We start from the raw sequence: 57671 nt of genomic DNA on the forward strand, positions 1-57671 counted from the left end.
ATCAAAGTTGATGGTTTTACTTGAGAAATTTTCTGGTTTTGTGTATAATTCATTTTGAAGTCCTCCTTGGGTATAAATTAAGGGTCCTTTTTGCTGATCAGCTTCGGACACCTCGTATAATACCAAGGGGGCTTTTTTTATTCAATCCTCATTTAAATTCATTACAGGAATGCTCCTTTAATACTACTTATTGACAAAATAAAAAGCCTCAATCCCAAAAAGGGACGAGACTTAACCCGCGGTACCACCCTAATGGAGTAAAACCTCCACTTTATCACTGATAACGGTAGTGAACCGGATTTCCTTACTTCAATATACATTGGTTCAAGAAACTGCTCCCAGGTGATCTTCACTTAATTTTTGTCTTCAGGCTTCCACCATCCCCGAATCGCTGTGCAGAAAAAATTTAAGTTACTCTCCTGTTCAAAGCATTTTTTCATGTATTTATTACTCATATTATATCTATTTTTTCTTATTTGTCAATTATAGCTTCTTAAATAATAGTTTTTTATAATTTCTCTACTAATCCTTTTGTTAACCAGTACAGATGATTATAAACTTTATTCACTTCGTTTGTAGAAATTTCTGTGTTTTCTTCTTCTATTAATACTTTGATACTAACAAAAGGTACGTTCTTATGGACAGCTACTGCAGCCTCTGTGACACCATCACTGCTTATACAAAAAACGTGCTTTTCAGGGTCTAGATTAGTTTTACTACCAACACTTGTTAGCTTTCCAACTAAAATCTTACAACTAAAATCAGCTTGAACTTCATCTTGAATTTTGCAACAAGCGTCAATCATACTCGCTTCTGCTTTGTATACTTCTTGATTATTGCTCAAAATAGCTTCTTTGATAACCATCAAATCTCCTGTTTTTAAGTGCTTTAGTTTTACCTCAGCCTCTCCTATAAACATTAAATAGTCCACACCAAAATCATTTTGTAATACTTGTATCTTTTGTTCTAAAGCACTGGCATCATTTAATTTAACTAATACTAATTCTTTGCTTGCTATTTTGCAGATATAATATGTACTATCCATCCTATTTTCTTTTTTGTAATTTGCTGTCTCCTTGAAGATTACATCAAAGTAATCAGGTAAGGAACACACTACCCCCAGTTTCATAAACACCTTTCCTTTACTACTTATTATTACTTTCTCGTTCCATAGCAATATCTTCATCTATAGAATCTATTTGCGCTTGTAAAAAAGACTTATATTTTATCTTGAACAACTTCACTTTTTCCAGTAGTTCATTATATTGTTTATATATTTCATCCACTTTCTTGTTGGCATCATATATCATGCTTTCTGCCTTACTTTCTGCCTCTCTTAAAATCAGGTTCGACCTTTCATCTGCATTTTTTTTAACTTCCTCGGCAGTTTGTTGAGCAACTATTAAGGAATTATGAAGTGTGTCTTCCAGTTTTTCATACTTATTAACTTCATTTTTACACTTCTCTACCTCATCTTTTAAATCCATATTCTCCTTGTATAGCTGTTCGTAATTCTCTATAATTTTATCTAAGAATGCATCCACTTCATCTTCATTATATCCTCTAAATCCCTTTTTAAAGCTTTTGTTTTGAATGTCTAACGGTGTTAAAGTCATAAGCCACCTCCTGTAGTCCTGTAGCTTACTTTTTCTACATAATATTACCTGTTTCCTTTTTTTTTACTGCAACTTGTTAATCTTTATTTTTATTCTATCTTTTTTTGTTGTCCCAATTATCTCTACAACTTTAATCCTCCCATGTTTCCGGCAAGATATTAGGTCATTGACTTCTATTTGAACTGCAGGAGACTTAGCTATTTCCCAGTTGCATTTTACTTTGTCTGCTTTAATGAGATTTGTTGCTACTTGTCTAGGGATATTAAACCCCGCTGCTACGATCCCATCTAGACGCATAGAAGCAACTGTTGTTGTTATTTCTTTTAACTGGCATTCAGGTAAAGAAATTTTGTCTCTTCCGGTTTCATCTATGGTCACCTTAACTCTACCAATAGTTTCTATGTTGTACCTGGCAAATTCGGCTACAGTCTTGTCCATTATAACTTGACAGTATTTATCAGTAGTAATTATATCACCGATTTTTTCTCTTTTTATCCCTAACCCTGTCAAAGTACCCAAAACTTGCGGATGAGAAATTGGTTTTAACGAGTTAATTTGCAAAACACTAATGTGTTCTAACTCATTATCGTATTCCATGTAATCTGGATAAACAACTATTCTCCTTCTTTCAGCTTCAGAATAACCGCCTGCTATGGTAAAATGCAAATCTGGTACCTGTATTAAGATACCAGAAACTTTTGCAATAATATGGGGTTCATAAAAGTCAGTAGCATTAGGTTGATGCGTTCTCAAACACTGCTCAGCTTTGTCAATTATCTTAGTAAGCTGACTTTGAATATCAGAGTCGTTAATATGATTTAACAATTTAGTACGATCTAACCTCATCTTCATCCAACTCTCTACATAAATCCTACAAGGAATCTAATAATCAGCATTTCTACAAATCTGATAGCGAATAACGCCAAGATAGGGGAAAAATCAATTGGCAATCCACCTAGACTAGGCATTATTCTTCTAAAGGGCGCTAAAATAGGCTCAGTAAATTCATATATAAATTTAACAACTGGATTATATGGATTTAATCTGATCCAAGATAATAATACCCTGGCTATTATGAGCCAAGTGAGTACACTAAATGCCGTTCTAACAATACCTATTATTTCCAATTTAAAATCACCTCAGTAATTATTCTTATCAATCTCTTCTGCTTTTAAACTTGCTGTTTCTACTGCTTTAATTAATGCTGAGCGCAACCCTTTTTCTTCTAGCACACTTACTGCAGCTATTGTAGTTCCCCCTGGAGAAGTTACTTGATCCTTTAGCTGTGCAGGATGCTTATCAGTACTATGTACCATATTTGCTGAACCAATCACAGTTTGTACAGCAACTTGACGAGCTAAATCCCTTTTTAGTCCCATTTTTACCCCAGCATCAATTAATGCTTCTATCACCATAAATATATATGCTGGTCCGCTCCCGCTAATACCTGTTATGGCATTAATCTCACCTTCATCAACTAAACAAATTTCTCCAACTGTTTCGAATATATTCTTTACATACTCAAATTGCTCATCTAAAACCAAGTTGTTTTTACATAGTGCTGACATTCCTGAACCGACTAAGGAAGGTGTATTGGGCATAACTCTGATAATTGGCACTTCAAAACCAAATAAAGATGTTATTTTATCTATTTTCGTTCCCGCTAGGATAGACACTAAAACTTGCTTGTCCCAGATTTGAGCAAGTGGTTTTATAACCTCCCCTGCAGTAGCTGGCTTAACTGCTAAAAAAACTACATCAACTTCATTTATTAATTGGCTATTACTATTGGCAATATTTATTCCGTAGTTGTCTTTTAAGTAGCTTGTCCGCTCTTTGTTAAGGTCGCTCACAAAAAACCATTCTGAGTAGCTTGAATTGCCTCTTACCATGCCAGCTATTATAGCTTCGGCCATTGCTCCGCCACCAATAAATCCTACTTTTAGCATACTCTAATCACCTTTTGTCCATGTCATATTAATAAGTTTTGACACTTCTTTTTTATTATCCGATGAAATTACAGTATTACTTGGGGTAAACAAAAATATATTTTGCCCTACCTTTTGCATGCCTCCATTCATAGCATAAGTAACACCGCTTAAAAAGTCAACTATTCGCTGTGCATCTTCTTGATCTGTCTTTTCAAAATTTACAATTATTTGCTTCTTCCCCTTTAGGTGATCGGACATACCCTTGGCTTCCTCATAAGATATAGGACTTAACACTACAATTTTGTTCTGCTTAGCAGTAGGAAGTCCTACAATTGGAGCCTTTTTTATAGTTTCTATATTTTTCTCTTCGATGAAATCATCTTGCTGCCAATCGATTTCTTCTCGTTCCCTTTCATTTTCACGCTCAAATCCTAAAAAGTGTAATACCTTGTTGACCACTTTTTTTCCTTTTTCCATTTCAATCCCCCTGTTCATTTACTATTGGCGTTCACCAAAAATAGATGTTCCTACCCTAACCATATTGGCTCCCTCTTCTACAGCAATTTCATAATCGTTTGACATTCCCATTGATAGAAACTTCATCTCTACATTTTTAAAGTTCAAATGACTTATTTCTTCACTCAATTCCCTAAGCTCTTTAAATACAGGTCTTGTTCGTTCAGGCTCGGTTTCAAATGGTGCCATTGTCATTAGGCCTTTAACTTGCAAGTGCTTACTACTCGCCACTTCTTTTAAAAATGGGACTACTTGGTCACTCTTTAAACCAAATTTAGAGCTCTCTTCTGCTACATTTACTTGAACTAAGACATCTACAGTGATATTCCTCTTTTCTGCTTCTTTAATTAATGTTTCTGCTAAGCTCATTCTATCAAGTGAGTGAATGAGCTTTACTTTATCTAAAATATATTTAACTTTATTTGATTGTAGGTGCCCAATAAAGTGAATATCAGCACCCAAGTTACTAATCAAATCAAACTTCTCTTGCACTTCTTGTGCTCTATTCTCTCCCAATTGGTTAAGTCCTGCTTTTATCACATTTTTAATCTCTTGATCTGTTCTGGTTTTCGTTACTGAAATTAATTTAATGTGGTCAGGATTTCGATTAGCCTTTAAAGCTGCTTTTTTTATTTTATCCCTAACCAATTCTATGTTTTTCTTCAAATCAGTCATCATATTCATCCTCCCAAAACTTTAATCTATATCTGGATCAGTTATATACATCATTCCTAGAGGTACACCTCTTACTGCTACTTTATCACCTATTTTGCCTATTACATCTACTGGATGCCACTCAGCCCTGCCACTGGTTTGAATAAGTAAAATATTTGACTCCCCATCTATGTTGACTAAAGAATGTTCCTCTATAATAACTCCTTCGTAATCTTCTAAAATCAGCTCAATATTGTGCAAGCGCTTATATAATATTGGGTCTGAATAGTTAAGTATTTCTATAACCAAGTGCTCTTTATCCCCGCCTATTTGTTTGTCTAGCAATACTGCTCTATTTATAACACCACAATCCTCTACCCTGATTTTATACGATTCCCCTATGCTTACTTTGTCATAAAGGCCTTCAGTGGTTATCACTGCAACTACATTTGCCAGGTTATTAATTATTTTAAGTATAGGAGCACCTTGTTCTATTTCCGTCAAATTAAGGGACTTCACTTCTTTAACCCTGTCTTGAAGCTGAGAGTAGTTCATTTGAGTCACTTCATTTTTTTTAAAAGCATATTCCAACCCGTCTATTTCTAAAGAAACAATTCCAGACTTAGGGGCTTTTATTTTATGTATAGTTCTTTCTGAGAACTGCTGATTAAATCCTCCCTTTATTTCTGCTACAACTTGTCCCACTGCTACTCTTTCTCCAGGCTGAACCTTCAACTCTACTGTTCCACTCGCGGGTGAGTATAAAACAATTTCATCTTTACCTAAAAGTGCTACCGAATCGTAAGCTTCTTCAAGTAATCCCCACTGTGTTTCAGCTAAGCTTAAATTCATTTGCTTAACTTTATCAATTACATACACACCTAGATTCTTTCCAACTATAGCAAGAAGCATAATAAGAAATACCAATAATAGAGCTTTTCTCAGCTTCTTTTTTTTATTTTTTGCCACAAGTCTTTTTCTTCTTGACATAATTTGCTCCAAAATTTTACACCTACCTTAACTAACTAAAGGTATTATTCTATAGCAACCTGCTATTTCCTTCAATAAAAAATGTCTGATAGCGATGCTATCAGACATTTTTTATTGAATCTTCTTTTTCCCACTTATTCCTTGCTGCAATGCATAGGTAGCTGCTTGGACCCTGTTTTCTATGTGCAATTTATCAAATATATTTCTAATGTGATTTCTTACTGTATTCTCTGATATAGATAATTCTTTTGCAATCTCCTTATTTGTTAGGCCATCAATTAACATTTCAAGAACTTCTTTTTCTCTTTTAGTCAAATCATTAATAGCATTTGGCTCGGGTTTGGGATTTGTCACTTGGGCAAACTCATTCATAATTTTAGTAGCCATGCTCGGTGAAATAGGAGCTTCACCCTTTACAACCTCTAATAGGGAAGAAACTAAATTATCAGGTTCTAAATTTTTTAGAAGATAGCCTGACGCACCGCTTTTAACAGCCTCAAATAAGTGCTGATCATCTTCACATACAGTTAGCATTACTATCTTTACATAGGGTAATTGTTTTTTTATAAGTTTTGTAGCCTCTATACCATTACACTGCGGCATATTAATATCCATTAAAATGATATCTGGCATCACTTCTTTAGCTAATTCTAATGCCTCTATACCGTTACTAGCTTCACCTACTATCTCAAATTGCTCTTCGGTAGCCATCAAGCTAATAATTCCCTTTCTAACTAAAACATGGTCATCGACTAGTAGAATTTTAACTGGTTCCACTTTTCTTTCCCTCCTTTAACAGCGATTTAGGTAACTTCACTATCACTTTAGTGCCCTCTCCTGGATTAGACTCTATTTTAAAATCTGCTCCTATTGACCAGGCCCTCTCCTGCATATTTAATAGGCCAAACTTTTTTCTGGCCGAATTATCTGATTCACTCTTAATCCCTTTGCCGTCATCAGCTACTATTAGAACTAAGTGTTCAACATCCTCTTCTTGAAAGCTTATAATAACTTTATTAGCCTCTGCATGCTTAAGCACATTATTTAAAGCTTCTTGTATTATTCGCATTAAGTGAATTTCCTTTTCTAAGGCAAAACTTATTTTTTCATTTAAATTATATACATAATGCACTCTAATATTATGTTGATTTTGAAATTTTTCTGCATAATTTTCTAGGATAGTAGCAAAATCTATATCGGGATCCACTATGTTTTTTAAATTAAATATTGTTTGCCTTATATCTGTAAAGCAATCCTTAATAACTAACTTAATCTGTTCTAACTCTTTAAGTGACTTCTCTGTTTCTCCCTTAATTATCAATTTCTTAAGTATAGCATTTTTTGTGTTTAAAAAAAATAGAGTTTGAGCGAAACCATCATGAAGGTCCTTAGCTATTCTATCCCTTTCTTCCATGATAGCTAAACCTGCTAAAGCCTTTTTTTGATCTTCTCTCCTAAACTCCTGTTGAATAATATATAAGAATATCATAACCCCTAACGTATTCAATAAATAGATAAGCCACATAAGCTCCACTAACATCTGATATACTGTTGTCAAATCTACTTCAGTTGCTACTATAAACAAAAAGTGAATAGCCATACAGGTAACCGTTATCTTTAACGAATTGGAAAAATTTATGTCTCTCCCGCTTTTTCTTCCCAAAATACCCGCTGCTAATCCCATAGTTATACCCATAAAAAAACCTCTAATACCACCGACCTCCATCAATCTAAACACGCCACTTATGGCAAGGGACCCTACACCTACTATAGGACCAGCGTAAATACCTCCAACTATACCAGGTATATATCTCATATTAGCTGTAAGGTCTCCATATTGTACTCCAAAGAAAAGGGCCAGTGTAGACATTAGACCAAATGTAGTAGTAACTAAAATCATTTCCTTAATAGACAATTTTGTCTTACGCAAAATATGAATTATGTTTGTTTGACTTATCAAATAGGTAAGTGCTACTACTAAAGTCATGTTGAGTATTAAGTCCTTAGTAAACATGATAATTGCTATGTTGGCCATTCTACCACACCTTACCTATCCTAAAATTTCCACTTTATCACCGTTTTTAATACTTCCTCCCTTAACCACTTTAATAAATATCCCCTCTTTGGGCATTACACAGTCTCCAGCTTGATAGTAAATGGCACAACGATTATGGCATTCTTTACCTATTTGTGTAACTTCCCCAATAGCTTCATTACCAATTTTTAGTTGAGTTCCCAGAGGAAGGCCTACAAGCTCAATTCCTTTAGTTGTTATGTTTTCTGCAAAATCACCAGGATTCACATCTAACCCTTGCTGTCTCATTTTTTCTATACTCTCTAAGGCTAATAAACTGACTTGTCTATGCCAAGGTCCACCATGGGCATCACCTTCTAGCCCATAATTCTCGATTAATTTTCCTTGCCCTATATCTTTTTTTCGCTCTCCTTTTTTTTCACTTGAGCAAACTGCTATAACCTCTGCCATTATTTAGACTCCTCCCTTATATAAGTTCCGCTTTTCCCACCAGTTTTTTGTAAAAGTCTTACCTGGGTTATAGTCATATCTTTATCTACCGCTTTGCACATATCATATATAGTTAAGGCAGCTGTAGAAACAGCTGTTAATGCCTCCATTTCCACTCCAGTCTTGCCTGTAGTTCTAACTTTTGCTTTAATCTCTACTCTATTTTTTGTGCTATCTATTTCAAAATCCAAATCTACTCCAGAAATTAATAGGGGGTGACACATAGGAATTAGGTTGCCTGTCTGTTTAACAGCCATAACTCCTGCTATTTGAGCAACAGCTAAAACATCACCCTTTTTTATTCTTCCCTCTTTAATTCTGGCAACTGTCTCTGCTTTCATATAAATATAACCTGCTGCAATTGCCTCTCTTACAGTATCATCTTTTTCACTTACATCTACCATTTTTGCTCTGCCTGCCTCGTTAAAATGAGTCAAATTATCCACATATTACCCTCCAATATGATACATTTTTTTATTTTGTTGCTTCCACCCTTCTTCATTCATGGTATGTTGTAAGGGTTTGCCCATAATAGCCTCACCAATAATCTCCTTGAGTTTTTCATCTGAAGCGCCATATCTTAGCATTGTTTTTATGTCTATTTCTTTACTGCTCTGCAGACAGGGTCTAATCTTACCTTCTGCAGTAAGCCTCAAACGATTACATTTATTGCAGAAATGATCTGACATGGCACTTATAAAGCCTATGGTTCCCTTGTGTTTAGCAATTGAAATGTATTTTGCTGGACCTGCCCCGTTTATATTAGTACTAGGTAATACAGGGTATTTTTCTTCAATTAGCTTTAATATCTCTTGAGCTGAGACAAAATTTTTGCTGTTCATGGATTCGCCTTCTCCAATCGGCATTAATTCTATAAACCTAATGTGGATTGGAAGTTTTGATGTTAAGTCTACAAATTCCAATATTTCATCGTAGTTAAAATCTCTAATCACTACCACATTTATTTTAACTGGATTTAATTCTAATTTTAATGCTTCGTGAATCCCCGACCAGACCTCTTGAAGGTTTCCTATCCTTGTTATCTCTTTAAATTTTTCAGGCTTAAGAGTATCTAAACTAATATTAACTCTATCTAAGCCCGCTTGTTTCAAGTCCTTCCCGTATTTTTTTAGAAGGATACCGTTAGTGGTAAGCGAGACATCTTCAATTCCTGGAGTGTTTGCAACCTCTTCTATAAAGCTAATTATTCCCTTGCGAACAAGAGGCTCTCCACCTGTAATGCGAATCTTACTAATACCCATAGAGGCGGCTAATTTTATTATTTTTGCCATTTCCTCAAGCCTTAAAATTTCTATATGGGGCTTTAGGTCAATTCCACTTTCAGGCATACAATATACACATCTTAAATTACACTTGTCTGTTACTGATACCCTTAGGTAATCTACCTTTCTAACTTTTGGATCCATTTTCAAAGTCAACAGCCCCTTTCGGGTTTTGTTTTTTCATAACAGTTTCTTCGATTCTGTCAACTAATCCTGAAGCATCATCTAGATCATAGCAGGGTACACCGATTTGAAATTCTACATCTGTAGCAAGGGCAATCAACTCTTCTGGACTACACAAAATCTCTTCATAAACCCCTTTTCTGAAAACCTCTATTTTAGGTTTATCCCCACGCTTATATCCCTCAGTAATAATTAAGTCTACATCTTTTATTGTATCAGCAATTTCATCTAATGACATTTCTCGCTCTACTTTTTTCACAATAGCAATCTTGTTAGGAGAAGATATAATTACATTATCAGCTCCCGCTTCTCCATGGCGCCAGGTGTCTTTTCCGGGAATATCGATATTAAAACCGTGGACATCGTGTTTTATGGTAGCAACTTTATATCCTCGTCGCTTTATTTCTCTTAATAGCTTCTCTATGAGAGTAGTTTTACCTACGTCTGATTTACCCACTACAGAAACAATCGGTATCACTCTAAAACCTCCATCTCTTTAGTTAAAATTATATCAACCATGGCACCTGGCTCTAACGGCCCACTGCCAGCATTTACTACCACATAGCTATTACAGTATAATATTGACTTCATAACACCTGGAGATTGGCTTCCCGTCAGCCTTGCAACAGGCTTTCCCCCTAAAAGACTAGTTTGCGCTCGCAATAGTCTCATTTGCTTACTACTCTTAGGAAAACTATCTGCTAACTTACCTTTAACAATTTTTCTTTTATAGCTATTCTGGCCTTTAAGCTTTTTTATTATTGGTTTAGCTAAAAGGTCAAAAGTTATTAAGGCAGCTCCAGGGTTTCCCGACAAGCCTATAGCAAGTTTGCCTTCTTTTACTCCTGCAACAGCTGGAGTCCCAGGCTTCAGGTTTACTCTCCAAAACAACAATTCAAAACCTGCTTTAACCATGGCTTCTTTTACAACATCATAGTCTCCCACTGATACACCACCAGTTGACAGTATTAAATTACATTCTGACAAAGCTTTATTTAGTACTTCTGTTGTTGCACACAAATCATCTTGAATATTACCATAAATAACTGGCTGTCCACCTAAGGAAGATATCTCTGCTGCTAGAGCATAGCTATTACTGTTTCTGATCTTGCCAGGCCCTAACGACTTCTCCGCATCCACCAATTCATCACCTGTGCTAAAAATAGCGATTCTAGGTTGCTTGAATACTTTAACTCTAGTATGACCTAAAGCAGCTAGCATTCCTATAGCTCTAGAGTCTATAACTATCCCTTTTTGAATTACTTCCTCGCCAACTGAGACATCCTCACCAGCAAATACAATGTTTTCATTATGGGAGTATTTCTTAAATAGGGTAACAGTCTCTCCATCTTTTTTTGTTTCCTCATATTTAACTACGGCCGTTGCTCCCTCAGGAATAGGAGCTCCAGTAGATACTTTAACCACTGTTCCTGGTAGTACTTTTCTTTCAGAGGTATAACCAGCAGGAACGGTATCTACTAGCATTAATTTTACTGGGGTTTCTTTATTGGCTTTTTCTGTATCAGAAGCTAAAATGGCATATCCATCTAAAGGAGATCTATTAAAGGGAGGTATATTACAACTTGCATTGATGTGTTCTGCTAAAACCCTATTTAGCGACTGGGTCAAGGATACATATTCAGTTTCCATTTGCTCAACACTACTTTGCAGAATCATGTCTGCTTCAGTTAAATCGATTAGTTCACGCAAAAATTTCACCTGCCTTTCCCAAAGCTACAGTTTGGAAATTTACACATTTCACACTCTGTACAAAGGCCTCCATAACCTAATTTAACAATATCACTTTTAGTGATAACCTCACCTACTAATATTTTGGGTAATATTAAATCGAAAACAGTTCTTTTAGAGTACATAACGCAACCAGGCATCCCTATAATTGGTATGTTGCCGTGGTAGGCTACTAGCAACATGGATCCAGGTAAAACCGGCGTGCCATAACTTACTATTTCTGCCCCCCATGATCTGATAGCAGTAGGAGTTAAGTCATCTGGATCCACTGACATCCCACCTGTAATAAAGACCGCGTTAACACCTTTGTCGATTAACTGAGTAATAGCTTTTTCTATAGCATCAATCTCATCGGGGACAATTATTTGCTCTACAAATTCACAGTCAAAGTTGCTCAATTTTTCCTTTACTACTGGTCCAAAGGCATCTTTAATTCTGCCAGAATAAACCTCGCTACCAGTAGTAATAAGACCATACTTTACCGAAATAAGTTTTTGCAACTGAATAATAGGTTCTTCTATAGTTTTTTCGACTTTTTCCACTATGACCTTATCAATTACTAATGGAATTACTCTTGTTCCAGCTAAAACTTGATCTTCCTTCATTATATAATTTCCATGCAAGGTAGCTATGGCAATTTTCTCTATGCTATTTAATTCTTCTAATTTTTCTACATCTACTTTTAATCGCCCTCTAGCTCCTGCTAATAAGCTTACCCTTCCTTGATCTGGTTCTGTAAATTTTATACCGTCACCAGCTATTGCCTTGGCTATTCGTTGCGCTGCTTCATTCTCATGAACTATATTTTCACTTTCTTCCCACACATATAAGTGAGACTTGCCACAGTTTAATAGCTCTTCTATATCCTCTTTTCTGACAGTATGTCCTTTTTTGAAAATTCTTCCTTTGAACTCACCTGGTACTATTTTCGTTATGTCATGACATAAGATTTTACCTATAGCTTGTTCAGTCCTTACTTTTTTCACGAGAACCCCCTAAAGTTCGTCATCATCCGCTTGCTCTACTTTTTTCTTCTTTCTATAAAAAATCTTCGCTAAGATAATGCTAACTTCATAAAGAACTACCACGGGACCCGCCATCAAACTCAGTGATATTATATCTGGGGGTGTTAAAGTGGCCGACAATACTATTATAGCAAATAGTGCATATTTCCTTTTCTCCGCTAATTTTTCTGGAGTAACGATCCCTAATTTCGTTAATAACATCACTATTAAGGGTAGTTGAAATACTATTCCAAAAGGAATTGAAAAGGAAATCAAAAATGACAAATACCTGCTTACAGAAATCATAGGACTGAGTCCTTCTCCTGCAATCTCAATTAAAAACCTTGCTGCTAATGGGAAAACCATAAAATAAGAAAAAAGTACCCCTACAACAAACAAAATCATAGATACAGGTATTATAGTAACGATGTACTTGCGTTCATGAGCATATAGTGCAGGTAACACAAAGCTCCATACTTGCCAAATGATTATCGGCATAGAAACAAAAATTGCCGCAAAGAAACTTGCCTTTAAATGGGTCAGAAATGCTTCTGTCATCGTAATGTAGACCAATGGTAAATCCATATCATGCATGGGTTTTAATATTAACTCCATTAATTGGTCTCTAAATCCAGCATAAATTACAATAGTTGATACAATAAGAGCTACAAAAGAAACTATTATTACTCGTCGTAAGTCTTCTAAGTGTTCTACCATAGACATTTGGTCATTAGCCATCTCAATTCCTACCCTTCCAAGCAAATTGCATTTTATTAATGAAAAAGCTCTTGTGTCCATAAGACAAACAAGAGCAGTACACTTGTTCATCTCCTTTCCAATAGTTGGGAGGCACAGGCGTTTCCGCTAAAGCCCTAAAGCACTGCACCCTGTGAACAATTTTGTTCAGGCCTTATCACCATAAATCATTTGATTATTAGGTGCTAAAGCTCGGAGATTATCTTTTTACACTATATAATCAAAAATATTCTACTTAAGCTAAAATAATCCTTCATCTTTTTTCATTTATTATTTATTTAAGCATTATTAATGCACCCATTCTGCCTGATTTACCCTTATCTCGCCTATGACTAAAGAAGAGATCTGCACGACTACTTGTACATATAGAAGATAAACTGATTTTTTTCGATAATATCCCTGCACTTAGCAGTTGCTTGTAATTTAATAGCTTTAAATCTAATTTATATTTTTCCGCATCAACCTGACATAATACGTAGTTATCAATAAATGTCTCGGGAATTTTATTAATTATTCTGTTATCAACCTCATAACAACACTTTCCTATTCCCGGACCTATAGCTGCAAAAATATCTTTAGGTTTAGAATTAAAGTTTTCTATCATACCAACTATTGTTTTTTGAACAATATTTTCCACAGTCCCGCGCCAACCACCATGAGCTATTGCAATAACTTTATTTATGGGGTCAAATAAGATAATTGGTATACAATCTGCAAAAAACATCATGAGCCCTACCCCTGAAGTTGCTGTTAACAATGCATCTGTCTCTGGTACAGCAGTAGAGTAGTCTGTAATTCCTTTGCCCCTATCTGCCTTTCCCACAATATAAATATTATTAGAATGAACTTGTTCTGCTGTGACACAGTCTTGTAGGTTAATACCAAGGGATTCTGTAAATATCTTTCTGTTTCTAATAACCCTATTGTTATCATCAGGTGTATGAATACCCAAATTAAGACTTTCGTATGGCTTCTGGCTAACACCCCCATACCTCGTAGAAAACCCATGAGTTATATTATCAAAATTCAGTAGATTCTTCGCAAATACACATTCTATTTTACCTGTTTTTTTTACTGACCAACCATCTTTCATGTCGCTCACCTCAGGTACATTATATCTCACTTTATCCCACTGCACAATTTACCTTATCTATTAATATCCGTACTGTTAGCTACCTCAACAAGAATAACATCAATTCCTATTTTTTTTATCTGCTCCCATTTTATCACTAAATCCTCATTTTTACTAAAAAAACCTAGAAAGTTGCTTTGCCCTGGCATAATAATAGATGTCACTTTGCCTACTTCTACATCTAATTCAATATCCTTTATAACTCCTAGCCTTCTACCATCAATAATATTAATTACGTCTCGCTGTCTTAGATCTGATATCTTAACCAACATCTGCCACCTCCCTATTCTTATATATTATATGTTCTAGGGGCAAATGAATGTTACAAAAAAAAGACTATGAAATAATTCATAGTCTTTTAATAGTTCTCTATAGGTAAACCATAAAAATTTGTTGTGTTATATGCTTCTACAACTACTTCTACACCTAAATTAATCTGATAAAGCAAGGCAATGATAAGGCCAACAGTTAAGCATATTGTTGCTACCTTTAGCATGAGCTTTCCCCCTACATCAGACGTATTTTTTCATATGACTTAATGCTGCTTTCTCAAGGCGAGACACTTGAGCTTGAGAAATTCTGATTTCGTCAGCAACTTCCATTTGAGTTTTCCCTTCAAAGAACCGCAGGGTAAGAATCAATTTTTCCCGATCACTCAATTTCCTTAAAGCTTCTCTAACAGATATCCCTTCTAGCCAATTTACCTCTTGACTTTTTTCATCTCCTACTTGATCCATTACAAAAATAGGGTCTCCTCCGTCATTATAAATGGGTTCAAACAAAGAAATTGGTTCTTGGATTGCATCTAAGGCAAATACTATTTCTTCTCTTGGGATATCTAATTCTTTTGCAATTTCATTTACTGTAGGTTCTTTAGAGTTCTTGCTAACTAATGCATCTCTAACCTGTAATGCCTTGTAAGCAATATCTCTAAGGGATCTACTAACCCTTATGGGATTATTGTCTCTTAAGTACCTTCTAATCTCCCCTATGATCATTGGTACTGCATAAGTAGAGAATTTCACGTTTTGACTTAAATCGAAATTATCTATAGCTTTCATTAAACCGATGCAACCAACTTGAAACAAATCATCAACATGTTCACCTCTATTGGTGAACCTTTGAATAACGCTTAATACTAGCCGGAGATTTCCACTTATTATCTTCTCTCTGGCGCTTTCATCTCCTGATTGCATTTCTTGGAACAGCTTTCTCATTTCCTTATTTTTTAAGACTGGTAGTTTAGCTGTATTTACACCACAGATTTCAACTTTATTTAATAGCATGTGAAATCCTCCCACTGGACATATTTTGCGATTACATTTTAATTATTTCCAAACCAGTGGTTTTTATTCAGTAAGTCTTATCTGTCGTTACTCCATTTTGACTATCTCTTTTTTTAACCTCTTAATTATTCTCTTTTCAAGTCTTGATATATATGACTGGGAAATTCCCAATAAATCGGCAACCTCTTTCTGTGTTTTTTCCTTCCCCCCCTTTAAACCAAACCGCAACTCCATAATTGTTTTTTCTCTTGAATTTAATTTTTGTAAAGCAAGTCTCAGAAGTTTTTTGTCTACCTCTTCTTCTATTGATTTATATATTATGTCATTTTCTGTCCCTATAACATCAGATAACAACAATTCATTTCCATCCCAATCTATGTTTAATGGCTCATCAAAAGAAATCTCAGATCTAGTCTTATTGTTTCTTCGCAAATACATCAAAATTTCATTTTCAATGCATCTAGATGCATAGGTGGCGAGTTTGATTTTTTTTGCAGGATCAAAAGTATTTACCGCCTTAATCAACCCTATTGTTCCAATAGAAACTAGATCTTCGACTCCTATTCCAGTATTTTCAAATTTTCGGGCAATATATACTACTAGCCTAAGATTTCTCTCTATCAAAACAGCTTTTACTGCTTTCTCTCCTTTTTCTAGCTTCTGAAGTAAAATATTCTCTTCATCTCTGGATAACGGTGGCGGAAGTGCTTCACTACTTCCCACATAATAGATTTCGTCATATATATTTAACTTGCGAAGTAATTTAATATACAGAAGCTTTATTGTTACTTTTAATTCTAAAAATTTTTTAGTCAACAAGTGAACCCCTCCCAAAACTATGTAAGTTGCTGTGCTATTTCTGGATGTAGTAGTGCATTATAAGAGCCTTCGGAACAAAGCCTTCGTTTAAAAACACATACAACTACATCTTTAGTTCGCTTATAATTTTTTTCATCCCTTATTATAATCCAGTCTGGCTTAAATCCAAGAAGCATGCCACCACTGTTTCCGATTGATGAAAAAGGGATGAGCTTTAATTTGTGTTGCCAATTAGAGTGACCTTTGCTTTGCAAAACGCCCATCACCTCATATTGGTCTTCACTTTCTAAATTTTCAAGCAGACTAGAAGGCATAATATTCCTTAGTTTAGATGCTTCCACTATTACAACGGGTAAGTTTGTAATTGGGTCTTTTAAACTGTTTCCTGTATCAACTAATCCGGCTACTTCTGTTTCCATCCCGTCAATAGATATTGTTACAGTAAACCTATTCTGGCTTGTGAGGGCTTTTTGTTTTACGCGGTGGATTATTTTAGAAAAGGTTATTGCTATTATTAACATCCCTAGGGGCAGCCATATAAATTTAATCACTTCATTCAAACTGTCAACTCCAAAAAAGGATATCAGGCCGTAGATGGCTCCTCCAGTAGAAAAAGCAACCAAATAGAAGTATCCCATTCCATAAATTAGTCTGCGTATACTTACAAAGCCAAATGATAATAAAAACATAACTACAGAAGCTGTAAACTTTACCAATCCAAACCAAACCGAGTAATTATAATATGATCCCTGGGGAAGCAGTAGGGCAAGTGAAAATATAGCCCCTACTAGTGCTGCTAATACTAGTCTAGTGCTATTTACAGTAAATTGTCCTATTCTCGCTGCCATCCATAAAATAAAGATGTTCATAAAAACATTTACTGAAAAGAAAGTATCAACATATACAATTTGGTAGCTATCCATTTTGCTCCCACCAGTCTATTCAATTTATATGGGCACAATTATCATTACCCATTATATAAGACAAACCGAAAGAAATATGTCACTTTGTGGCATTAATATAAAAAAAGCTCTCAACTTTTTTGTTGAGAGCTCTAAAACCTATTTTCTACGCAAAAATGCGGGTATATCTAAATCTTCATTAGAAAAGGGTTTAATATTTAAGTTAGATTCGCTTTTCTTTTGTTCACTTTGCTCTGGTTGTACAGTTTCCTTCTTTTCATCAAAACCAGTAGCTATAACAGTAACCCGGATTTCATCTTCTAGGTCTTCATCGATAACTGCACCAAAAATTATATTCGCTTCTGGGTCAGCTGCAGCAGAAATAATTTCAGCCGCCTCATTAACTTCAAATAAGCCTAAATTACTGCCACCAGTTATATTTAATAACACTCCTCGAGCCCCATCGATAGCAGTTTCTAAAAGTGGACTGGATATGGATGCTTTTGCAGCTTCAGCAGCACGTTTTTCTCCAGTAGCATGTCCAATACCCATTAAAGCGGATCCCGTATCTACCATAATAGTCTTGACATCAGCAAAGTCTAGGTTAATTAATCCAGGTATGGCGATTAAATCTGAAATACCCTGAACCCCTTGTCTTAAAACATCATCAGCTATTCTAAAAGCTTCGTTAATAGACGTATTCTTGTCCACTACCTGTAAAAGCTTGTCATTTGGAATAGTGATTAAAGTATCTACTTTCTTTTTAAGATCTTCAATCCCTATATCCGCCTGTTTAGCTCTCTTTTTTCCCTCAAAAGTAAATGGTCTAGTGACTACACCAACTGTCAGAGCACCAACTTCTTTTGCTACTTCTGCAATAACAGGTGCTGCACCGGTACCAGTACCTCCACCCATACCAGCGGTTACAAACACCATATCAGCGCCCTGTAACGCTTCTATTAATTCTTCTCTGCTTTCCTCTGCAGCTTTTTTACCGATATCCGGGTTTGCTCCTGCTCCTAAGCCTTTTGTAAGTTTAGAGCCTATTTGTAGTTTTTGTTCCGCATTTGAGATTTGTAAAGCCTGAGCATCTGTATTTACTGTTATGAACTCTACTCCCTTTAATCCTGATATTATCATTCGGTTGACTGCGTTGTTACCGCCCCCACCGACTCCTACTACTTTTATTTCTGCAAATTGTTCCGCATCTACATCAAACTCCAACATAAAAAGCCCTCCTTTAATACTACGGTTTTAAAAAAAATCTCGGAACCAGTGTTTTACTTTATCAAACATATGATTAAACGAGCTGTCTTTTTCATCACTGCGCTGACAACTTTCATTATTAGAACCGTATAGCAACAGTCCTACACCTGTCGAGTAAGCTGTATTTTTTACTATATCAGATACGCCACCTATTTGATCTGGTACTCCGGCACGCACTGGTAACTCAAGTACTTCTCCAGTCATCTCAACCATACCATCTAATAGAGCCGTCCCGCCGGTTAATACAACTCCCCCAGGAAGTAATCCTTTATAACCAGAGCGTTGAATTTCTCGCTTGACTATTTGCAATATTTCTTGAGCTCTTGGTTCAATAATTTTTGCCAACTCTTTTTTAGAGACAACTCTGGTATCTCTTCCACTTACTCCGCAAACTTCTATGGTATCAGCTTCAGATACAAGTTCTGATAAGACGCACCCAGCCTCCTTCTTAATTTGCTCTGCATTAGCGATAGGCGTTCGAAGACCTACTGCTATATCGCTAGTTATGTAGTCGCCTCCCATAGGAAGAACAGATGTGAAGCACAAACTACCTTGATCATAAATTGCAATTTCTGTAGTCCCACCTCCTATGTCAACTAAAACAGCTCCTAATTCCTTTTCAGCAGGAAGTAACACTGCCTGTGACGAAGCAAGTGAGCTCAACACCAATTGTGCAACTTTAATTCCAGATCTTTCTACAGTCTTTAAGAGGTTTTGTATGGTTGTGCTGGCACCAGTCACGATATGAGCCTCAACTTCTAACCTGGACCCAGCCATACCAACTGGATCCATAATCCCATTGTAACCATCAACAATGAATTCTCTCGGTAGTACATGGATTATCTTACGGTCAGGAGGAATAGAAATCACTTTTGATGCTTGTATTACCCTATCCACATCCCGTTCACTAATCTCATTATCACCACTAGCAACAGCTACTACTCCCTTGTTATTGAGCGAGGCTATATTGGAACCTGTTATGCCGACATAAGCGTACTCAATTTCAGTACCACTCATTTGTTCTGCTTTCGCAACAGCTTCTTCAATTGCTTTAGCCACGTTATCTATATCAACAATATTGCCCTTTCTCAATCCCGATGAGGTACATTCACCAAAACCTATGACGCTTACAGCTTCTTCACTTTTTATTTCTCCTACTAAAGCTACTACTTTTGTAGAACCTATGTCTATACCTACAACTATGTCACGCTTGGCCAACAGTTGCACCCCCAAACCCTTTTGCATTGTGCCCTGTTGGATAAAATTCAACACAAATTAGACATTCCCTTTTTTTTCATTCTAATTTTTTAAATATAAAAAACGACAAGCTTTGCACTTGTCGCTATTGACCATAACTAATTACTGGCGGTCCATTAAACCTAAGATCAATATACGCTATTTCAGCAATATTAGTATCTAACTCATTTAATAATTCTATAGCTCTTTCCATATTTTCACCTGCTTGTTTAGCACTTCCAAGTCTGATATGCAAGCCATTAGTTAGAAACACCACTATGTTTCCGTTATTTGTTACATTAATTTCAGATAATATATTATAAATTTCTGGAGGGGTTTTATTTGCAATTGCTAAGGCTCTCAGAATTGCTTCCTCTTGGATCTGTTCTCCATAGGTAATTTTTTCTTTCATCCTTGCACCTGTAATTATAGGTATTAAAACAGAAGCCAAATTATCAGTATACTCTAATATCATTCCATTCTCTTCTACAACTGCATATTTATTTTCCACAATTACAACTGCTACAGCAGTATGTTCCGTTAAATTTATTTCTAGAGTGGATGGAAATTTTCTTTTAACATTCACTTCATTTATCCATGGATGTAATTTTAAATTTTCATTTGCCTCTTTAATATTAACTTTAAACAAATTTTGACCAGGCTTGATATCTGTTAAATTTATTACTTCATTGACACCTAATTCTTTAGCTCCAACAACTGATATTTTGGTTATATTAAAAAAAGACGATTGCATAAATACAGCAAATGATATAATAACTATTAAAATCATTAAAATCAGTTGCCCCTTACCGCGCTTTCTCTCACTCACAATTTACTTTCTCCTTTTTTATGTAATTTCCCTATATCAATAATTATAGCAAATCATCTCGCCTTGTCCACAATATAATCAAAAAAAGACATTGAATAGACAATGTCACAAGTTAAATGGTTTTTATTTGTGCTCCTAAACCTCTCAGTTTTTCAGGTAAGTTTTCATACCCTCTCTGAATATAGTTTATGTTTTCCACTACCGTATCACCAGAAGCAACTAGTCCTGCAAGTACTAAAGCAGCACCTGCTCTTAAGTCTGTTGCTTGAGTATTAGTTCCACTTAAGTTCTCTACCCCTTTTATTATCGCCACTCTACCGTCAATTTTTATTTTTGCTCCCATTCTTCTAAGTTCATCTACGTGTTTAAATCTATTTTCAAAGATAGTCTCTATAATTATACTAGTACCTTGAATTGTTGAAAGCAATGCCATTAACTGAGGTTGCATATCAGTGGGGAAACCGGGATAAGGAAGGGTTTTTATATCTATTGGTTTTAATTGTTCTTTTGTTTTAACATGAATTTTACCAGACTCTGTTTCAATTTTCACACCAGCCTCTCTAAGTTTAGCCGTAAGTGGTTCCACATGCTCTACAATTACATTGTCAAGGACGATGTCTCCCCTAGTAATTGCAGCACCAATCATATATGTACCTGTTTCAATTCTATCGGGAATAACTGTGTGCTCTATTCCACCGAGCTTCTTTTGCCCTTCAATTCTAATCGTATCTGTACCAGCACCCTGAACTTTAGCACCCATACCGTTTAAAAAGCTTTGTAAATCTACTACTTCAGGTTCTCGCGCTGCATTTCTAATTATAGTTTTACCTTCTGCCAATGCAGCTGCCATCATAACATTCTCAGTAGCACCTACACTTGGGAAGTCAAAGTGTATATCTGCACCTCTCAATTCCTTAGCTCGAGCAGTTATAAATCCATGTTCTTCATAAATTTCCGCCCCCATCTTCTCAAAGCTCTTTAAGTGAATATCCATAGGCCTATCTCCAATGTTACATCCTCCTGGATAAGCAATTTTCACTTCCCCAAAGCGACCAAGCATAGGACCTATGATTAAATTTGAAGCTCTCATTTTACGCATTAGCTGTTCCGATATTGATGTGTGACTAATATTATTTGAATTAATTGTATATGTTCCATTTCCTTCAGACTTAATTTTTGCTCCAAGGCTAGTTAGCAATTGCTCCATTACTTCTACATCTCTTAACATAGCTATATTGTGAATGATACAATCACTCTCAGACATAAGGCTTGCTACAAAAATTGGCAAAATAGCATTTTTAGCTCCGCTTATACAAACTTCCCCTTCTAACCTATTTCCCCCTTTAATAATAAACTTACTCAAAGGCCTCCCTCCTTACATCAATCTTCTCCTAATACCATGACTTCTAACTCTAACTCAATTTCAAACTCTTTTAAGACCCTTTCTTTAACCAAATTAATCAGGCTTAGAATATCTTTGGCAGTAGCACCCCCTGTATTGGTAATAAAATTAGCGTGCTTAGAAGATATTTCTGCTCCTCCAATAGTCATACCCTTTAAGCCTAGTGCTTCAATCAGCCTTCCAGCATAATCCCCTTCTGGGTTTTTGAAAACACTACCTGCATTAGGAAAATTAAGAGGCTGACTTGCTTTACGTTTCCTCAGCATCTCTTCCATTTTGGTTTTAATTAAACCTTTATCGCCTTTCTCCAACAAAAAAGTCGCTTCTGTCACCACCATATCGCATAGATTAGATTGCCTATAAGAAAACTTCAATTGGTTTTTGTTCAAGTGCTTAATTTTGCCTTCCCTATCAATTACTTCAACTCTTTCAACTAACTCACCTATTTGGTATCCATGAGCACCGGCATTCATAAGCAGTGCTCCTCCCAAGCTAGCCGGTATACCAACTGCAAATTCCATCCCCTTAAATCCATAGTCACATGCCTTCCTAGCTAGCTTTGGTAACGAAACCCCTGCTTCTGCAGATATAGCTTTTCCTTCAAGTTTAACGTGGCTTAAACTATTTCCTAATTTAATTACTATTCCCTTTATTCCATTATCTTTCACTAAAACATTAGAGCCGTTTCCAATTACTAAATAGTCTTGTAAATACTTATTGGCTATCATTATAGCTCTAGTTATATCCTTTTTGTCCTTGGGTAGGACTAATATCTCTGCATTTCCACCGACCTTCCAAGTTGTATGGTTTTTCATAGATTCTTGTGCTAATACTGGCCCTTCGATTTCTTGTTTTAGGGCATCCAGTGCAATATTGCTCATGTCTTCCCCCCGCCTCTCATGAAACTTTTCTCAGTCGTTTCGCCAAGGCTACAGCGGTCTTCCAGATGTCTCCAGCTCCCATGGTTATTACAGCATCTCCTGGTTGAACAACCTTCACAATGCGATTGATAATTTCTTCTTTACCCCGACAATGATAGGCCTCGGTTTCTCCAATTAATTCGACTATATCTTTTGAACTTATATTAGTTATAGGCTTTTCACCAGCTGCATATATATCATCTATCAAGACTAAGTCAGCTTTAGCAAAACTAGCTGCAAACTCACGGTATAGTTGAGCAGTTCTTGAGTATCTGTGGGGTTGAAAAACACAAATTACTTTACCGTTTGTGATATTCTTTAAAGCTTCTAGGGTTGCAATTATTTCTGTAGGGTGATGAGCATAATCATCTATAATACTGACGCCTTCTGCTTTTCCTATAACTTCAAAACGACGTTTTACCCCACTAAATTTCTTTAGTGCCTCACAAATATCACTAAATTGTAAGCCCATCTCTAAGCTTATAACTATTACTGCAAGAGCATTACTAACATTGTGCTTCCCTGGAACATTGAGGGTTAACTTACCTAGAAAGCGATTATGATAAAAAACATCTGCACTTGTTTCAGTTCCATGGTACCTTAAACTTGTAGCATATAAATCTCCAACATCAATACCATAGGTAATACATTTTTTTGCTTTATCAGCTATTTTCATAGTTTGACTGTCATTTGCACAAAGTACAACTAAACCGTTTCTTGATTCAATATCTGAGACAAAGTTTTCAAATGCGCTAATTATCTTCGATTTAGACCCATAGTAATCCAAGTGATCGTCTTCTATATTGGTCACTACACCCATTGTTGGAGTCAGCTTTAAAAAAGAACCATCACTTTCATCAGCTTCAGCAATAAAGTGTTTACCTTCTCCCCACTTAGCGTTTCCTTCTAAGTACTTTACATCACCACCTATAACTATAGCTGGATCTTGCTTGCACTCTTCTAAAACTAACCCCAACATTGCTGTGGTTGTGGTCTTGCCGTGAGCACCTGCAATAGCAATCCCCTCTTTTTGCTCCATCAGCCGAGCTAACAACTCTCCTCTGTGCAGTAAATTTATGCCTAATTCATTGCATTTTAATAGTTCAACATTTTCTTCAGGGATAGCTGTTGAAATCACAGCTAAATCTATATCAAATGAAATGTTTTCTTCTGCGTGCCCTAAATAAACCTCTGCTCCTTTATCTTTTAAACGTCTTGTAACTTCGGTTTGGCTTAAATCTGAACCGGTTACTTCATACCCTTGGCTGAGCAGTATGTCAGCTAACCCACTCATTCCAATACCACCGATACCTATAAAGTGAATTTTTTTTATATTTTGTAGCAATTACTTCTACCCCTTTCACATTATTTACACACGTTCAGACAATACTGTGAATTATTCCCAAAACTAGTAGATAAAATGTTGTGATGCTGTATATTATGCACCTATCACTTAGATGTTACTTTTACCCACTAGGTAAGGTTTGAATAATAGACTGCCCAATTTTCTCTATTGCATCTGGTTTTCCCATGAGCTTTGAGTTATTACTCATGCGCAATAATCTATTTTTATCTTGGATTAATTGATTGATATTATCTAATAATAGAGACCCATTTAAATCTTTATCTAATATAAGGAAGGCCGCATTCCCTTTTTCTAACGCCCTAGCATTAAATTCCTGATGATTTTCCGCCGCATAGGGATAAGGAACTAAAATAGAGGGGATACCTTTTGCTGTAATCTCAGCTAGCACTGTAGCTCCAGCTCTACTGACAATAATATCAGCTACAGCAAACGCGTTTTCCATATCATTCATATAGGGTTTTAGAACTATATTTTCTCTATTAATGTGAGGGTTACCTATTCTACTTAAATTTTCGATTATTTCTTCATAACCTGCTTGTCCTGTTATTAAAATCACTTGCGCATCAGTTTTATAACTATATTCCTCTATTACTTTGAGGGCTGCAGTATTTATACTCTTAGCTCCTCTGCTGCCCCCCATTATTAATATTGTAGGCTTATCTGCTAAATTGAGCTTGGCTAGCGCCTCTCTCCTTGTAGTATTCATTATGGCTTCACGTACAGGTAAACCTGTTGTAACAATCTTACCTTTGGCATTTCTAAAATACTCTTTTGATTCTTCATATGTTAAGCAGATAACTTTAGCATATTTAGCTAAGAGCTTGTTAGTTATACCGGGATAAGCATTTTGTTCATGAATTGCTGTTGGAATTTTTAGCATAGCTGCTACCATTACTACTGGACCGCATACATAACCCCCTGTACCTATTACCACATCTGGCTTAAATTCCTTTATTATACTATAGGATTCGACCATACCTTTTACCATCTTTAGAATAGATTTGCTCGCTTTTAAGGGGTTGCTCCTAGAAAGACCTTCTACTGTTATAGTCTTAAAGGGTATTCCTGCATTGGGAACTATATCGCTCTCTAATCCCTTTTTAGTTCCAATAAATAAAATCTCCACATTGCTATATTTTTTTTTAAAATAATCACAAATAGCTAGTGCTGGGTAAATATGACCTCCAGTTCCTCCACCTGTAACAATGATTTTCACTTAATCACCTCGTCTTGCAGTATCTTGAAATATTTAACAGTAACCCCACGCCAATTAAGGTGAATACCAGGGACGATCCTCCAAAACTAATAAATGGCAAAGTAATACCTGTCACCGGCATGGATCCTGTCACCACTCCTATGTTTATAATTGCTTGCAGTGCAATCATACTAGTTATTCCTACCGCTACTAAGCTTGTATAAGAATCTGGTGCCGTCACTGCAATTCTGAGCCCGCGCCACACAAATAAAAAGAAAAGTGCAATTACTATTGCTGTCCCCATAAAACCTAATTCTTCACCAATTATGGCATATATAAAATCAGTATGCTGTTCAGGTAAATAGAGATATTTTTGTTTACTATTAGTTAAACCTACTCCAGCTAATCCTCCAGATCCTAATGCATATAGGGATTGAATTATTTGAAATCCAGATCCACTAGGGTCTGCCCAGGGATCTATAAAGGCTGTAAATCTTTTCATTCGATAAGGCTCTAAGTAAATTGCGGCGCTAACTACTGCAACTCCTAAAGCCCCTAGACCACCTAGGTGAATTATTTTTGCTCCTGCCGCAACAAATAGAATAAACGTAGTTCCAGCAATGGCCACAGCAGTTCCCAAGTCTGGCTGCATTAGAATAAGCAAACAGGTAATACCTAAAACTGCCAAATGGGGAGCTAGACCTTGGACAAAATACTTAATCCGATCCTGATACATACTCAAGCTCTTGGCCATAAACAATACCATTATTAATTTCATTACTTCTGATGGCTGAAATGATAGGGTGCCTATTCCTAACCATCTAGTTGATCCCTTGACCGATGTCCCAACACCAGGAATAATCACGAGTATTAAAAGAAATATTCCTCCTACTAAAGCTAGCCCAGTATATTTTCGAATCCTGTATATATCTATCTTCATTATTGAGAACATAGCAAGAAGTCCAATAATAGCCCACATACTCTGTCGCTTAACATAAAAAAATGCATCTCCACTGTTCCGCACATAAGATGTAGCGGCACTAGAGCTAAAAACCATTATTATTCCGATAGAAAGTAGTAACACTGTTGCTAGAAAAACCCCAAAATCGGGAGAGTTCTTTGCTCTCTTCACCCTATTTAACCCCCTAACTGTCTTACCAGTTTTTTAAACAATTCTCCCCTCTCTTCAAAACTATTAAACATATCCCAACTTGCACAAGCAGGTGAAAGAAGTACTACATCCCCTGATGATGCTATACTTTTAGCAGTTTGTACAGCTTCGGGATAATCTTTTACTCTATGAATGTCTTTAACCCCTTCTTTCAATGCAGCATTGTTGATTTTATCCGCAGTTTCTCCTAGAACAATCAAGGATTTTAACTTCGGTGCCGCTAACTCCATAAAAGAACTAAAATCGCTGCCCTTATCTTTACCTCCAGCAATTAGAATTATAGGTTTGTCATAGGCTTTAACAGCTTTTATAGCAGCATCTGGGTTTGTTCCCTTGGAGTCATTTACAAATTCAACTCCATCAATTATATCTACGAACTCTAGTCTGTGTTTAACTCCCTTAAAGTTCATAAGTACTTCTTTAATGATTTGAGAATTAATCCCTACAGCATATGCTATAGCAGTAGCTGCAAGAGCATTCTCTAAGTTATGCTCCCCTTTTATATGCACGTCTTCAACGTTACAAATAATACTTTCTCTTTCATTGTCATTGAACTTACATACAATCTGATTGTCCCTAACAAAAACTCCTTGCTCTAAAGTATGCTGGCAACTAAAAAATATCACAGTTCCTGGACAGGAATCTGACAACTTTTTGGTCTCTTCATCGTCATAATTAAGTACAGTATAGTCCCCTGTTTCTTGGTTAGCAAAAATTTTCGCCTTTGCTGCAATGTAATTAGAGAATGTTCCATGCCTGTCTAAGTGATCGGGTGATAAATTGAGAATCGCTGCAACCTTTGGTTTAAATTCCTTTGTATTCTCTAACTGAAAACTACTAACCTCGGCTATCACTTTATCTTTTGCTTTTATCTCACTAATTACATCTAACAGAGGTGTACCAATATTGCCTCCCAAGTGACATCTCTCACCTGCATCCTTCACAATTTGATGAGTTAAAGCAGTAGTCGTAGTCTTTCCATTTGTCCCTGTAATAGCAACAATAGTTGCGTTTATATAAAAGTATGCAAGCTCTAGTTCACTTATAATTTCAATATCAGCATTTACAGCTTCGGTAATTGGCTGAATATTCATTGGGACACCAGGGCTTATTACAACAAAATCATAACTCCCTTTAGTGATTTCCGGGCATACCCCTAAATAAGCTCTGTTTATTTGCTTAGCCAATTCATTAACTATTTCCTTTATTTTAGCAGTGTCATTACTATCAAACACATCCACTATTAAACCTTTAGTTGCTAAAAAGCGCACAGCTGCCTGTCCGCTCTTCCCCATTCCTATTACTAAAGTTTTCTTTGCGTTTTTTATTTTCATGTTGTCTACCTCACTTATTTTAAATGCTACTATCTAAAAAGCTAGTATCCCCACAACTACCAATACGAATGCTGCAATCCAAAAGTATCTGACCACTTTACGCTCATGCCAACCACCTAATTCAAAATGATGGTGAATTGGGCTCATTCTAAATATTCTCTTTCCTGTTAGTTTAAAAGCAATTACCTGAACTATTACCGAAATCGCTTCTACGACAAATACTCCTCCTATTATTGGCAAAAACAACTCAGTCTTTGTAATTACTGCTACAGCTGCAATTGCTCCACCTAAGGCAAGTGAACCAGTGTCCCCCATAAACACCTTTGCTGGATAGCTATTGTATCTCAAAAACGCAAGACACCCTCCAGCTAAAGCAGCACTAAAATATGCCATATCCATTTCCCCAGCTAAAATGCTTAAAAAAATCAATCCCAAAGCTACAAAAAAAGTTATCCCTGTGGCCAATCCATCTAATCCATCAGTTAGGTTAACTGCATTTGTAGTCCCCACTACAACTATTATTACAAAGGGGAGATATAGTATCCCCAAATCCCATGTTTGTTGTGTAAATGGAACAATTACTTCAGTACCTCGATCTAAGTAAAATCCAGTTACCCAGGCCAAGGTAAACGCTAATAGTATTTGTCCAAAAAGCTTCTCTTTTGCTCTAAGCCCTAAAGACCTTTTGAGTACAACTTTGATAAAATCATCAAGAAAACCTATTAAACCATATCCCACTGTAACTACTAAGGCTATTATAGTCATGGCATTTAATTCTGAAACTATTAAGACTGAAGTAATAATTGCAATTAAAAATATTACACCACCCATTGTAGGTGTTCCTGCTTTTTTTATATGACTCTTAGGCCCATCATCCCGCACGTACTGACCAAACTTAAGCTTTCTTAAAATTGGTATTAACACTGGCCCGACAAGAATGCCTATTACTAGTGCTACAATGAAAGCTATGATTACCTTTTCCATTTATGACAAACCTCCATCATTTATATTAACGCTAAAGTGCTTTGATTTCATTCACGATTTTTTCCATCTTCATTCCCCGGGAACCTTTTACTAATACTATATCTCCCAGGTTTAAATACTTTTTGAGAACGGCAATTGCTTGCTCATTATCTTCAAGTGCAAATATATCCTCTTTTTGCATACCAGCGTCAACTGCTCCTTCAGCAATTAGCTTCGCCATATCTCCTACAGTTACTAGTAAATCAATTTGGCATTTACTTGTAAAATTACCAACTTCCCTATGACCGGAATCTGTATATTCTCCAAGCTCATACATATTTCCCAGTACTGCAATCTTTCTTTTACCTTTATGCTGTTTAAGTATCCTTAACGATGCTTTCATTGAATCGGGATTTGCGTTATAAGCATCGTTTATGACTGTAGATTCCTTTAGCCCTTTAATTACTTCTAACCTCATTTGAGATAGTTTTACCTTCTCTAAACCTTCTTGGATTTTCTCTGGTGAAAGTCCTAGCTCTAAAGCAATTCCTATAGCAGCCATGCTATTATATACATTATGTTCTCCTGGCAAAGGAATTGAAAAGTTAAGTTTATGATCCCCTATAGTAACTGTAAATTTGGATGAAAAATCGTTAACTTCAACTTCATCTTCTAGAAGTACTTCACATGAGCCATTTTTGCCGAAAAACAGTGTTTTCCCCTGAAAGTTGCAAGAAATTTTTTGTGCATAGGGTGTGTCTCCATTGATAACTGCTAAGCCCCCTTTTGGCAAACTTGCTATTAACTCTCCTTTAGCTGCGGCAATTTGCTCTTGACTACCTAGAATTTCAATGTGTGTTGTGCCAATATTTGTAATTACCCCAATATCAGGTTTTGCGATTGTACATAGTTTCTCTATTTGCCCAATTCCCCTCATTCCCATCTCAACAACTAATACTTGATGATATTCCTTCAGTCTGAACAGTGTGAGGGGGAGTCCAATTTCATTATTAAAGTTGCCTTCTGTCTTTAGCGCATTATATTCCTCACTTAATACTGAGGCAATTATGTCCTTAGTAGTGGTCTTTCCATTACTACCTGTAATACCAATCACTTTTAGATTAATGCTTTCCTTATAATATTTCGCAAGATTTTGTAATGCTATTAATGTGTCTTTGACTACAATCAGATTTTGTATCTCAAGCTGCGAATAGTTAAAGCTTTCATCAACTATAGCTGCATTTGCTCCCTTTTCCATTGCGCTAACCACAAAGTCATGCCCATCAAAGTTATCGCCTTTTAGTGCAATAAACAATTCTCCAGGTTTTAAATTTCTCGTATCAGTTGAAACTCCAGTTATGTATTTTTCTAAGAAATATTCATTATCTGAAGCTAAATGGCCCGAAACTCCTTCTAATACATCTTTTATCTTAATTTTCATAGCCCATGCTCCTTAACACTTGTTTTGCTACTAATCTATCGTCAAAAGGATAAACCTCGTCTTTCACAACTTGGTATGTTTCATGACCTTTTCCAGCAATTATTATTATATCTCCTTCAGTAGCCACTTTTATTGCACTCTCAATGGCGTCCAGTCTATTTTCAATAACTTTGTACTGATTTTTACTGATTTCACTTTCTACACCTGGGATTATATCTTCAATTATCTGTAATGGTTCCTCACTTCTAGGATTATCAGATGTAATTACGCAAAAATCACTATGTTTAGCAGCCACTTTTCCCATTTCTGGCCGCTTAGTTCTATCCCTATCGCCACCACAACCAAAAACTGTTATTAGCCTTCCCTTTACAAAGCCCTTTGCTGTTTGTAGTACATTCTCTAAGCTGTCTGGGGTATGTGCGTAGTCTACTATTACAGTAAACTTTTGATTTCCCTGTACAGTTTCAAACCTTCCAGCCACTCCTGTAACTTTTTCTAACGCTTTTTTAACAACTTCTGGAGGTATACCATCTTTTAATGCCACACTAGCTGCCGCTAACGAATTATATACATTAAAAAGCCCAGTTAGTTGTAAATTAAGGGCAAATGATCCGCCCCAGTATTTTAGAAGATAACTTACTCCTTTATTTGTTACCTTAACTCGCTCCGCTTTAACATCACATTCTTTCTTAATTCCATATGTAATAACTTTAACCCCGGTGCTATGTATGAATTTATCACTAAATTTATCGTCAATATTTATAACTGCAAACTTTTCCCTCTTTTTATGATTACTTTTACCTAGCTCTTTAAATAATTTAAGCTTTGAGTTCATATAATGTTCAATATTCTTATGATAATCTAAGTGGTCTTGGGTCAAATTAGTAAAAACAGCAACATCAAATTCAACTCCATAAACCCTCTCTAGATCTAAAGCATGAGAAGAAACCTCCATTACACTATAAATGGCTTGTTCCGCAACCATTACGTTTAATAGTTTTTGTAATTCAAGATTCTCAGGAGTTGTATGACTTACTGGAAATGAGTGTTCACCTATTCTGTTTTCGATTGTGCCGATAAGTCCCACTTTCATGTCGGCTTCGTTAAAGATTGCCTCAATTAAATTAGTAGTTGTTGTTTTACCGTTAGTTCCAGTTACACCGATTAACCGTAGCTTATGAGAGGGGTTATTATAATAATTTGCTGCAATTGCTGCCATAACTTTTCGGCTATTTTTTACTTTTATTACAGTAACATCACTAGGTATTTCTACAGGTTGCTCTACTACTACAGCTGTAGCTCCTCTGGTAATTGCATCCTGCACAAAGTCATGTCCATCTACATTTTGCCCTTTAACGCATATAAATAAATTGCTAGATTCTATTTTTCTGGAATCATAATTTATGCCTTTAACTGTTTGATCGAGATCCCCTTGAAGCAAGTCAAATTCAATTCCAGTTAAAATACTTCTTAACGTACTAATCATTCACATCACCTCTCCTGAAAAACTAAACCCAAAAATAAGTAAAAAAACCCGTTATTGGGTAGTATTACAATAATACTACGTTTTTAACCCAATAAAAAGGGTTGGAGTTGAAATTAGATATTCCAAACTCCAACCCTCCTTAGGGACCTGAAAAAGTAGTTTCATGCTGTTCAAATTTAACTTTAATAACTGTTTCTCTTGGCACTCTTTTCCCTGAATCTACACTCTGCTCTATGGCTAGACCTGAAGATTCTTCAACTACCTGCATTTTTAGTCCAATTGAGTTAAATATCTGTGCAGCTTCTCTTATTGTCTTGCCTTTAACATCAGGTACCACCACTGTTCCGTTCTCTTCTGGTTCAGTTTGCTCATTATCTAAATATAAAATAATTCTGGAGTTTTGTAAAACCCTTGCTCCAGAAGCAGGTGTTTGGGCTACTACATAATCTCCCTCACCGCTCCGTTCCGGCCTTAAACCCTCTTGCCTTAATTTGTTTTCTGCGTCATTAAGATCCATATTTACTACATTGGGAACTTGAACCGTAGCAACTTCTTTTGTTTGACCATTATTTTCTCGCTCTTCGTCACTATATTTCGGAGCTACTTCTAAGTATCTCAACACATCTACCATGACGTTTTTAAATACAGGGGCTGCTATTTGCCCTCCATAATACGCTCCTTGAGGTTCGTCAACAACAACTAAACCAACTACTTGCGGGTTATCAGCAGGTGCTAATCCCACAAAAGAAGCAACATATTTCCCAGGTGCATACCCACCTGATTCAGCAACTTTCTGAGCTGTACCAGTTTTACCTGCAATTCTGTATCCTTCTATATATGTATTTCTTCCAGTCCCATTTTCAACCACTGATTCAAGTATTTCTAAAGCCAAATCCATGGATTGCTTGGAGGCAACCTTTCGAACAACTTTAGGCTCCAGCTTCTCAATCAGCTTACCGTCATGATCTCGAATTTCTTTAACTAGTTGAGGTTCCATTAGAACTCCACCATTTGCTACAGCAGAGACAGCAGAGACAAGCTGTATCGGGGTAACAGCAATAGCCTGACCCATCGAAATAGTAGCATTGTTTATTTGCTTCAGTTGACTTTCAGGTATCATAATTCCCGTAGCTTCACCAGGCAACCTTATCCCTGTCTGTTTTCCAAAGCCAAACCCCTTAATATATTGATATAGTAGGCCTTGCTGTTTTTCTTCTAAACTCAATCCTAACTTAATAAAGCCTGGATTGCAAGAGTTTTCTACTACTTCTGTATAAGTTTGGCTCCCATGCCCACCAGTTCTATGACATCTTATGGTTTCCCGTCCTATTTTAATTGAACCAGCACAACTCATCCCCTTATTAGGATCAAAAATGCCTTCCTCTATAGCTGCAGCAAGAGTGATGATCTTAAAGGTCGATCCTGGCTCGTAGTTATTTGAAACAGCTATGTTTCTCCAAGTAGATGATGGATATTGGCCAAAACTATTTGGGTTGTAAGCCGGCCTGCTACCCAGAGCTAATATCTCTCCTGTATCAGGCTTCATTAATATTATGGTAGCACTTTTTGCCTGGGTTTCAGCAATAACTTTATCCAATTCTCGTTCTACAACATATTGGATAACCTCATCTATTGTTAGAATTAAATTGTGTCCAGGTACTGGTGGAATATATTTATGTAAGGCATGGGGGATTTCCCTCCCCCCAGCGTCGTACTCTACTCTTATTCTGCCTGAAACACCCTTGAGTTCTTTTTCATAGGTTATTTCAATTCCCTCAAGCCCTTGGTTATCAATTCCTGCAAATCCGAGCACATGAGAAGCCAAGGTATCTTTTGGGTAAAACCTCTGATTTTCTTCAATAATTGCAATTCCCGGGAAATCTAAATCCTTTATTTTTTGTGCTTTATCAAAATCGACTCTTCTCTTTATATATTCAAAAGAGCTCCTCTTAGAAATTCTATCTAAAACTGCCTCATACTCCAACTCTAATATATCAGCTATAGCCTGAGCAATTTCCTCTTCTCTTTCTGACTGCCGAACTTGGGGTGGTATGGCAATAACTGTATCCGCACTTACACTAACAGCTAATTCCTTTCCATTTCGGTCGTAAATTGTACCCCGCTTTGCTAACACTTCTATATCACGCATTCGATTGTCAAAGGCTCTCCGATGTAGTTCTTCTCCTTTGACTATCTGCAACCATGCTAGTCTTGCACCTAATGCAACAAAAATAAGTGTAGCTATAAGAAATATTACTGCTATCCGCTTTCGCGAAATTATGTTTGCACTATCTGACATATTCTACCTCCCAGTGCTCCTCCAAGCCTATTTAGCAAATATCTGGGCAATTACTTGAATAAATGGGTTGAGTTCGTACCTCTCTTTTTCAAACACAATAGTAGTCTTCGGTGTAGACTCAGACCCCTTTGTTGTCATATTGCCTACATCATAGTTATTGCTACTATTGCTTGCCAAGAATTTGTAGTCCTTGCGATCTGCTGGAACCATACCAAGTTCATTTACAGCAATAGATTCAACCCGCTCTAGCGACTGTAGTTGTGCTATCTGCAGGTGAAGGCGCTGATTAGAGGTTTCTAGCTGCGCTATTTCATCCTTTAATTTGAGAACTTCGTAGCCCGCACTTGTAATCTTGGCATATTGAGCTGTTAGGCCTATACCAACTGCAAAGCCTAGCAACACAAGAAAAATAGTCAAGGCTCTTAATTTGGTTGTGCCCTTTTTATTAGACTGCTGGTATCTTTTTTTCTTCCTAAAGCTGCTATCAACGCTTGGAGTTGGATTATACTTTTTCTCAGCTAATACCAAGATTATTCAACCTCCTTAATTTTTAGAACTATTTACCTTCTCAGCAACCCTCAACTTTGCACTTCTAGCCCTTGGATTATTTTCTAACTCTTCTTGTGCAGATATAATAGGCTTTCTTGTAATATTTTTTAACAGCCTCTTATTACCACATGCGCATTGAGGTAACCCTGGTGGACAAGTACACCTGCCCTCTCTACTTTTTATGAACTTTTTAACTATTCTATCTTCTAAAGAATGAAATGTTATAACACAAATCCTACCTTTTGGCTTCAATATTTTTACTGCCTCACTTAAACTTTCCTCAAGTGCTCCTAACTCATCGTTCACATGTATTCTCAACGCTTGAAAAGTTCGCTTAGCGGGGTGAGGACCATCAGCTCGTGCACCTTTTGGGATGGCAGCTTTTATGATATCAACTAATTGTCCAGTGGTAGCTACTTCTTCCTTAGTTCGAGCTTGAATAATAAATTCAGCTATCCTTTTTGCCCACCTTTCTTCACCGTAATCCCAGATAATATTTTCAAGTTCTCTCTGAGAGTATTTATTCACCACATCTCTTGCTGTTTCTAAAGCTCTTCGATCCATCCTCATATCCAGTGGAGCATCTTTTTGATAACTAAATCCCCTTTCTTCTCGATCCAGTTGGGGTGACGACACTCCTAAATCAAATATTATGCCGTCTACACCAGTTACATCTCTCTTTGACAGCTCATTGTTTATATTAATAAAGTTACTGTGTATTAGCTCCACCCTAGGGTCTTCTTTCCACTCACTCTCTCCTCGATCAATGGCCCATTGATCTTGGTCAAATGCATACAACTTTCCATTTCCTTGTAGCTTTTCTAAGACAGCCCTTGAGTGTCCTCCACCACCTAAAGTACAGTCCACATATACACCACCTGGCTTGACATCTAGCATATCTATGGTTTCTTTTAATAGTACTGTCACATGTTCATAAGTCATTTTTTCACCTCAGAATTTTTATAAATCTATCTCAAAGTCAACCAGCTTCTCTGCAATTTCTTCATAAGAGCCCTCAGCTGTGTCACTGTACGTATCCCACTGAGCCTTACTCCAGATTTCAACTCTATTGGAAACACCTAATAATACTGCATCTTTTTCTAACTTTGCATAACTTCGCAAATTGCTAGATATTAATATTCTGCCTTGTTTATCTATTTCACATTCTATGGCACCGGAAAAGAAAAATCTTACAAAAGCTCGAGCATCCGCTTTAGTAAAAGGCAGACTCTTTAATTTTTGCTCTAAGTTTTTCCACTCTTCCATGGGGTACACAAAAAGACAGTTGTCCAGTCCTTTAGTGACAACAAATTTTTCTCCCAATCCATCTCTAAACTTGGCGGGAACAATTATTCTTCCTTTACTGTCAATTGAATGTTGGTATTCTCCCATAAACATACCACAATCACCCCACTAAGTGGTCCAGCCCACCACTTTCCTCCACTTTGAACCACAACAGTATTATTCTCCATATCCTGGTTATATCCTGCTTTATTTTTAGTCGAATTTGTGACATTTTTCTAATATAGTATGAATTCGCGACAAAAGTCCTAAATACAAAAAAACACCAACTATAGTTGGTGTCTCTACCTAACAAATATGGGGTTAGAAAATATCCACGGTTTTAATTTTCCTTTAATATCATTGTAAACCTCTATTCTATATACTCCCACTTCGGTAACTGGAACTTCAAGATATTCTCCCCACGTTTCTTTAATCATTCTTCCATTTTGAAACAGTTTTATTAATCCTTTTCGAGGTACAGTGGCTTCAATCCACAGTGGTTCTTGATATTTTACAGTACTGCCCATACCCCTTAAAGCACTTTTTTCATTTTTTATATTCATGCGGAAGCCCTTAGTAGCGTAATAAAAATCAAACCCAATAAAGCAGCTGCCTTTTTCTAAAGCCTCGTACACATTTTTCTTATCTAGCTCTAAGTCTCCACTTAAAGACTCCTCTGTTAAGATGTGCGTATTTACGGTCTTAAATAAAAAATCATAGGGAAACACTTCTTTGATAAAAGGCCCTCGTCCCACTTTTACAGCATGGGCATCTGATCCACCAACTAATACTATGTGTCGTTCTTGCCCTATTTGGTCTATCTTTTCTAAGGCTTCACTGCAAGGACCATCAATTTTCATATTAGGATTAATAAAGGTAGAATATAGAACTCTGGGTATGCTAGTAGCTCCATCACGCCATTGGGAGCAATAATTCCATACACAAATACCTGTATATCCTTTTACATTCCAGTCAATCCACCTATAGGCCTTGCCTTTAAAGAAAAGAGGTGAGCCTTTTTCAAAGGGATGAGCTATAAAGCCTATTCCACCTTGATCTATTACTTGATTTATTACCTCTTGAGGATTATCTGTGTTACTAGTAATTTCTTTTGTAATATTCATACTCAAGTAGTGGTTATGGCTTGTGTTTTCTTCAGATCCAATCAATACTAGAACCTGGTCATAATAGCCTTCTTTCCCACGATGCATTCCTTTCAATGTTTGGTGATCTGTTACAACCACTATATCTATTTTAGCTTTTTCAGCACATTTAGCTATATGCTCGATGCTTCCACTTCCGTCTGAGTAATGACTGTGAATGTGAAGATTACTTATGTATTCGTACACTTATATCAAACCTTCTTATTATACTTTTTATGATACAAATATGCTCCTATGACTATTATTAATGCAATTAAAACTAGTTCCCAACCAATAATTTTAGTTAACTCTAAAATTCCTAAGCTTGCTAAAGATACAATAGTAGCTGAAGTCACTACCCCAATTATCTGAGCTGCAAACATAGGACCAGGTTTTAAATTAAAGAGAAATGCTAATAAAGTACCCGTCCAAACACCAGTCCCTGGCGCTGGTATAGAAACAAATAAAGCCAATCCTACAACCCCATATTTCTTCACTTTTTCACTCTTTGACCTAGTCTTTGCAAATATCTTGTCAATAATACTCTCGCCAAGCTTAAAGTAACTTAAAATTTTAATCCCTGGCTTTAAGAGAAAATAAATCGGCAGAATAGGAACTAAATTTCCCAGCACTGCCATAAACCATGTGGTAGTCGGATCCAAACCTAATGCTATCCCAATAGGTATAGAGGCTCTCAGCTCTGTTACTGGTATCATAGACATTATAAAAATTTGCCATTTTAATTGCAAACTTGAAAGAAAATATAAAATAATTTCTGCCATACTAACCTCTCACTTTATTTATTTTTTCACCGAGCAATCTAGTGGTTTCGTAAACTTGAATGCTTAAATCTATATTAAGGGCACCTGCTCCACAGCTTGGAGTTATCATTATTTGTTCCATAAGTCTTTTTTCATTGACTCCTTTTTTCACAAGTTGATTTAGCTGATTAAATAATTTTTTATATAACGAATCCACCGTTTCTTTTATCAAATACTCAGATGTAGGTACAATTCCAAAAGCTAAAATACCACCCTTTTTTAAGAATGCATCAATTTCTTCTGGATATACAGCTAAAGAACTAAAGTACTGATATGCATCAAAATTAACAACCTTAATACCCGAATCTAATAGCATTGGCCAATCTGTTTTGGCACAGGTATGACTACCTGGAATTCCTCCTGCCTCTTGAACCGCATTAAATATTGCTTTTAAATCCTCTAGTACTTGCTCTTTCGTAAGTGTTATATGAGTTGAAAGCCCTAAAGAATACAGCCCGGGGTCATCTACAAATACCACCGCAGGATAACCTGTTTCCACTAATTTTTTTGTTTGCCATTTAGCATGATTAGCCAGTGTTTTAACTAAGACATCTCTTAATTGAGAATTATAATAACTAGATCGCCTATTATGCTCCGTAACTTGAAGCCCCAGTGTTACAGGGCCACTTACTTGCCCCTTTACAGCAACTATGTCTTCAAAGTAACCTGATTTCACTTTATCTAAATATGAATAAAACCCTAAAGCAGAATTTTTGGAAAATCCAAAGTAATTTAATGCTTCTTCTTCCACTTCAGCTCTTATATGTAGCTCATAAAAAGCTGTTAATTGCTCTAACCAACTGTCACTTTCAGTGTCAAATTGGGGCGTTTTCCCCTCTACAGTTTTAACTAATTCAAGTTTAATTAAACTTTCTAAGTATTGATTAATAAATCCCTCATTATACGAACGCATTGGCAACTGCACCCAATGAGGTATTTTTGAGAAACAGTCTCTTATTAATCTATTAGCTTCATCTACATCTCTATGAGGAAGGCTTCCTATACCAGTAGCACTAAAATTCCCTAATTCTTTTATCACTGTCCTTCATCTCCTTTATAAGCTTCTACGGCTTTCAAAGAGGTTAACGCCAAAATCCTTACCCCTAAAACCAATGCTCTTTCATCAATATTGAATTTTGGGTGATGAAGGGGATATGTAGGACCTTCTTTAGCACCAGCTCCTAGCTGGATAAACACCCCGGGAACCTTTTTGCAATAAAAAGCAAAATCTTCTCCTCCCATAGATGGCTCCGCGATACTCATTGTTTTACTAGCGCCTAAAACTTCTTGTCCGACACTTCTTACTATATTAGCCATATCTTTGTCATTAACCACAGAGGGATAACCTGGATTAAATTTCAATTGATACTTCCCTCCATAGCTATTAACTACACCCTCTGTTAATTTAGCAATTAATTCTTTTACTCTTCTCCTTGTTTCTTCATCAAAGGATCTACAGGTTCCTTCCATCACAACTTGATCAGGTATAATATTGGGAGCAGACCCACCATTAATCTTGCCAATAGTAACCACTACTGGATCTGTAGGGCGCGTAAGCCTACTGGGGATAGTCTGCAACGCATTAATTACTTGTGCCGACATGACTATTGGGTCTACTGACTGGTGAGGGTAAGCTCCGTGCCCCCCAACTCCTTTAATAGTTAATTGAAAGCTATCTGCAGCAGCCATTAAAGGCCCAGCCTTTACTCCTAAAGTGCCCACAGGGTAATTAGTGTAAATGTGTAATCCTGCTATAGCTTTTATATTCTCAGCTTCAAAAACTCCATCATCTATAACATCGATAGCTCCTCCTGGAGCTTTTTCCTCCGCTGGCTGAAATATAAATACAATACTCCCTTGTATTAAGTCTCTCATTGCATACATTACTTTAGCAACACCTAACAAGATTGCACAGTGTGCATCATGACCACAGGCGTGCATTACACCTTTATTATTGGACCTATAATCAACCTCATTCATTTCTTCCACAGGTAGTGCATCCATATCTGCTCTCAAAGCGATTGTGGGTCCTGGTTTTCCACCAATTAATTTGCCACAAACTCCAGTGTTAGCGATTTTTCTATTAGGTATCCCAATGCTGTCTAGAATTTTAGTAATGTACTCTCCGGTTTCTCTTTCTTGAAAGCTTAATTCGGGATTAGCATGAAAGTGTCTTCTCCACTGAATTATTTCACTTTCAAATTTAGATGAGTAATGCAAAATTTCTTTTTTTAACTCGTATCTAACAACTATTTATAACCCCTCCCACTTGTAATCTTTCTAGTTATCAAAATGCTCTGCCATACTTAAGTACCGTTCGCCTGTATCTGGAAGCAGGATAACTACTCGCTTGCCTTTACCCAACTCCCTGGCAACTTCCATCCCTGCAACTAAAGCTGCTCCAGCCGATATTCCTACTAGAATCCCTTCTTTTTGAGCTAGTTCCATACTTGCTTTATATGCATCCCGATCTTCTACTTTTACAATTCGATCCAACATCTCTAAGTTTAATATCTGAGGCACAAAACCTGCACCTATTCCTTGTATTTTATGACTTCCAGGTTTTCCACCTGATAAAACAGACGATTTGATAGGTTCAACCCCAATAATATTTATATTCCCTATCTCATTTTTTAAAACCTCTCCCACACCAGTTACTGTTCCTCCAGTTCCTACTCCTGCTACAAAAGCATCCAGTTTTTTATTTGTTTGGTCCATTATTTCTTTTGCAGTAGTTTTACTGTGAACTTGAGGATTTGCAATGTTTTCAAACTGCCTTGGCATGAAGTAATCTGAATTTTTTTCTACTAACTCCTCCGCCTTAGCAATAGCTCCCTTCATTCCCTCTGCACCCAGTGTCAATTTCAATTCTGCACCATAAGCCTTTAGTAGATTTCTTCTTTCAATACTCATGGTATCAGGCATAACTAGTATTAGGTTATAGCCTTTAGCTGCAGCAACCATAGCTAGTCCAATTCCTGTATTGCCACTAGTTGCTTCTACTATTGTATTGCCTGGTTTTAAGACCCCCTGTCCTTCTGCTTCCTCAACCATATTTAAAGCAATTCTATCTTTGACACTACCCGCAGGGTTAAATGCTTCTAATTTGACAAATATTTCTGCCATTTCTTCCGATACCATTTTACTTAACTTCACCATTGGTGTATTTCCAATCAATTCTAGAATGGAATCTGCAACTCTGCTTGTCATATTAACTGCCGCCTCCCATAAACATTAAAATATCCACCTCATCACCTTCAGAAAAAGTAACCTTTTTAAAATTTTCTCGCTTCAATACTTCACCATTAACACATACTGTTACCACTTCAGGCTTTAACTCCAATGCTTGCAAAAGTTCGTTTACATTAAGACCAGCTTTTATCTCCTCTTTCTTTCCGTTTAAGATAATTTCCAATCCAATCACTCCCGTAACTTAATATGCTTTTTAAAAGGGTCCTACTAAAAGCGAAGCAGAACCTTACTTAAGTTCATAATTTTTCAATTCGTTAATTGTTGAATTCTCACCGCATACTGGACAATTTTCATTTCTATTAATTTTTACTTCTCTAAAGGATGTAGTTAAACAGTCAAATGTTAGCAGTCTTCCTACTAACCCTTCTCCTACTTCCAATAATATCTTAATTACTTCACCAGCTTGAAGTACTCCCATGGTACCTGCAACTGCTCCCACTACACCTGGCTTCTCGGGAACAGCACTCTGTGGCGGAAGCTGTGGAAACACACATCTATAACATGGTCCTTCAAAGGGCTTAACGGTCATTATTATACCTTCCCACCCCAAGATAGCTGCTTCTACTAATGGCTTTTTAGCCATTACACAAGCATCATTTAACAAAAACCTACCTGGAAAATTATCCATACCTTCCACAATTACATCATAACCTTTGATTAGGTCCATTATATTCTCTGAATTAATCATTAAATCATGCTTCTCTATGATCACATTGGGGTTTAGTTCCTTTAGTGTTTTCTCAGCTGAGTCCACCTTTGGGGTATTTAAACGAGATGTCTTGTGTAGAATTTGCCTTTGCAAATTTGACAAATCGATATTATCAAAATCAACTATTCCCAGTGTTCCCACTCCTGCAGCTGTAAGGTAAAAACACGCCGGCGAACCCAACCCACCTGCTCCCACAACTAGTACTCGCTTTTGTTTCAATTTTTCTTGCCCTTCAACACCAATCTCTTTTAAGATAATTTGTCGACTATACCTTGTACGCTCTTCTTCAGAAAGCACTTTTACCCCCCCTTTTAGATTTTGTATTAAAGCTTTTCCTGTAAAAATTTACTCAACTGTGTCAGTGTGCCTTGATAGTCTGTTTTATAATTCCCTTCCGATCTATCGATTAGGTAATCTTCAACTAAATAAGTTTTCATTCCTATTTCCCGAGCTATCAAATCCTCTTGAGCATCGTTGCCTACCATCAAACAATTTACAGGATTAATTTTTATTTTATCCGCAATTTGCTTGTAATACTCCAGCTGAGGCTTACAATAACTCATGTTTTCGTAGGAAGTTATGTACTTTACCGGTAACTTGTCAACATTTACCCACTTTAACCTCTCTTTAATAGCCCTCATGGGGAAAACTGGATTTGTGGCTATCACTACGTCTCTACCACTTTCAATAACTCTTTCCACAACTTCTCGGCTCAAGTCACTGTCCTTTGTAAACTGTCGAAGTTTTGGAAATTCCTGCTCATAAAATTGTTCTATTTCCTCCAAAAGCTCCTCTGACCTTCCTTCAAAGTGAGGCAGAAAACTTTCCATAAATACTTCCTCATTGGTTCTATCGCTTAAATCATTTATCATGGCATCTGTCGCGCTCATTAATACCCTTACAAATTTTTCAGGTTCCATATGATTTGCAACTTTCACTGAAATCATTTTTAAATAATAGGTCAAAAATTCCTCTGTATTAACGGGAAGCAGTGTTCCATCAAGGTCAAACAAAACTACTTTAATTTCTTTCATTATTATCCTTCCCTCCCTACTTATTAAAAAATGTCGGGAAGTTTTCCCGACATTTTCTAAAATAAATTTTATCTTTTTTATAATTTAATGTCAACACTTGGCATAAAGTCAATTTCTCAAATCCATTTCTTTAATAGCCTTGATTATCTCTGGCTCCGTCAAAGGTCTAGGGTAATTGTAAATAACACCACCGGGTTTTTCATTGTAATATGGACGATTACAATCTGGACACCCAGAGGTTTGAAAGGCTTTGCCATCTGAAATTACCTTCACTAAAACTTCATGCTGAATACCAAAACTGGTTACACACTCATCCTCAAAAACAAACCTATCCATACTTACTATTTCCTGTTCAATGAGGTGTTTTCCTAGTTGAATCCTTCTGTAACTAGAAATATCTGGTTGACGACTGTCTTCTAATTTAGTTCCCCTTATGGGAGTAAATGCAAAAAGAGCCACCTTCACTCCTATTTTTTTCATTTCATCAATGCATGCAAGCATCTCATTTTCAGTCTCACCAAGGCCTACAATTAAATGGGTACTAATCTTCCCAGGAAATCTTTTACTTGCCTGCTCCAGCATTTCTAAGCGCCTATTCCAGCCTTCACCCTTAACTCTTTTAAAAACTCTTTCACAGGCTGCATCCAGGGCAATGCTTATTCTATCTGCACCTAAATCAAATAACTCCTCTAGGTGCTTTATATCCAGCGGATTACAAGATAAACAAACCGGGATATTAGTTTTAGTTTTTATAGCTTCTAGCTTATTTACAGCATTGTCCATTGACTTTTTTTGATTCACCACTTGAATACAGACACGCCTAATCTTGTCATTATCATAGGAAACACTTAATTTTGATAACACCTCATTAAAGTCAAAATCAGGCCAAGTAATCCTAGATAACATGTCCAACCTACTATTGCTATTTTTCGCTTGTGGGCAAAAACTGCAGTCTCCTACACACTTTTCACCTATGAACATATAAGCCGTAGTTGGGAGTGCATCTGTTTTTATTTTTTTTAAACCTAATACATCTGCTGTACCCAAGGATATTCGTATCACAGTACACAGCACTCCTCTCCCTTTGTAATCGTGAGCCCCTCTGCCTCTGCTGCTTCAACTACAGCTTTTGTGGGCATTACAATTTTATTGACTCCACATTTTAAAGCTAGTAAATCCAGTTCAGCCCTGTATCTGCCCCTAGGACGCATACATCCTAAATGTATTGGTATATCAGGAAACATCTTTCTCGCAGTAGCAATAACTTTCCCCACTTCCTCTAGCTTCGGCGGAGACTTATCCTGAAATTTAGTGTTCTTTGTAGGTGTGAAAACAATGAAAACTATTCCACAAGCTCCATCCTCTTTTAACATCTTTAATGCATTAAACTCTCCACTGAGCTCTCCACTTCTAATTCCAATACAGATATGAGGTAGTACTTTAACTTGTCTACTTAGATTATTATAGCTAGCTCTGTAATCAGCTACAGTTGCATTTAATCCATAAACTTCTTTAATAGTTTCATTATCGCCTAAATAGTCAAATGAGATAACATCTGCAATTTCACTTATTTGAGCTGCTTCCATTTCACTTATTAATCCCGTATGCAAATTTACTTTCTTTCTTTGCTTTTCGGAGGCTATATATTTCCAGTGTTCCTTTAATGGAACTGTACCATCTGAGTTACAGCCACCACTTATTAATACACTTTTGCCCTGTTTAGGGCTATTATTGAAATAATCTAGTGCTGGTATCATATTTTTGAGGTAATGACCTCCACAGTGAGCACATTGAAGTTCACAGCTGCTTCCAGTCAATGAAACAACCTTGGTACCTTCTGGATAATCAAACTGGATGCTGTTAGGAAAATTTCTTTTCCTCAGCATCCAGGCTTCTTGCTGCAGTGCTAAAAGATCCTGCATTATCCTTGCCACCTTAAATCTGGCTTTCTAGCAGCAGTTACCTCATCTAGGCGTTTAATCTCAGTCTCATGAGGAGCATTAATGACTATCTCTGGTTTTTCAACACATTCTTTGGCTATCTGTTTCATCGCCTCTATAAAGCTATCCAGTGTCTCCTTGCTCTCGGTTTCTGTTGGTTCAAACATCATAGCTTCCTCTATAATTAATGGGAAGTAGATAGTAGGGGGATGGTAACCATAGTCTAAAAGTCTCTTAGCTATATCTATGGTTCGAACTCCTTTATCCTTAAACGGTTTGGGAGTAATAATAAATTCATGCATACACGTTTGATCAAATGGCAAATGGTAAGCTTCTGCAAGCTCTCGCATTAGATAGTTAGCATTTAAAACAGCATGTTCTGCTACACTTTTGATTCCTTCAGCCCCGAGAGCCCTTATATACGAATAAGCTTTAATTGCAACTCCAAAGTTTCCATAATAGGATTTGACCTTACCAATTGATTTTGGTAAATCATAATCCATATAATAGCGATCTTCTTCCTCATTGTATTCTATCATTGGTTTTGGAAGATAGGGAACTAGAAAATCTCTTACACCAACAGGGCCCGCGCCTGGTCCACCACCACCATGGGGAGTAGAAAAAGTCTTGTGCAAGTTATAATGAATGACGTCAAAACCCATATCACCTGGTCTAACAACTCCTAAAATCGGGTTCATGTTAGCACCGTCATAATAAAGCAAGCCTCCAGCCTCATGTACTATATTAGCTATTTCTTCAATATTTTCATCAAACAAACCTAGTGTGTTCGGGTTTGTCAGCATTAGTGCTGCTGTATCTTCTCCTACAGCTTTTTTTAACTCTTCCAGGTCTACACCACCGCGAGGATTAGATTTTACTTCAACAGTTTCATATCCACACACAGTAGCAGTAGCTGGATTTGTTCCGTGGGCAGAATCCGGCACTATTACCTTATTCCGCCTGTGTTCTCCTAGTTCTTCATGATATTTCTTTATAATCATAAGACCTGCCAGTTCACCGTGAGCACCAGCCGCAGGTTGTAAAGATACTCTGCTCATACCTGATATTTCACTCAGGTACTTATCTAATTCATATATAATTTGCATTGAGCCCTGGCTTAATTCTTCTGGCTGATAAGGGTGACTTAAAGCAAAGCCAGGTAGTCTACTCACGTCTTCATTTACTTTAGGATTGTACTTCATAGTGCAGGACCCCAAGGGGTAGAAGCCATCGTCTACACCATAATTCTTTTTAGATAGCCTGGTAAAATGCCTTACTACATCTAACTCACTAACTTCTGGAAATTGTGCTGGCTCTTTCCTAATCTCATTTCCAGGCAATAGATCCTCTATTCTCTGGTCTGGTACATCTAGTTCAGGTAATGAGTAAGCTTTTCTACCAGGCTTACTCAACTCAAAAATTATCTGACTCATTTCAATCCCTCCCATGCAGCAATCAGTTCGTCAATTTGTTGCTTGGACTTAACTTCTGTTACACATAGAAGTGCATGGTTATTTAACTCCGAATAAAAGCATCCAATATTCAAGCCGCCTATGATATTATTTTTTAATAATTGCTTATTAGTATTATCTATATTATCCTCGGTTTTAACTACAAATTCTTTAAAAATTGGCTTAGTAAATGCTCTTTCAACGCCCTTCAATTTACACAGCCGCTCAAGAGTATAGTTCGCCTTTTTTATACACTGGGAAGCTAGGTCCTGTATACCCTGCTTTCCTAAGGTAACCATAGCAATTGTTGCAGCAAGGGCTGCTAAAGCTTGATTAGAGCATATATTAGACGTGGCTTTATCTCTTCTAATATGTTGTTCTCTAGCTTGTAGTGTGAGTACAAATCCTGGTTTCCCATCCTTATCAACTGTTCTACCAGCAACTCTTCCAGGTATTTTTCTAACAAGCTTTTTGGTTACTGCAAAAAAACCTACGTGGGGACCTCCGTAACTCATGGAATTTCCAAAACCCTGAGCATCACCCACTACTATATCCGCTCCATAATCAGCAGGTGGCCTTAATATACCTAGCGATATGGGATCTACTATTGGCACTAGTAGCCTTTTGCTACCTTTTTGCTTCACAATTTTATTGATTTCTTCAGTATCCTCTAAGCAGCCAAAAAAGTTTGGTTGTTGAAAAAGAACCGCAGCTACATCATCATCCATCACACCTGCTAAAGCATCTAAATCAGTAGTACCATCTTTCATTCCAACTTCAACTACTTCAATGCCTTTAGTTGCTGCATATGTGTTGACAACTTGCCTGTATTCTGGATGAACAGTAGTTGAAATTACTACTTTATTATTTTTTGTCTGTCCGCAAGCCATAAAAACAGCTTCAGCTGCAGCTGAGGCTCCATCATACATTGAAGCATTGGCTACATCCATACCTGTTAGTTCACAAATTAAGCTTTGAAACTCATAAATGACTTGGAGAGTGCCTTGACTAATTTCAGGTTGATAAGGCGTATATGCTGTATAAAATTCTGATCGCTGCAAGATGTGCCCTACCACACTAGGAATATAGTGCTCATAAGTTCCTGCTCCAAGAAATGAATTAAATCTTTCTGTATCACCATTTTTTAAATTAATTTCTTTCATAAGCCTTTTTAATTCTAACTCGGAGATACCAGCTGGTAAGTTTAATTCCCCCTCAAACTTTACACTATTAGGAATCTGGTCAAATAGTTGTTCTTTAGACTCAATTCCTATTTTTGCTAACATTTCTTTTCTGTCAGCTTCTGTATGAGGAATGTAGTTCATGGTTATTCCTCCTTTTTTGTAAACTCCTGATATTCAGCAGCAGTCATTAATTCATCTAATTGACTTTCGTCAGAAAGCTCAACTTCAATAATCCACCCCTCTTCATATGGTGCTTCATTTATCTTTTCTGGCGAATCTAATAAGCCTTCATTAATAGCAACTACTTCTCCTGAGATTGGAGCATAAATGTCCGAAACAGCTTTAACTGATTCTATCACACCAAAAGCATCTCCTATCTCTATCTGGTCACCTTCCTCAGGTAACTCAACAAAAACCACATCTCCTAACATGTTTTGAGCGTATTCTGTCACCCCAATGCGCACTTTGCCTCCATCTACCTTTACCCATTCATGTTCCTTTGAATACTTTAATTCCTCTGGGTACATAACTATTTAGCCTCCCTTTTATAAAATGGTGTTTTTATAATTTTTGCTGATATTTTCTTATTACGAACTGCTATTTTTATCTCTTCTCCTAGCTGATTATACTCAGACTCAATCAGTGCCAAGCCAATATTCTTTTTCAGCGTAGGAGAAAATGTTCCTGAAGTTACAAATCCAACCTCTGTATCGCCACTGTAAACTGAATATTGAGAACGAGCAATTCCCCGCTCCAACATTTCAAACCCCACTAATTTTCTAGTAACTCCCTTTTCCTTTGCATCAGTAAGAGCTTTTTTCCCTATAAAATCATCCTTGCCAAGTTTCACAAACATTCCCAACCCAGCTTCCAATGGGTTTATTTCAGGTGAAAGTTCGTTTCCATATAGGGGTAGTTTTGCCTCAAGCCTCAATGTATCCCTAGCACCTAAACCTATAGGCATCACACCCTCACTTTGTCCCTGGACTAAAATTTGATCCCAAATCTTTCTAGCCTCTGTAGGTTCTACATAAATCTCAAAACCATCTTCACCTGTATAGCCAGTTCTAGAGACAAGACAGTTGACACCCGCAAGGGTCAGTTTATCAAAAAAGAAAAATTTCATGTTATTCAAATCGTAATCAGTTAACTTTTGCAATATACTCTGAGCCAAAGGTCCTTGAAGAGCCATTAAAGCCATTTGCTCAGATACATCGTTAATCTCCACATCTCCATAACGATTACTAAGTATCCAATCCAAATCTCTATCCTTGTTAGATGCATTTACTACTAGTAAAAACTTCTGCTCATCCATTCTGTATACTAGAAGATCGTCTACAATCCCCCCTGTTTCAAAACACATAGGAGTGTATAGTATCTGATTCTTTACTATATTCCCCAAATCATTTGCAATGAGCCTTTGGACTAAACCCATGGCATCAGGTCCTGTTATTTCTATCTCCCCCATGTGAGAAACGTCAAATAAACCTGCTTTTTCTCTAACTACTTGATGTTCCTCAATTATACCTTTATACTGCACAGGCATGTGCCACCCACCGAAATCAACCATTTTAGCCCCTGCTTCAATGTGGGCTGCATTCAGTGGTGTTATTTTTAAATTACTGTCCATAATATCACCTCACTTATCTTATTTTTCTCCAGTAATCCTTAAATAAATACAAAAAGACAGAAAAGACAAGCTGTGCTGTCTCCTCTGTCCCCGATACCTGAGAGATTTACTTATAACAAAAGTTACCCCTTTGGTGTTCTCTTACAAGAGAAACTCTCCAGAGATTCGTCCTGTCGCGGTTCTTTTGCCTGAGAGTTTCCCTAGTAGTCAGCTCACTACAAGGTTGCTCCTTCGGCGCCTTATATGTCAAGGTCTCTCCCGCAGACAATCATCCGATATCAATATATACTTTGTTATTATTAATATTCTATTTTTTTATAATATTTCCTGCAATTTTAAAAAAATATTTTTATTTACCTAAAAAATCTTTTTCTATTTTTTTAGCAGTGGGGGTTCCAGCTAGTCCACCTATAGCAGTTTCTCTAAGCGCTGCTGGCATAGCATCCCCGACTTCTTTCATAGCTTTTACTACCTCATCTACTGGAATAACACTCTTGATATTTGCTAAGGCCATTTCTGCAGCACACATAGCATTAACTGTTGCCATTGCATTTCTCTTTACACAGGGAACCTCTACTAAACCTGCTACTGGATCACATGTTAACCCCATAGTATTTTTCAAGGCTATTGCAGTTGCATTAATAGCCTGTTCAGGACTACCACCTGCCATCTCTACAGCAGCAGCTGCTGCCATTCCTGAAGCTGATCCACATTCAGCTTGACACCCACCTTCTGCTCCCGAAATACTAGCTTTAGTTGCAATCACCATTCCAATTCCCGCTGCTGTAAAGAGTCCATAAACGGCCTTTTCCTCTGTTAAGTCAAATTTTTCTACTGTCCCCATAAGTACAGCAGGCAATATTCCACATGAACCCGCAGTAGGAGCAGCCACAATTTTGCCCATTGCTGCATTGACTTCAGCAACAGCAAGTGACCTCCCTATAGCCTTGCCAACTACTTCGCCCACAAGGGACCTACTTTTTGTAGCTTGCTCAAATACTTTTCTCCCGTCATACCCTACTAAACCACTAAAGGATTTTTGGGGCTCTTCAATCCCCACATTAGCCGATTTTACCATAACTTGATAGTTTTTCAGCATTGTTTTCCACACTTCTTGTTCACTTTTTTCCAGCTCTTTAGCTTGCCTCTGTAGTACTAATTTTCCTATAGTTGTCTTTTCTAAACTGGCAAGCTCTGCAAGTTCAGCTATGCTATGAAACATATTGACCTCCTCTATTGGCTAAATTGGCTTAACCATCCTAGCAGCCTCAATTGATTCTATATCCTCTATCCTAGCAACTAAGTTGTCTGGAACCTCTTGATCAGTTTCAATTACCATAAGAGCCAAGCTCCCCCTCTTCTCCCGGGATACTTTCATCTCAGCGATATTAATGCGTCCCTCTGATAAGATAGTGGTCACCTTTGCAATTAGACCAGGTTGGTCAATGTGGGCAACTATCAATGCATGATAATCACCTGATATATCCACATTAAACTGATCAATTTGGGTGACAACAATGCTTCCTCCACCAGTTGAGGAACTGGTAATTGCTGCTGTTGCACCATGAATCCCTGTTAGCTCTAAGCGAGCAGTATTAGGATGGGCCTTTGCTCCTAAATCCACAGGCACAAATTCAACAGCCATCCCTTGATCTTCCGCAATCTTAAGGGCTTCTTTAATCTCTTCATTATCAGGTTCATATCCGAGCAAACCTGCTACTATAGCTAAATTGGTTCCGTGCCCACGATAAGTCTTTGCAAAAGAGCCGTGTAAATATATATTTGCCGATTTTACTGGCTCTCCTAAAATAACTCGAGCTATTTTTCCAATCCTCACTGCTCCTGCAGTATGAGAACTGGATGGGCCAATCATTATCGGGCCAATAACGTCAAAGATATCTATCTCTGCCATAGCAACCTCCTAGAAACACTAATCTTATATCTATTATAAACTCCACAAGCAATATTATACAAATAAAAGCCGCCACTGTGTCTAAAAAAGGCTAAAAGCACAAGAAAGGCCCTTACCCCTCATAGACAGGACAGATGGCGGCCTGGTAGAAACTCCTGTAACCATTTCCTACAGGATTATATAGGTATTTCAACTTATTTTATTCTAGTGTCCGAAGAACGCAAACTGAATTATAAATAAGAATGCTAAGATATACATTACAAGCCCCACTTCATTCCATCTGCCTGTAGCTGTCTTCATAATAGCATAGCCTGTGAAACCAAAGGCAATCCCTTGAGCAATACTGAACGTCATTGGCATCAAGAAAATAGTCATAAAAGCAGGAAACGCCTCAGTAAAGTCAGAAAATTTAATCTTCGTTACTTCTGACATCATCAGTACTCCTACAAGTACTAAGATAGGGGCAGTAGCAACACCAGGAACTATTGCCACTAGTGGTGCAAAAAATAGTGCTAGTAAAAACATAACCCCTACAGTAACTGCCGTTAAACCAGTTCGTCCTCCGGCTTCTGTACCTGCAGCACTCTCTACATAAGAAGTAGTTGTACTTGTTCCCACAGCTGCTCCAAAAACGGTTCCCACAGAGTCACACATTAGAGCTTTATCCATTCCTGGCACATTTCCATCTTCCTTTACCATTCCTGCCTTCTGAGTAACACCCATGAATGTACCAATAGTGTCGAATAGGTCTACAAAAGTAAAAGAGAATACTACTGTTATAAGTCCAATTGATAGAGCTCCCAAAATATCCATTTGCATAAAAGTTGGAGCAATGCTAGGTAGTTGCGTTGAGAAAATATCTGCAGTGCTTTTGGGAACTTGAGCAAAACCAAAAATCATTGCTACTACAGTAGTAATGAACATCCCAATCAAAAATGCACCTGTAACTCTCTTGGCTACCAGTACACCAGTAACAAGCACCCCAAAGATAGCCAATTGTACTAGTGGATCACCTAGGTCCCCTAGGGCAACCAAAGTAATATCATCACCTATAATTATACCTGCATTCTTCAAACCAATTAGCGCAATGAAAAGCCCAATACCTACTGCTATAGCACTACGCAATGTTTGAGGAACAGCTTTAATGATAGCTTGTCTTGCTTTGGTAACAGTTAAAATAACAAAGATAATACCAGAAATAAACACTGCACCTAAAGCAGTTTCCCAAGGAACATCCATTCCAAGTACAATAGTATAAGTAAAAAATGCATTCAAGCCCATCCCTGGTGCTAAGCCGATGGGAAAGTTAGCATAAAGACCCATTAGTAATGTTGCAAAAGCAGAAGCTAGAATAGTAGCTCCAATAGCTGCTTCCTGAGGTATTCCTGCTGCTGTTAGAAAGTCTGGGTTAACAAATATAATATAAGACATAGTGATAAAAGTAGTTAACCCTGCTATGATTTCAGTTTTTACGTCAGTATTGCGTTCACTAAGTTTAAAAAATTTGTCAAGAAAGTTTGCTTGTGGATTAGACATTAATTTCCCTCCTGTTTAATTTAAAAGAACTAGCGGGTAAAATAAATCCCCTCCTTCCAACCCTTTTTCAGCATATTTTGCTATAGTTCTACAATAAACAACATTATATACGAATTAAAGCTCTTAGTAAATCCTCTTTACATTTATTTCTTCTAGTATTTTTTCAGTAATAGCTCTTTTATACCCAATTTCCTTCTCTTTATTTTCCCACCTAGGGAATAATTCATGCTCCAGTTCCAATAAATCAAAAGCTTTTCCCAAAATAAAAGAAATGAGATCAGAGGTTTTTTCTGGCAAATGATAAAATCCAGGCGAAGCTGGTAGGACATGCCCCCCAGCTTCGCTAATAGTAACCAAATTGCGCATATGAATCAAGTTGTACGGCGCCTCTCTGGGAACGATAATAAGCTTTCTCCTCTCTTTAAGCATCACATCTGCAGTTCGCGCAAGCAAATTATCGCCTGTTCCATTGGCAATGGAGCCTAGAGTTTTCATGGAACAAGGAATAATAATCATACCATCTGCTTTATGAGATCCACTGGCTAATGATGAAAAGAGGTCATTAATTGCGTGCACCATTGCATACTTTTCCAACTCACTTTTTTTTACTCCACATTCATACTCAATAACCTTTTCCCCGGTGCTCGTTATAATTGCATGAACTTCAACACCCAATTGCTTTAAACATTTTAATGCACCTAGACCATAAATAGCACCACTTGCACCAGTTATACCAATTATTATTTTCACAGTTACCTCCAATTGTTTAAGAGTTTAACGATTTATGCCAAATGAATAGGCTTCCCAACTAAACCATGGGCTGCCTCCATAATAGTCTCCGCTAAAGTGGGATGAGCATGAATTGTTTCTGCAATTTGCTCAGCTGTAATATTATTCTCAATTGCAAGAGCTACTTCTGCAATTAAATCTGATGCATGAGGCCCCATAATATGACCTCCTAAGATTCGGCCAGTATCTTTATCAGAAATTAGCTTAACTGTACCAACAGCCTTCCCCATGGCCAGGGCTTTTCCACTAGCTGTAAAGGGAAACTTACTTACATTAATCTCATAGCCTTGTTCTTTTGCATTATTTTCATCCAGGCCAACAGTAGCTATTTCTGGATTAGTAAAGATACAGCTTGGTATAGCCCTATTGTTAAATTCACTTTCATTTCCTTTAACAGCATTTTCCGCTGCTATAATACCTTGAGCGGAAGCCACGTGTGCTAGCATAGCTCCTCCTGTCACATCTCCAATGGCATAAATACTTGAAACGTTAGTTTCTAAATATTCGTTTACTACTATGGCTCCTCTCTCAACTGCAAGGCCCAATTTTTCCGCTTCAATGCCATGGAAGTTGGGTTTTCTTCCAGCTGCAACTAGAACTTTGTCACACCCTACTGTTTGTTCGCCCTTCTTTCCTTCTAATAACACTTGGATGCCAGTGTCGCTTTCCTCAATCTTTGTGACTTTTGTTTTAGTAAGGATATCAATTCCATTCTTTTTCAAAATAGGTCTCATTCTCTTTGGTATTTCTGGATCAATCCCTGGCAATACTTGATCCATCATTTCAACAACTGTTACTTTAGAGCCAAAGGTGCTGTAAATGCTGGCAAATTCAAGACCAACTACTCCACCCCCGATTACAACTAGGCTATCTGGTATACTTCTCATATTGAAAATCGTGTTACTATCAATTACTCCTGGCAACTCTACTCCTTCTATAGGAGGAACCATTGCCGATGATCCCGTTGCCAAAATAATTTTATTACAAGACAATTCCTCACTTATTCCTTGGCCATCTGTTACAGTCACTTTCCCCACACTAGTAACTCTACCCACTCCCTGGTATACAGTTACTTTATTTTTTTCTAGAAGCTTTTCAATTCCAGTCCCAAGGCTTTTAATAATCTCATCTTTTCTATTTAATACCTGTTCATAATCAACGGAAACTGAGTCTACTTTAATACCATACTGATTTGCCTCATTAATTTCCTTGTAGAGCGAGGCCGTCTTAATCATTGCTTTTGTGGGAATACAACCCCAGTTCAAACAAGTGCCTCCCAGTCTTTCTTTTTCAATTAATGCTACCTTTGCACCTAATTGCGATGCCCTTATTGCTGCCACATACCCTCCTGGTCCTCCCCCAATTACTACCATATCAAATTGTTCACTCATCATCATCGCTCCCTTAATAATTTTTAACAAAGTTCATCTGCTTCCTTGATTAGTCTTAATAACAGTTGATCTTCAGCCTTAACTGGTTCCTGATGATATTTGATTACTTGCCTTAAATTAGATTCTAAGTTAAGTTTTTCAGCAATTTGAACTCCCAACTGGTAATGGTTCCAGTATAAGTAAAATCCTCTCAATATTATTAGCTCTCCATTTCCCCAGCTAGCAATTTTTTTTGATAAAATAGGACTAATTTTAGTGATAATAACAGGTAAAGACCTATCTATTAAAGTGATTTTAAAACCACTTTTTCCTATGTCATGCAGTAATCCAGCTCTAATTATAACATTCTGATCCAGGTTCAAGTTTCGAACATTAGCTATACTAATAGCTTCTTTAGCTACTTTAATACTATGATACTGATCTGCCAGTGAAAGTGAGTAAAAATAACTCTTTTCCTCTACTGTTAGAATTTTGTCTACAAGCTTTTTATCTTGAGGTTCTAGCTTCCCCCAAAGTGCATCACGCACTTGTTTAAGCCTGTAGATCATAGGTATTTCTTCATCTCATTTTTTAGCTTCTCTTCCTCTTCCTCACTTATCTTTTGGCTTTTTTCTTCCCTTTGTTTTTGCGCAACAGCATTACTCCTGTGCTTTAAAACCTTAAACATGAGAAAACCACCTACAGCCAAACCCACGAAAGGCATAATCCAAGCTGTCAAGAAAAAGCCCTCCTTAGGAGGATTTGCTAAAATCTCCATTCCAAAGATACCTACATAATGATCCAAAACCTGTTCCTTAGTGTAACCTGCTTCAATCATCTCTCTTACTTCGTTTCTCATATCCTGAGAGACACCTGCAGGACAATTAGCCAGAGACTTCCCACAAAAATCTGGTGACATTAAATGATTAATTGTTGCCCTGTATTCACTTTCAACGGCATTAGCAACCCCACTGAATAAGAGTAAGGCTACTACAAGAGCGATTATAATTTTTTTATTTGAAATCCCCATTCTCTCACCTCTAACTTTAATTTGTTTATTGCTAGACTTCTGAATTAGCATAATTCAGATATGTTAACGACATCAGCCTCCACCTTTAAAAACGAGAATTGCTATAACGATGATTGCAATAAGAAATATTAATTCGATCATAATATCTCCCTCCTTATTCGCTTAGTTTAGGGATATTAAATGTGAATTTTGTCCCTTGTCCCCATGAGCTATCTGCATATATTTCTCCACCATGAGCATTAATAATGTTCTTTACTATAGAAAGCCCTAATCCTGTTCCACCTAGATCCTGTGACCTGGTTCTTGCTTTGTCTGTTTTATAAAATCTCTCAAAAATAAATGGAAGCTCATCTTTAGGTATACCTACACCTGTATCTTCAACTATTACTGTAACATATTTATCATCTTTTTGGATTGCCATCAAGTCAATTTTTCCACCTTCTTGGGTATATTTGATGGCATTATCTAATAGGTTAATAATTGCTTGTTCAATACGATCGCTATCGATTACTGCATAATCGATACCAGCGCCTATGTGTAAATTCATTTTTATTCCCTTATCCTTTAAAACGGGTTCTATTTTTACTATTACTTTCTTGAGTAACTCATTCAGACTAACCCTTTGTAAATTTAGATTTAACTGTCCTGCTTCAATTTGTGTTAAATCCAGTAGTTCATTCACTAACCGCCGTAATCTCAAAGTTTCTTCTAAAATGATTTGCAAATATTTTTCCTTTTCTTCTTCTGTCTCAGCTAAGCCGTCTAAAATAGCCTCCGTATATCCCTGCAAAAAGCTAAGTGGCGTTCGCAACTCATGAGATACATTAGCTACAAACTCTCTTCTCATTTTATCTAATTTTTTTTCTTTTGTCACATCACTAACCACCACAACCACACCTGTTACAGATCCCGTAGACATAATAGGTGCCAACCTCAATTTAACAAATTTATTATTTATAGTTGCCTCTTCAACTAGAGGTTCACTGCTAGAAAATACTTGCCTAGCTAACTTTTCTATTTCTTTAACAGCCTTAATAGAGATAGGCATAAACTGCCCTGGAGTAATATTTTCATCTAACTCTAGTATTCCCTTAACTGGAGGATTTAAGGTTATTATTCGACCTTGTTGGTCAAAACTAATGACCCCCTCAGTCATACTTGATAAAACATTTGCTAACTTTCTTTTTTCTCTTGAAAGTTCACTAATATTTTGTTCTAACTCCTCACTCAGAAAGTTCAAGGTCCTACTTAGTGTTCCAACCTCATCTGAAGAATTTACATCGACTTTTTGTCCATAGTTACCCCGAGCCATTGCCAAGGCTGCACTATTCATTTGAATAAGAGGTCTACTAATTGACTTTGCAAGAAAGTAAGTGACGATTGTGGCTATTACAATAATTGCCATAGCAGCATACAATATTAATTCTCTAATATTTTCTACAGTTTCAGTAATATCTTCTACAGGAGCATCCATTAATACTGAACCTACAATAAGCCTATTCTGATATACGGGAATGGCGATTGACAGCATTTGTACATTATAAACAGGATGAAGACCCTTACGTGCCAATATTTCCCCCCGCATTACCCGATCTAGATCTGGGATATTTAAGTGATGCCCAGGCCTCACACCTGGAACACCTCTACATGCCTGAACAAGACCCCTTCTGTCAACAATCATAATATTTGCATCTGTAAACTCACTAAGCATCTTAAGATTTTGTGTGAGGTCACCTGATTTTGTTTGGTTTTCACTGCCAATCAGTTCTGCTATTTGAGTTCCTT

At 36.9% G+C, this 57671-nt stretch carries 60 protein-coding genes, 1 pseudogene, 4 riboswitches and 1 other annotated feature (1 of these 66 running past the window's edge); all 61 genes and pseudogenes read right to left on the reverse strand.

Features of this window, described 5'->3' with window-relative positions:
• Window positions 1-217: 217 nt before the first annotated feature.
• Window positions 218-436: a binding site (T-box leader), on the reverse strand.
• Window positions 437-508: 72 nt separating this feature from the next.
• Window positions 509-1129: a nucleoside phosphorylase-I family protein gene (locus GGQ84_RS05560; RefSeq protein WP_429160270.1), complete on the reverse strand. Its 621-nt coding sequence runs from the start codon at window positions 1127-1129 to the stop codon at window positions 509-511.
• A gap of 16 nt (window positions 1130-1145) precedes the next feature.
• Window positions 1146-1616, reverse strand: coding sequence for a DivIVA domain-containing protein (locus GGQ84_RS05565; RefSeq protein ID WP_429160273.1), 471 nt, complete (start codon window positions 1614-1616; stop codon window positions 1146-1148).
• 63 nt (window positions 1617-1679) lie between these two features.
• On the reverse strand, window positions 1680-2468 hold the full coding sequence (locus GGQ84_RS05570) for a YlmH family RNA-binding protein (protein WP_429160276.1): 789 nt from the start codon (window positions 2466-2468) through the stop codon (window positions 1680-1682).
• Window positions 2469-2476: 8 nt separating this feature from the next.
• A complete protein-coding gene (locus tag GGQ84_RS05575) occupies window positions 2477-2743 on the reverse strand; it encodes a YggT family protein (RefSeq protein ID WP_429160279.1) in 267 nt (88 codons plus the stop codon).
• A 12-nt stretch (window positions 2744-2755) separates the two neighbouring features.
• Window positions 2756-3565: a pyrroline-5-carboxylate reductase gene (proC, locus tag GGQ84_RS05580; RefSeq protein ID WP_429160282.1), complete on the reverse strand. Its 810-nt coding sequence runs from the start codon at window positions 3563-3565 to the stop codon at window positions 2756-2758.
• A 3-nt stretch (window positions 3566-3568) separates the two neighbouring features.
• Window positions 3569-4024, reverse strand: coding sequence for a cell division protein SepF (locus GGQ84_RS05585; RefSeq protein ID WP_429160284.1), 456 nt, complete (start codon window positions 4022-4024; stop codon window positions 3569-3571).
• 21 nt (window positions 4025-4045) lie between these two features.
• Window positions 4046-4741 (reverse strand): YggS family pyridoxal phosphate-dependent enzyme, encoded by a 696-nt coding sequence (locus GGQ84_RS05590; protein WP_429160286.1) that lies wholly within the window; start codon window positions 4739-4741, stop codon window positions 4046-4048.
• A gap of 18 nt (window positions 4742-4759) precedes the next feature.
• Window positions 4760-5707: a biotin/lipoyl attachment domain-containing protein gene (locus tag GGQ84_RS05595; RefSeq protein ID WP_429160288.1), complete on the reverse strand. Its 948-nt coding sequence runs from the start codon at window positions 5705-5707 to the stop codon at window positions 4760-4762.
• A 111-nt stretch (window positions 5708-5818) separates the two neighbouring features.
• Window positions 5819-6484, reverse strand: coding sequence for a response regulator (locus GGQ84_RS05600; RefSeq protein ID WP_429160290.1), 666 nt, complete (start codon window positions 6482-6484; stop codon window positions 5819-5821).
• Window positions 6471-7742, reverse strand: coding sequence for a LytS/YhcK type 5TM receptor domain-containing protein (locus GGQ84_RS05605; RefSeq protein ID WP_429160293.1), 1272 nt, complete (start codon window positions 7740-7742; stop codon window positions 6471-6473). Before GGQ84_RS05605 ends, GGQ84_RS05600 begins: the two co-directional genes overlap by 14 nt.
• 15 nt (window positions 7743-7757) lie before the next feature.
• Window positions 7758-8192, reverse strand: coding sequence for an MOSC domain-containing protein (locus GGQ84_RS05610; protein WP_429160296.1), 435 nt, complete (start codon window positions 8190-8192; stop codon window positions 7758-7760).
• The gene (moaC, locus tag GGQ84_RS05615; RefSeq protein WP_429160299.1) at window positions 8192-8677 is read right to left on the reverse strand and encodes a cyclic pyranopterin monophosphate synthase MoaC; all 486 of its coding nucleotides are present in this window, start codon (window positions 8675-8677) and stop codon (window positions 8192-8194) included. The genes GGQ84_RS05610 and moaC overlap by 1 nt, the downstream gene beginning before the upstream one ends.
• 3 nt (window positions 8678-8680) lie before the next feature.
• Complete coding sequence (moaA, locus tag GGQ84_RS05620) at window positions 8681-9658, reverse strand: GTP 3',8-cyclase MoaA (protein WP_429160301.1); 978 nt, start codon at window positions 9656-9658, stop codon at window positions 8681-8683.
• Entirely contained in the window at window positions 9642-10175 is a 534-nt protein-coding gene (gene mobB, locus GGQ84_RS05625) for a molybdopterin-guanine dinucleotide biosynthesis protein B (protein WP_429160304.1), read from the reverse strand. The genes moaA and mobB overlap by 17 nt, the downstream gene beginning before the upstream one ends.
• On the reverse strand, window positions 10172-11407 hold the full coding sequence (locus tag GGQ84_RS05630) for a molybdopterin molybdotransferase MoeA (protein ID WP_429160307.1): 1236 nt from the start codon (window positions 11405-11407) through the stop codon (window positions 10172-10174). Before GGQ84_RS05630 ends, mobB begins: the two co-directional genes overlap by 4 nt.
• A 5-nt stretch (window positions 11408-11412) precedes the next feature.
• The gene (locus tag GGQ84_RS05635; protein WP_429160310.1) at window positions 11413-12432 is read right to left on the reverse strand and encodes a molybdopterin-binding protein; all 1020 of its coding nucleotides are present in this window, start codon (window positions 12430-12432) and stop codon (window positions 11413-11415) included.
• A gap of 9 nt (window positions 12433-12441) precedes the next feature.
• Window positions 12442-13188: a twin-arginine translocase subunit TatC gene (gene tatC / locus GGQ84_RS05640; RefSeq protein ID WP_429160312.1), complete on the reverse strand. Its 747-nt coding sequence runs from the start codon at window positions 13186-13188 to the stop codon at window positions 12442-12444.
• Between the two features lie 74 nt (window positions 13189-13262).
• Window positions 13263-13416: riboswitch (molybdenum cofactor riboswitch) on the reverse strand.
• A gap of 64 nt (window positions 13417-13480) precedes the next feature.
• Window positions 13481-14329, reverse strand: a complete 849-nt coding sequence (gene pgeF, locus GGQ84_RS05645) for a peptidoglycan editing factor PgeF (RefSeq protein ID WP_429160315.1) — start codon at window positions 14327-14329, stop codon at window positions 13481-13483.
• Between the two features lie 23 nt (window positions 14330-14352).
• Complete coding sequence (locus GGQ84_RS05650; protein ID WP_429160473.1) at window positions 14353-14607, reverse strand: YlmC/YmxH family sporulation protein; 255 nt, start codon at window positions 14605-14607, stop codon at window positions 14353-14355.
• Between the two features lie 89 nt (window positions 14608-14696).
• The gene (locus GGQ84_RS05655; protein ID WP_429160318.1) at window positions 14697-14834 is read right to left on the reverse strand and encodes a hypothetical protein; all 138 of its coding nucleotides are present in this window, start codon (window positions 14832-14834) and stop codon (window positions 14697-14699) included.
• Between the two features lie 16 nt (window positions 14835-14850).
• Window positions 14851-15624 (reverse strand): RNA polymerase sporulation sigma factor SigG, encoded by a 774-nt coding sequence (gene sigG, locus GGQ84_RS05660; protein ID WP_429160321.1) that lies wholly within the window; start codon window positions 15622-15624, stop codon window positions 14851-14853.
• 87 nt (window positions 15625-15711) lie between these two features.
• The gene (gene sigE / locus GGQ84_RS05665; protein WP_429160322.1) at window positions 15712-16440 is read right to left on the reverse strand and encodes an RNA polymerase sporulation sigma factor SigE; all 729 of its coding nucleotides are present in this window, start codon (window positions 16438-16440) and stop codon (window positions 15712-15714) included.
• 20 nt (window positions 16441-16460) lie between these two features.
• Window positions 16461-17366: a sigma-E processing peptidase SpoIIGA gene (locus tag GGQ84_RS05670; RefSeq protein ID WP_429160324.1), complete on the reverse strand. Its 906-nt coding sequence runs from the start codon at window positions 17364-17366 to the stop codon at window positions 16461-16463.
• 138 nt (window positions 17367-17504) lie between these two features.
• A complete protein-coding gene (ftsZ, locus tag GGQ84_RS05675; RefSeq protein ID WP_429160328.1) occupies window positions 17505-18572 on the reverse strand; it encodes a cell division protein FtsZ in 1068 nt (355 codons plus the stop codon).
• A 27-nt stretch (window positions 18573-18599) separates the two neighbouring features.
• Complete coding sequence (gene ftsA / locus GGQ84_RS05680) at window positions 18600-19838, reverse strand: cell division protein FtsA (RefSeq protein WP_429160475.1); 1239 nt, start codon at window positions 19836-19838, stop codon at window positions 18600-18602.
• A gap of 115 nt (window positions 19839-19953) precedes the next feature.
• The gene (locus GGQ84_RS05685; RefSeq protein WP_429160331.1) at window positions 19954-20676 is read right to left on the reverse strand and encodes a cell division protein FtsQ/DivIB; all 723 of its coding nucleotides are present in this window, start codon (window positions 20674-20676) and stop codon (window positions 19954-19956) included.
• A 112-nt stretch (window positions 20677-20788) separates the two neighbouring features.
• Complete coding sequence (gene murA, locus GGQ84_RS05690; protein ID WP_429160333.1) at window positions 20789-22039, reverse strand: UDP-N-acetylglucosamine 1-carboxyvinyltransferase; 1251 nt, start codon at window positions 22037-22039, stop codon at window positions 20789-20791.
• Window positions 22040-22056: 17 nt separating this feature from the next.
• Complete coding sequence (gene murB, locus GGQ84_RS05695) at window positions 22057-22959, reverse strand: UDP-N-acetylmuramate dehydrogenase (protein ID WP_429160336.1); 903 nt, start codon at window positions 22957-22959, stop codon at window positions 22057-22059.
• Window positions 22960-22975: 16 nt separating this feature from the next.
• On the reverse strand, window positions 22976-24343 hold the full coding sequence (murC, locus tag GGQ84_RS05700; protein ID WP_429160339.1) for a UDP-N-acetylmuramate--L-alanine ligase: 1368 nt from the start codon (window positions 24341-24343) through the stop codon (window positions 22976-22978).
• Window positions 24344-24464: 121 nt separating this feature from the next.
• Complete coding sequence (gene murG / locus GGQ84_RS05705) at window positions 24465-25580, reverse strand: undecaprenyldiphospho-muramoylpentapeptide beta-N-acetylglucosaminyltransferase (protein WP_429160342.1); 1116 nt, start codon at window positions 25578-25580, stop codon at window positions 24465-24467.
• Between the two features lie 4 nt (window positions 25581-25584).
• Window positions 25585-26691, reverse strand: a complete 1107-nt coding sequence (spoVE, locus tag GGQ84_RS05710) for a stage V sporulation protein E (protein WP_429160344.1) — start codon at window positions 26689-26691, stop codon at window positions 25585-25587.
• A 5-nt stretch (window positions 26692-26696) separates the two neighbouring features.
• Window positions 26697-28064, reverse strand: coding sequence for a UDP-N-acetylmuramoyl-L-alanine--D-glutamate ligase (gene murD / locus GGQ84_RS05715; RefSeq protein WP_429160347.1), 1368 nt, complete (start codon window positions 28062-28064; stop codon window positions 26697-26699).
• Between the two features lie 33 nt (window positions 28065-28097).
• Complete coding sequence (gene mraY, locus GGQ84_RS05720; RefSeq protein ID WP_429160350.1) at window positions 28098-29048, reverse strand: phospho-N-acetylmuramoyl-pentapeptide-transferase; 951 nt, start codon at window positions 29046-29048, stop codon at window positions 28098-28100.
• 31 nt (window positions 29049-29079) lie between these two features.
• Window positions 29080-30468 (reverse strand): UDP-N-acetylmuramoyl-tripeptide--D-alanyl-D-alanine ligase, encoded by a 1389-nt coding sequence (locus GGQ84_RS05725; RefSeq protein ID WP_429160352.1) that lies wholly within the window; start codon window positions 30466-30468, stop codon window positions 29080-29082.
• Window positions 30458-31954 carry a UDP-N-acetylmuramoyl-L-alanyl-D-glutamate--2,6-diaminopimelate ligase gene (locus GGQ84_RS05730; RefSeq protein WP_429160354.1) on the reverse strand — a complete coding sequence of 499 codons (1497 nt, stop codon included), beginning with the start codon at window positions 31952-31954 and terminating at the stop codon, window positions 30458-30460. Before GGQ84_RS05730 ends, GGQ84_RS05725 begins: the two co-directional genes overlap by 11 nt.
• A gap of 139 nt (window positions 31955-32093) precedes the next feature.
• Window positions 32094-34253, reverse strand: a complete 2160-nt coding sequence (locus GGQ84_RS05735) for a stage V sporulation protein D (RefSeq protein WP_429160356.1) — start codon at window positions 34251-34253, stop codon at window positions 32094-32096.
• A 27-nt stretch (window positions 34254-34280) separates the two neighbouring features.
• Entirely contained in the window at window positions 34281-34781 is a 501-nt protein-coding gene (locus GGQ84_RS05740) for a hypothetical protein (protein WP_429160359.1), read from the reverse strand.
• 15 nt (window positions 34782-34796) lie between these two features.
• Complete coding sequence (gene rsmH, locus GGQ84_RS05745) at window positions 34797-35744, reverse strand: 16S rRNA (cytosine(1402)-N(4))-methyltransferase RsmH (RefSeq protein WP_429160361.1); 948 nt, start codon at window positions 35742-35744, stop codon at window positions 34797-34799.
• 18 nt (window positions 35745-35762) lie between these two features.
• The gene (mraZ, locus tag GGQ84_RS05750) at window positions 35763-36200 is read right to left on the reverse strand and encodes a division/cell wall cluster transcriptional repressor MraZ (protein ID WP_429160364.1); all 438 of its coding nucleotides are present in this window, start codon (window positions 36198-36200) and stop codon (window positions 35763-35765) included.
• Window positions 36201-36388: 188 nt separating this feature from the next.
• Window positions 36389-37435: a PHP domain-containing protein gene (locus GGQ84_RS05755; RefSeq protein WP_429160367.1), complete on the reverse strand. Its 1047-nt coding sequence runs from the start codon at window positions 37433-37435 to the stop codon at window positions 36389-36391.
• A gap of 5 nt (window positions 37436-37440) precedes the next feature.
• Window positions 37441-38010 carry a COG2426 family protein gene (locus GGQ84_RS05760; protein WP_429160370.1) on the reverse strand — a complete coding sequence of 190 codons (570 nt, stop codon included), beginning with the start codon at window positions 38008-38010 and terminating at the stop codon, window positions 37441-37443.
• 1 nt (window position 38011) lies between these two features.
• Window positions 38012-39088 (reverse strand): uroporphyrinogen decarboxylase/cobalamine-independent methonine synthase family protein, encoded by a 1077-nt coding sequence (locus tag GGQ84_RS05765; protein ID WP_429160373.1) that lies wholly within the window; start codon window positions 39086-39088, stop codon window positions 38012-38014.
• Window positions 39085-40269, reverse strand: a complete 1185-nt coding sequence (locus tag GGQ84_RS05770; protein ID WP_429160375.1) for a M20 metallopeptidase family protein — start codon at window positions 40267-40269, stop codon at window positions 39085-39087. The genes GGQ84_RS05765 and GGQ84_RS05770 overlap by 4 nt, the downstream gene beginning before the upstream one ends.
• 60 nt (window positions 40270-40329) lie before the next feature.
• The gene (gene cysK / locus GGQ84_RS05775) at window positions 40330-41259 is read right to left on the reverse strand and encodes a cysteine synthase A (protein ID WP_429160378.1); all 930 of its coding nucleotides are present in this window, start codon (window positions 41257-41259) and stop codon (window positions 40330-40332) included.
• A gap of 1 nt (window position 41260) precedes the next feature.
• On the reverse strand, window positions 41261-41464 hold the full coding sequence (thiS, locus tag GGQ84_RS05780; RefSeq protein ID WP_429160381.1) for a sulfur carrier protein ThiS: 204 nt from the start codon (window positions 41462-41464) through the stop codon (window positions 41261-41263).
• Window positions 41465-41527: 63 nt separating this feature from the next.
• Window positions 41528-42307 (reverse strand): HesA/MoeB/ThiF family protein, encoded by a 780-nt coding sequence (locus tag GGQ84_RS05785; RefSeq protein WP_429160384.1) that lies wholly within the window; start codon window positions 42305-42307, stop codon window positions 41528-41530.
• Between the two features lie 26 nt (window positions 42308-42333).
• A complete protein-coding gene (locus GGQ84_RS05790; protein ID WP_429160386.1) occupies window positions 42334-43044 on the reverse strand; it encodes an HAD family hydrolase in 711 nt (236 codons plus the stop codon).
• A 108-nt stretch (window positions 43045-43152) separates the two neighbouring features.
• On the reverse strand, window positions 43153-44106 hold the full coding sequence (gene lipS2, locus GGQ84_RS05795) for a LipS2 family lipoyl synthase (RefSeq protein ID WP_429160389.1): 954 nt from the start codon (window positions 44104-44106) through the stop codon (window positions 43153-43155).
• The gene (lipS1, locus tag GGQ84_RS05800) at window positions 44103-44966 is read right to left on the reverse strand and encodes a LipS1 family lipoyl synthase (RefSeq protein ID WP_429160391.1); all 864 of its coding nucleotides are present in this window, start codon (window positions 44964-44966) and stop codon (window positions 44103-44105) included. Before lipS1 ends, lipS2 begins: the two co-directional genes overlap by 4 nt.
• On the reverse strand, window positions 44966-46417 hold the full coding sequence (gene gcvPB, locus GGQ84_RS05805) for an aminomethyl-transferring glycine dehydrogenase subunit GcvPB (protein ID WP_429160394.1): 1452 nt from the start codon (window positions 46415-46417) through the stop codon (window positions 44966-44968). The genes lipS1 and gcvPB overlap by 1 nt, the downstream gene beginning before the upstream one ends.
• Window positions 46414-47760 (reverse strand): aminomethyl-transferring glycine dehydrogenase subunit GcvPA, encoded by a 1347-nt coding sequence (gene gcvPA / locus GGQ84_RS05810; protein ID WP_429160396.1) that lies wholly within the window; start codon window positions 47758-47760, stop codon window positions 46414-46416. The genes gcvPB and gcvPA overlap by 4 nt, the downstream gene beginning before the upstream one ends.
• Window positions 47761-47762: 2 nt before the next feature.
• Window positions 47763-48146: a glycine cleavage system protein GcvH gene (gcvH, locus tag GGQ84_RS05815; RefSeq protein WP_429160399.1), complete on the reverse strand. Its 384-nt coding sequence runs from the start codon at window positions 48144-48146 to the stop codon at window positions 47763-47765.
• Between the two features lie 2 nt (window positions 48147-48148).
• Entirely contained in the window at window positions 48149-49249 is a 1101-nt protein-coding gene (gcvT, locus tag GGQ84_RS05820; RefSeq protein WP_429160402.1) for a glycine cleavage system aminomethyltransferase GcvT, read from the reverse strand.
• Between the two features lie 82 nt (window positions 49250-49331).
• Window positions 49332-49412: riboswitch (glycine riboswitch) on the reverse strand.
• A gap of 3 nt (window positions 49413-49415) precedes the next feature.
• A riboswitch (glycine riboswitch) is annotated at window positions 49416-49521 on the reverse strand.
• A gap of 77 nt (window positions 49522-49598) precedes the next feature.
• A complete protein-coding gene (gene sdaAA / locus GGQ84_RS05825; RefSeq protein ID WP_429160404.1) occupies window positions 49599-50471 on the reverse strand; it encodes an L-serine ammonia-lyase, iron-sulfur-dependent, subunit alpha in 873 nt (290 codons plus the stop codon).
• An 18-nt stretch (window positions 50472-50489) separates the two neighbouring features.
• Window positions 50490-51101, reverse strand: a pseudogene (gene sdaAB, locus GGQ84_RS05830) (L-serine ammonia-lyase, iron-sulfur-dependent subunit beta); the annotation flags it as partial.
• A gap of 162 nt (window positions 51102-51263) precedes the next feature.
• A riboswitch (purine riboswitch) is annotated at window positions 51264-51365 on the reverse strand.
• Window positions 51366-52697 (reverse strand): NCS2 family permease, encoded by a 1332-nt coding sequence (locus GGQ84_RS05835; protein ID WP_429160407.1) that lies wholly within the window; start codon window positions 52695-52697, stop codon window positions 51366-51368.
• A gap of 123 nt (window positions 52698-52820) precedes the next feature.
• Entirely contained in the window at window positions 52821-53447 is a 627-nt protein-coding gene (locus GGQ84_RS05840) for a UbiX family flavin prenyltransferase (protein WP_429160410.1), read from the reverse strand.
• Between the two features lie 32 nt (window positions 53448-53479).
• Window positions 53480-54877 (reverse strand): dihydrolipoyl dehydrogenase, encoded by a 1398-nt coding sequence (gene lpdA / locus GGQ84_RS05845; RefSeq protein WP_429160478.1) that lies wholly within the window; start codon window positions 54875-54877, stop codon window positions 53480-53482.
• 23 nt (window positions 54878-54900) lie between these two features.
• Window positions 54901-55425 (reverse strand): HDIG domain-containing metalloprotein, encoded by a 525-nt coding sequence (locus tag GGQ84_RS05850; RefSeq protein WP_429160412.1) that lies wholly within the window; start codon window positions 55423-55425, stop codon window positions 54901-54903.
• Complete coding sequence (locus GGQ84_RS05855; protein WP_429160415.1) at window positions 55422-55937, reverse strand: cytochrome c-type biogenesis protein; 516 nt, start codon at window positions 55935-55937, stop codon at window positions 55422-55424. Before GGQ84_RS05855 ends, GGQ84_RS05850 begins: the two co-directional genes overlap by 4 nt.
• A gap of 103 nt (window positions 55938-56040) precedes the next feature.
• Window positions 56041-57671 carry the 3' portion of an ATP-binding protein gene (locus GGQ84_RS05860; RefSeq protein WP_429160417.1) on the reverse strand. Its footprint extends 142 nt past the window's final position, so 1631 of the gene's 1773 nt are visible here — the last part of the coding sequence; the start codon falls outside the window, past its right edge; it ends in the stop codon at window positions 56041-56043.

It is taken from the genome of Desulfitispora alkaliphila (genome assembly GCF_050433185.1).
In the GTDB taxonomy this organism is placed as follows: Bacteria; Bacillota; Desulfitisporia; order Desulfitisporales; family Desulfitisporaceae; genus Desulfitispora; species Desulfitispora alkaliphila.

What these genes read in the sequence shown, in the direction of transcription:
- sigG (WP_429160321.1), bottom strand. Translation starts at nt 15,624, where the DNA reads ATGCTATTAAATAAAGTTGAAATCTGTGGTGTAAATACAGCTAAACTA.
- GGQ84_RS05585 (WP_429160284.1), bottom strand. Translation starts at nt 4,024, where the DNA reads ATGGAAAAAGGAAAAAAAGTGGTCAACAAGGTATTACACTTTTTAGGA.
- GGQ84_RS05655 (WP_429160318.1), bottom strand. Translation starts at nt 14,834, where the DNA reads ATGCTAAAGGTAGCAACAATATGCTTAACTGTTGGCCTTATCATTGCC.
- sdaAA (WP_429160404.1), bottom strand. Translation starts at nt 50,471, where the DNA reads ATGTTTCATAGCATAGCTGAACTTGCAGAGCTTGCCAGTTTAGAAAAG.
- GGQ84_RS05565 (WP_429160273.1), bottom strand. Translation starts at nt 1,616, where the DNA reads ATGACTTTAACACCGTTAGACATTCAAAACAAAAGCTTTAAAAAGGGA.
- gcvH (WP_429160399.1), bottom strand. Translation starts at nt 48,146, where the DNA reads ATGTACCCAGAGGAATTAAAGTATTCAAAGGAACATGAATGGGTAAAG.
- murD (WP_429160347.1), bottom strand. Translation starts at nt 28,064, where the DNA reads ATGAAAATAAAAAACGCAAAGAAAACTTTAGTAATAGGAATGGGGAAG.
- murB (WP_429160336.1), bottom strand. Translation starts at nt 22,959, where the DNA reads ATGAGCAATATTGCACTGGATGCCCTAAAACAAGAAATCGAAGGGCCA.
- moaA (WP_429160301.1), bottom strand. Translation starts at nt 9,658, where the DNA reads ATGGATCCAAAAGTTAGAAAGGTAGATTACCTAAGGGTATCAGTAACA.
- mraY (WP_429160350.1), bottom strand. Translation starts at nt 29,048, where the DNA reads ATGGAAAAGGTAATCATAGCTTTCATTGTAGCACTAGTAATAGGCATT.
- GGQ84_RS05790 (WP_429160386.1), bottom strand. Translation starts at nt 43,044, where the DNA reads ATGAAAGAAATTAAAGTAGTTTTGTTTGACCTTGATGGAACACTGCTT.
- proC (WP_429160282.1), bottom strand. Translation starts at nt 3,565, where the DNA reads ATGCTAAAAGTAGGATTTATTGGTGGCGGAGCAATGGCCGAAGCTATA.
- GGQ84_RS05735 (WP_429160356.1), bottom strand. Translation starts at nt 34,253, where the DNA reads ATGTCAGATAGTGCAAACATAATTTCGCGAAAGCGGATAGCAGTAATA.
- GGQ84_RS05725 (WP_429160352.1), bottom strand. Translation starts at nt 30,468, where the DNA reads ATGAAAATTAAGATAAAAGATGTATTAGAAGGAGTTTCGGGCCATTTA.
- GGQ84_RS05730 (WP_429160354.1), bottom strand. Translation starts at nt 31,954, where the DNA reads ATGATTAGTACGTTAAGAAGTATTTTAACTGGAATTGAATTTGACTTG.
- lipS1 (WP_429160391.1), bottom strand. Translation starts at nt 44,966, where the DNA reads ATGCAGGATCTTTTAGCACTGCAGCAAGAAGCCTGGATGCTGAGGAAA.
- GGQ84_RS05570 (WP_429160276.1), bottom strand. Translation starts at nt 2,468, where the DNA reads ATGAAGATGAGGTTAGATCGTACTAAATTGTTAAATCATATTAACGAC.
- GGQ84_RS05760 (WP_429160370.1), bottom strand. Translation starts at nt 38,010, where the DNA reads ATGGCAGAAATTATTTTATATTTTCTTTCAAGTTTGCAATTAAAATGG.
- ftsZ (WP_429160328.1), bottom strand. Translation starts at nt 18,572, where the DNA reads ATGTTGGAGTTTGATGTAGATGCGGAACAATTTGCAGAAATAAAAGTA.
- GGQ84_RS05835 (WP_429160407.1), bottom strand. Translation starts at nt 52,697, where the DNA reads ATGTCTAATCCACAAGCAAACTTTCTTGACAAATTTTTTAAACTTAGT.
- tatC (WP_429160312.1), bottom strand. Translation starts at nt 13,188, where the DNA reads ATGGCTAATGACCAAATGTCTATGGTAGAACACTTAGAAGACTTACGA.
- rsmH (WP_429160361.1), bottom strand. Translation starts at nt 35,744, where the DNA reads ATGACTTATGAACATGTGACAGTACTATTAAAAGAAACCATAGATATG.
- GGQ84_RS05855 (WP_429160415.1), bottom strand. Translation starts at nt 55,937, where the DNA reads ATGCTAATTCAGAAGTCTAGCAATAAACAAATTAAAGTTAGAGGTGAG.
- GGQ84_RS05850 (WP_429160412.1), bottom strand. Translation starts at nt 55,425, where the DNA reads ATGATCTACAGGCTTAAACAAGTGCGTGATGCACTTTGGGGGAAGCTA.
- gcvPA (WP_429160396.1), bottom strand. Translation starts at nt 47,760, where the DNA reads ATGAACTACATTCCTCATACAGAAGCTGACAGAAAAGAAATGTTAGCA.
- gcvPB (WP_429160394.1), bottom strand. Translation starts at nt 46,417, where the DNA reads ATGAGTCAGATAATTTTTGAGTTGAGTAAGCCTGGTAGAAAAGCTTAC.
- GGQ84_RS05590 (WP_429160286.1), bottom strand. Translation starts at nt 4,741, where the DNA reads ATGATGACTGATTTGAAGAAAAACATAGAATTGGTTAGGGATAAAATA.
- GGQ84_RS05610 (WP_429160296.1), bottom strand. Translation starts at nt 8,192, where the DNA reads ATGGCAGAGGTTATAGCAGTTTGCTCAAGTGAAAAAAAAGGAGAGCGA.
- GGQ84_RS05605 (WP_429160293.1), bottom strand. Translation starts at nt 7,742, where the DNA reads ATGGCCAACATAGCAATTATCATGTTTACTAAGGACTTAATACTCAAC.
- GGQ84_RS05595 (WP_429160288.1), bottom strand. Translation starts at nt 5,707, where the DNA reads ATGTCAAGAAGAAAAAGACTTGTGGCAAAAAATAAAAAAAAGAAGCTG.
- GGQ84_RS05670 (WP_429160324.1), bottom strand. Translation starts at nt 17,366, where the DNA reads ATGGATAGCTACCAAATTGTATATGTTGATACTTTCTTTTCAGTAAAT.
- mraZ (WP_429160364.1), bottom strand. Translation starts at nt 36,200, where the DNA reads ATGTTTATGGGAGAATACCAACATTCAATTGACAGTAAAGGAAGAATA.
- lpdA (WP_429160478.1), bottom strand. Translation starts at nt 54,877, where the DNA reads ATGAGTGAACAATTTGATATGGTAGTAATTGGGGGAGGACCAGGAGGG.
- GGQ84_RS05560 (WP_429160270.1), bottom strand. Translation starts at nt 1,129, where the DNA reads ATGAAACTGGGGGTAGTGTGTTCCTTACCTGATTACTTTGATGTAATC.
- gcvT (WP_429160402.1), bottom strand. Translation starts at nt 49,249, where the DNA reads ATGGACAGTAATTTAAAAATAACACCACTGAATGCAGCCCACATTGAA.
- cysK (WP_429160378.1), bottom strand. Translation starts at nt 41,259, where the DNA reads ATGACAAGCAGAGTTGCAGATTCCATTCTAGAATTGATTGGAAATACA.